Annotated in this window: 52 protein-coding genes and 1 tRNA gene (2 of these 53 running past the window's edge); 26 read left to right on the forward strand and 27 right to left on the reverse strand. The window is 40.7% G+C overall.

What is annotated here, in order from left to right; translation table 11 throughout:
* A protein-coding gene (locus tag DQW11_RS01720) for an MlaE family ABC transporter permease (protein ID WP_113922253.1) crosses the window boundary here: on the reverse strand, window positions 1-58 show its beginning. 722 nt of this gene lie to the left of the window's left edge; only the first 58 of its 780 coding nucleotides appear in the window; the start codon lies at window positions 56-58; its stop codon lies beyond the left edge, outside the window.
* Between the two features lie 380 nt (window positions 59-438).
* On the opposite strand from DQW11_RS01720, the gene DQW11_RS01725 reads away from it, so the two are divergent.
* Complete coding sequence (locus DQW11_RS01725) at window positions 439-1,104, forward strand: ROK family protein (protein WP_113922254.1); 666 nt, start codon at window positions 439-441, stop codon at window positions 1,102-1,104.
* Window positions 1,105-1,179: 75 nt separating this feature from the next.
* On the opposite strand, the gene DQW11_RS01730 is transcribed toward DQW11_RS01725, so the two are convergent.
* Window positions 1,180-3,279 (reverse strand): site-specific recombinase, encoded by a 2,100-nt coding sequence (locus DQW11_RS01730; protein WP_113922255.1) that lies wholly within the window; start codon window positions 3,277-3,279, stop codon window positions 1,180-1,182.
* Between the two features lie 148 nt (window positions 3,280-3,427).
* Window positions 3,428-4,384 (reverse strand): sugar phosphate isomerase/epimerase family protein, encoded by a 957-nt coding sequence (locus DQW11_RS01735; RefSeq protein ID WP_113922256.1) that lies wholly within the window; start codon window positions 4,382-4,384, stop codon window positions 3,428-3,430.
* Window positions 4,385-4,579: 195 nt separating this feature from the next.
* On the opposite strand from DQW11_RS01735, the gene DQW11_RS01740 reads away from it, so the two are divergent.
* From DQW11_RS01740 to DQW11_RS01755, 4 genes are all read left to right on the forward strand, one after another.
* Window positions 4,580-5,446 carry an alpha/beta hydrolase gene (locus DQW11_RS01740; protein ID WP_113922257.1) on the forward strand — a complete coding sequence of 289 codons (867 nt, stop codon included), beginning with the start codon at window positions 4,580-4,582 and terminating at the stop codon, window positions 5,444-5,446.
* A 213-nt stretch (window positions 5,447-5,659) separates the two neighbouring features.
* On the forward strand, window positions 5,660-5,851 hold the full coding sequence (locus DQW11_RS01745) for a hypothetical protein (protein ID WP_113922258.1): 192 nt from the start codon (window positions 5,660-5,662) through the stop codon (window positions 5,849-5,851).
* A 174-nt stretch (window positions 5,852-6,025) separates the two neighbouring features.
* Complete coding sequence (locus DQW11_RS01750; RefSeq protein WP_113922259.1) at window positions 6,026-6,478, forward strand: hypothetical protein; 453 nt, start codon at window positions 6,026-6,028, stop codon at window positions 6,476-6,478.
* Window positions 6,479-6,982: 504 nt separating this feature from the next.
* Complete coding sequence (locus tag DQW11_RS01755; RefSeq protein ID WP_113922260.1) at window positions 6,983-16,666, forward strand: T9SS type B sorting domain-containing protein; 9,684 nt, start codon at window positions 6,983-6,985, stop codon at window positions 16,664-16,666.
* 20 nt (window positions 16,667-16,686) lie between these two features.
* Here DQW11_RS01755 and DQW11_RS22165 read toward each other — a convergent pair whose 3' ends face one another.
* Window positions 16,687-16,836, reverse strand: a complete 150-nt coding sequence (locus DQW11_RS22165; protein WP_157965998.1) for a hypothetical protein — start codon at window positions 16,834-16,836, stop codon at window positions 16,687-16,689.
* A gap of 319 nt (window positions 16,837-17,155) precedes the next feature.
* Between DQW11_RS22165 and DQW11_RS01760 the strand changes: the two genes are divergently transcribed.
* Together DQW11_RS01760 and DQW11_RS01765 are read left to right on the forward strand one after the other, a co-directional pair.
* Complete coding sequence (locus tag DQW11_RS01760) at window positions 17,156-17,356, forward strand: hypothetical protein (RefSeq protein WP_113922261.1); 201 nt, start codon at window positions 17,156-17,158, stop codon at window positions 17,354-17,356.
* Window positions 17,357-17,369: 13 nt separating this feature from the next.
* Window positions 17,370-18,395, forward strand: a complete 1,026-nt coding sequence (locus DQW11_RS01765; protein ID WP_113922262.1) for a PorP/SprF family type IX secretion system membrane protein — start codon at window positions 17,370-17,372, stop codon at window positions 18,393-18,395.
* Window positions 18,396-18,398: 3 nt separating this feature from the next.
* Here DQW11_RS01765 and DQW11_RS01770 read toward each other — a convergent pair whose 3' ends face one another.
* From DQW11_RS01770 to DQW11_RS01785, 4 genes are all read right to left on the reverse strand, one after another.
* Window positions 18,399-19,169, reverse strand: coding sequence for a DUF2490 domain-containing protein (locus DQW11_RS01770; protein WP_113922263.1), 771 nt, complete (start codon window positions 19,167-19,169; stop codon window positions 18,399-18,401).
* A gap of 67 nt (window positions 19,170-19,236) precedes the next feature.
* Window positions 19,237-19,860 carry a bifunctional nicotinamidase/pyrazinamidase gene (pncA, locus tag DQW11_RS01775; RefSeq protein WP_113922264.1) on the reverse strand — a complete coding sequence of 208 codons (624 nt, stop codon included), beginning with the start codon at window positions 19,858-19,860 and terminating at the stop codon, window positions 19,237-19,239.
* A 118-nt stretch (window positions 19,861-19,978) separates the two neighbouring features.
* Window positions 19,979-20,890 carry a ribose-phosphate diphosphokinase gene (locus DQW11_RS01780; protein ID WP_113922265.1) on the reverse strand — a complete coding sequence of 304 codons (912 nt, stop codon included), beginning with the start codon at window positions 20,888-20,890 and terminating at the stop codon, window positions 19,979-19,981.
* Window positions 20,868-22,361, reverse strand: a complete 1,494-nt coding sequence (locus DQW11_RS01785) for a nicotinate phosphoribosyltransferase (RefSeq protein ID WP_113923163.1) — start codon at window positions 22,359-22,361, stop codon at window positions 20,868-20,870. The genes DQW11_RS01780 and DQW11_RS01785 overlap by 23 nt, the downstream gene beginning before the upstream one ends.
* Window positions 22,362-22,530: 169 nt before the next feature.
* Between DQW11_RS01785 and DQW11_RS01790 the strand changes: the two genes are divergently transcribed.
* The 3 genes from DQW11_RS01790 to DQW11_RS01800 all read left to right on the forward strand — a co-directional run bounded on the left by DQW11_RS01790 (window position 22,531) and on the right by DQW11_RS01800 (window position 24,784).
* Complete coding sequence (locus DQW11_RS01790) at window positions 22,531-23,142, forward strand: RNA polymerase sigma factor (protein WP_113922266.1); 612 nt, start codon at window positions 22,531-22,533, stop codon at window positions 23,140-23,142.
* On the forward strand, window positions 23,132-23,914 hold the full coding sequence (locus tag DQW11_RS01795; protein WP_113922267.1) for an anti-sigma factor family protein: 783 nt from the start codon (window positions 23,132-23,134) through the stop codon (window positions 23,912-23,914). Before DQW11_RS01790 ends, DQW11_RS01795 begins: the two co-directional genes overlap by 11 nt.
* Before the next feature lie 75 nt (window positions 23,915-23,989).
* Complete coding sequence (locus DQW11_RS01800; RefSeq protein WP_113922268.1) at window positions 23,990-24,784, forward strand: hypothetical protein; 795 nt, start codon at window positions 23,990-23,992, stop codon at window positions 24,782-24,784.
* A gap of 109 nt (window positions 24,785-24,893) precedes the next feature.
* On the opposite strand, the gene DQW11_RS01805 is transcribed toward DQW11_RS01800, so the two are convergent.
* From DQW11_RS01805 to DQW11_RS01820, 4 genes are all read right to left on the reverse strand, one after another.
* Window positions 24,894-27,686, reverse strand: coding sequence for a CHAT domain-containing protein (locus tag DQW11_RS01805; RefSeq protein WP_198669822.1), 2,793 nt, complete (start codon window positions 27,684-27,686; stop codon window positions 24,894-24,896).
* A 40-nt stretch (window positions 27,687-27,726) separates the two neighbouring features.
* Window positions 27,727-28,605 (reverse strand): hypothetical protein, encoded by an 879-nt coding sequence (locus DQW11_RS01810; RefSeq protein WP_232826649.1) that lies wholly within the window; start codon window positions 28,603-28,605, stop codon window positions 27,727-27,729.
* Between the two features lie 49 nt (window positions 28,606-28,654).
* Window positions 28,655-29,479 carry a DMT family transporter gene (locus DQW11_RS01815; RefSeq protein ID WP_394337131.1) on the reverse strand — a complete coding sequence of 275 codons (825 nt, stop codon included), beginning with the start codon at window positions 29,477-29,479 and terminating at the stop codon, window positions 28,655-28,657.
* Window positions 29,480-29,598: 119 nt separating this feature from the next.
* Entirely contained in the window at window positions 29,599-30,255 is a 657-nt protein-coding gene (locus DQW11_RS01820) for an ABC transporter ATP-binding protein (protein ID WP_113922271.1), read from the reverse strand.
* Window positions 30,256-30,394: 139 nt separating this feature from the next.
* Here DQW11_RS01820 and sucC point away from each other — a divergent pair, with 139 nt between their 5' ends.
* The 3 genes from sucC to DQW11_RS01835 all read left to right on the forward strand — a co-directional run bounded on the left by sucC (window position 30,395) and on the right by DQW11_RS01835 (window position 32,671).
* Window positions 30,395-31,606 (forward strand): ADP-forming succinate--CoA ligase subunit beta, encoded by a 1,212-nt coding sequence (sucC, locus tag DQW11_RS01825; protein ID WP_113922272.1) that lies wholly within the window; start codon window positions 30,395-30,397, stop codon window positions 31,604-31,606.
* A 17-nt stretch (window positions 31,607-31,623) separates the two neighbouring features.
* A tRNA-Arg gene (locus DQW11_RS01830) sits at window positions 31,624-31,697 on the forward strand.
* Between the two features lie 137 nt (window positions 31,698-31,834).
* Complete coding sequence (locus DQW11_RS01835) at window positions 31,835-32,671, forward strand: universal stress protein (protein ID WP_113922273.1); 837 nt, start codon at window positions 31,835-31,837, stop codon at window positions 32,669-32,671.
* Window positions 32,672-32,801: 130 nt separating this feature from the next.
* Here DQW11_RS01835 and DQW11_RS01840 read toward each other — a convergent pair whose 3' ends face one another.
* On the reverse strand, window positions 32,802-33,707 hold the full coding sequence (locus tag DQW11_RS01840) for a DUF3078 domain-containing protein (RefSeq protein WP_113922274.1): 906 nt from the start codon (window positions 33,705-33,707) through the stop codon (window positions 32,802-32,804).
* A gap of 181 nt (window positions 33,708-33,888) precedes the next feature.
* Between DQW11_RS01840 and DQW11_RS01845 the strand changes: the two genes are divergently transcribed.
* From DQW11_RS01845 to DQW11_RS01865, 5 genes are all read left to right on the forward strand, one after another.
* The gene (locus DQW11_RS01845; protein ID WP_113922275.1) at window positions 33,889-34,464 is read left to right on the forward strand and encodes a DUF4136 domain-containing protein; all 576 of its coding nucleotides are present in this window, start codon (window positions 33,889-33,891) and stop codon (window positions 34,462-34,464) included.
* A gap of 3 nt (window positions 34,465-34,467) precedes the next feature.
* Entirely contained in the window at window positions 34,468-34,803 is a 336-nt protein-coding gene (locus DQW11_RS01850) for a DUF962 domain-containing protein (protein WP_113922276.1), read from the forward strand.
* 95 nt (window positions 34,804-34,898) lie between these two features.
* The gene (locus DQW11_RS01855) at window positions 34,899-35,255 is read left to right on the forward strand and encodes a response regulator (RefSeq protein WP_113923165.1); all 357 of its coding nucleotides are present in this window, start codon (window positions 34,899-34,901) and stop codon (window positions 35,253-35,255) included.
* A gap of 85 nt (window positions 35,256-35,340) precedes the next feature.
* Complete coding sequence (locus DQW11_RS01860) at window positions 35,341-35,826, forward strand: hypothetical protein (RefSeq protein WP_113922277.1); 486 nt, start codon at window positions 35,341-35,343, stop codon at window positions 35,824-35,826.
* Between the two features lie 69 nt (window positions 35,827-35,895).
* Entirely contained in the window at window positions 35,896-36,090 is a 195-nt protein-coding gene (locus tag DQW11_RS01865; protein WP_113922278.1) for a hypothetical protein, read from the forward strand.
* Window positions 36,091-36,401: 311 nt separating this feature from the next.
* Here DQW11_RS01865 and DQW11_RS01870 read toward each other — a convergent pair whose 3' ends face one another.
* Window positions 36,402-37,901, reverse strand: coding sequence for a peptide MFS transporter (locus DQW11_RS01870; RefSeq protein WP_113923166.1), 1,500 nt, complete (start codon window positions 37,899-37,901; stop codon window positions 36,402-36,404).
* A 516-nt stretch (window positions 37,902-38,417) separates the two neighbouring features.
* Between DQW11_RS01870 and DQW11_RS01875 the strand changes: the two genes are divergently transcribed.
* A complete protein-coding gene (locus tag DQW11_RS01875; RefSeq protein ID WP_113922279.1) occupies window positions 38,418-38,855 on the forward strand; it encodes a peptidylprolyl isomerase in 438 nt (145 codons plus the stop codon).
* 36 nt (window positions 38,856-38,891) lie between these two features.
* On the opposite strand, the gene DQW11_RS01880 is transcribed toward DQW11_RS01875, so the two are convergent.
* From DQW11_RS01880 to DQW11_RS01895, 4 genes are all read right to left on the reverse strand, one after another.
* Window positions 38,892-40,175 (reverse strand): NupC/NupG family nucleoside CNT transporter, encoded by a 1,284-nt coding sequence (locus tag DQW11_RS01880; RefSeq protein ID WP_113922280.1) that lies wholly within the window; start codon window positions 40,173-40,175, stop codon window positions 38,892-38,894.
* A gap of 117 nt (window positions 40,176-40,292) precedes the next feature.
* Window positions 40,293-40,895, reverse strand: coding sequence for a bifunctional nuclease family protein (locus DQW11_RS01885; protein ID WP_113922281.1), 603 nt, complete (start codon window positions 40,893-40,895; stop codon window positions 40,293-40,295).
* 6 nt (window positions 40,896-40,901) lie between these two features.
* Window positions 40,902-41,870, reverse strand: a complete 969-nt coding sequence (locus tag DQW11_RS01890; protein WP_113922282.1) for an electron transfer flavoprotein subunit alpha/FixB family protein — start codon at window positions 41,868-41,870, stop codon at window positions 40,902-40,904.
* 35 nt (window positions 41,871-41,905) lie between these two features.
* Entirely contained in the window at window positions 41,906-42,643 is a 738-nt protein-coding gene (locus DQW11_RS01895; RefSeq protein ID WP_113922283.1) for an electron transfer flavoprotein subunit beta/FixA family protein, read from the reverse strand.
* A gap of 97 nt (window positions 42,644-42,740) precedes the next feature.
* On the opposite strand from DQW11_RS01895, the gene DQW11_RS01900 reads away from it, so the two are divergent.
* Complete coding sequence (locus DQW11_RS01900; RefSeq protein WP_232826650.1) at window positions 42,741-43,049, forward strand: tetratricopeptide repeat protein; 309 nt, start codon at window positions 42,741-42,743, stop codon at window positions 43,047-43,049.
* Here DQW11_RS01900 and DQW11_RS01905 read toward each other — a convergent pair.
* Entirely contained in the window at window positions 43,043-44,047 is a 1,005-nt protein-coding gene (locus tag DQW11_RS01905) for a quinone oxidoreductase family protein (RefSeq protein WP_113922285.1), read from the reverse strand. The genes DQW11_RS01900 and DQW11_RS01905 overlap by 7 nt on opposite strands.
* Before the next feature lie 62 nt (window positions 44,048-44,109).
* Window positions 44,110-45,699, reverse strand: coding sequence for a replicative DNA helicase (gene dnaB / locus DQW11_RS01910; protein WP_113922286.1), 1,590 nt, complete (start codon window positions 45,697-45,699; stop codon window positions 44,110-44,112).
* Window positions 45,700-45,942: 243 nt separating this feature from the next.
* On the opposite strand from dnaB, the gene DQW11_RS01915 reads away from it, so the two are divergent.
* Window positions 45,943-47,316 carry a UDP-N-acetylmuramate--L-alanine ligase gene (locus DQW11_RS01915; protein WP_113922287.1) on the forward strand — a complete coding sequence of 458 codons (1,374 nt, stop codon included), beginning with the start codon at window positions 45,943-45,945 and terminating at the stop codon, window positions 47,314-47,316.
* Entirely contained in the window at window positions 47,316-48,122 is an 807-nt protein-coding gene (locus DQW11_RS01920; protein WP_113922288.1) for a 3'-5' exonuclease, read from the forward strand. Before DQW11_RS01915 ends, DQW11_RS01920 begins: the two co-directional genes overlap by 1 nt.
* Window positions 48,123-48,218: 96 nt before the next feature.
* Here the strand turns inward: DQW11_RS01920 and DQW11_RS01925 are convergent, their stop codons facing one another.
* Window positions 48,219-49,022: a M48 family metallopeptidase gene (locus tag DQW11_RS01925; protein ID WP_113922289.1), complete on the reverse strand. Its 804-nt coding sequence runs from the start codon at window positions 49,020-49,022 to the stop codon at window positions 48,219-48,221.
* 98 nt (window positions 49,023-49,120) lie between these two features.
* Between DQW11_RS01925 and DQW11_RS01930 the strand changes: the two genes are divergently transcribed.
* Window positions 49,121-49,600, forward strand: coding sequence for a PaaI family thioesterase (locus tag DQW11_RS01930; RefSeq protein WP_113923167.1), 480 nt, complete (start codon window positions 49,121-49,123; stop codon window positions 49,598-49,600).
* Between the two features lie 297 nt (window positions 49,601-49,897).
* On the opposite strand, the gene DQW11_RS01935 is transcribed toward DQW11_RS01930, so the two are convergent.
* Together DQW11_RS01935 and DQW11_RS01940 are read right to left on the reverse strand one after the other, a co-directional pair.
* Window positions 49,898-50,596 carry a hypothetical protein gene (locus DQW11_RS01935; protein ID WP_113922290.1) on the reverse strand — a complete coding sequence of 233 codons (699 nt, stop codon included), beginning with the start codon at window positions 50,594-50,596 and terminating at the stop codon, window positions 49,898-49,900.
* A 103-nt stretch (window positions 50,597-50,699) separates the two neighbouring features.
* The gene (locus tag DQW11_RS01940) at window positions 50,700-51,395 is read right to left on the reverse strand and encodes a DUF6503 family protein (protein WP_113922291.1); all 696 of its coding nucleotides are present in this window, start codon (window positions 51,393-51,395) and stop codon (window positions 50,700-50,702) included.
* A gap of 81 nt (window positions 51,396-51,476) precedes the next feature.
* On the opposite strand from DQW11_RS01940, the gene DQW11_RS01945 reads away from it, so the two are divergent.
* The gene (locus tag DQW11_RS01945) at window positions 51,477-52,355 is read left to right on the forward strand and encodes a glutamate--tRNA ligase family protein (protein WP_113922292.1); all 879 of its coding nucleotides are present in this window, start codon (window positions 51,477-51,479) and stop codon (window positions 52,353-52,355) included.
* A 70-nt stretch (window positions 52,356-52,425) separates the two neighbouring features.
* On the opposite strand, the gene DQW11_RS01950 is transcribed toward DQW11_RS01945, so the two are convergent.
* Window positions 52,426-53,907 carry a S10 family peptidase gene (locus DQW11_RS01950; protein ID WP_113922293.1) on the reverse strand — a complete coding sequence of 494 codons (1,482 nt, stop codon included), beginning with the start codon at window positions 53,905-53,907 and terminating at the stop codon, window positions 52,426-52,428.
* A gap of 163 nt (window positions 53,908-54,070) precedes the next feature.
* Here DQW11_RS01950 and DQW11_RS01955 point away from each other — a divergent pair, with 163 nt between their 5' ends.
* Window positions 54,071-54,811 (forward strand): pseudouridine synthase, encoded by a 741-nt coding sequence (locus tag DQW11_RS01955; protein WP_113922294.1) that lies wholly within the window; start codon window positions 54,071-54,073, stop codon window positions 54,809-54,811.
* A 2-nt stretch (window positions 54,812-54,813) separates the two neighbouring features.
* On the opposite strand, the gene DQW11_RS01960 is transcribed toward DQW11_RS01955, so the two are convergent.
* On the reverse strand, window positions 54,814-55,671 hold the full coding sequence (locus DQW11_RS01960; protein WP_113922295.1) for a bile acid:sodium symporter family protein: 858 nt from the start codon (window positions 55,669-55,671) through the stop codon (window positions 54,814-54,816).
* A 220-nt stretch (window positions 55,672-55,891) separates the two neighbouring features.
* On the opposite strand from DQW11_RS01960, the gene DQW11_RS01965 reads away from it, so the two are divergent.
* Window positions 55,892-56,479: a hypothetical protein gene (locus DQW11_RS01965; RefSeq protein WP_113922296.1), complete on the forward strand. Its 588-nt coding sequence runs from the start codon at window positions 55,892-55,894 to the stop codon at window positions 56,477-56,479.
* Here DQW11_RS01965 and DQW11_RS01970 read toward each other — a convergent pair whose 3' ends face one another.
* Window positions 56,480-57,040: a 1-acyl-sn-glycerol-3-phosphate acyltransferase gene (locus DQW11_RS01970; RefSeq protein ID WP_113922297.1), complete on the reverse strand. Its 561-nt coding sequence runs from the start codon at window positions 57,038-57,040 to the stop codon at window positions 56,480-56,482.
* A protein-coding gene (locus DQW11_RS01975; RefSeq protein ID WP_113922299.1) for a patatin-like phospholipase family protein crosses the window boundary here: on the reverse strand, window positions 57,037-57,671 show its 3' portion. 169 nt of this gene lie beyond the right edge of the window; 635 of the gene's 804 nt are visible here — the last part of the coding sequence; its start codon lies off the right edge, out of view; it ends in the stop codon at window positions 57,037-57,039. Before DQW11_RS01975 ends, DQW11_RS01970 begins: the two co-directional genes overlap by 4 nt.

Consider the following 57,671-nt stretch of genomic DNA (forward strand, 5'->3'; position numbering starts at 1 on the left):
TGTCCCCGATTTCATTTAGAAATTGATTCTTTTCGATATTTGGGAAGTTCAGCTTCATTTTGGATGCCCTTTACCAAAGATGATGATATCCGAACCAAAAATTAGCGCAGATAATCAAATAATTCCATGATGTTTGTCATGTTTATTATTAATAAAAAGGGCGAAAAAGCCGTTGTGCTCCATGACAAAATCCTTCCGATTGCCAGAAAATCCATTACCGTTTAGAAGTATTGCGCAGCTTTTGCAAACATTTTTTGAGTTGAAAGTCTTTGAGACAGGCAGGAGGAGGAAGATTTTTTTCTAATTAAGGTGATCATTTATGCCTCTATTTTAAGGTTTTAGATTCAGACTTGGGTTTTTTCCCAATTCTTAAATTCATTCTTCATTTGAAAGAGCAAGTCTATTTTTTAACTTGCAGACAGTTAAACCCCACAAAATTTGAAAATACTCGTCATCGATATCGGAGGAACAAACGTCAAGGTCAAAGTAAATAACGATCAGGAAAGAAGGAAAATACCTTCGGGAAGCTTGTTGACTCCCGAAAAAATGGTCTCTGAGGTTTTGGAATTTACCAAAGATTGGGAATATGATTTCATCTCCATAGGATTTCCGGGCATCATCAAAAAAGGGGTAATCATGACAGAACCCAAGAATCTGGGCCATGGGTGGTCCGGTTTTGACTTTGAGTCTGCTTTTGGAAAACCCGTCAAAATCATGAACGATGCTTCTATGCAGGCTTTGGGTTCTTATCAGGAAGGTGTCTTGCTTTTTTTAGGATTGGGAACAGGATTGGGAACTGCAATCGTCGTCGATGGCTGTGTCATCCCAATGGAGCTTGCCCACCAACCGTATAAAAAAGGAACTTTTGAAGATTATGTCGGCTTGCGGGGATTGGAAAGAATGGGGCAGATTAAGTGGCAAAACCATGTCAGAAACATTGTTTCAAGGTTTACAGCCGCATTTCTCCCTGACGATGTCGTGATCGGCGGAGGCAATTCCAAAATGTTGACCGACCTGCCTCCACTTTGTAGGTTTGGCAACAACAACCTCGCTTTTCAGGGAGGATTTAGAATGTGGGAATATATACCCGAACATCACGGCTAGGATTGGTTCCCTTCTGAAAATAATGAGCTTTTTTTTGAAGCCATTTGGAGTTTGATTTGATGGAATGAAGGAAAATTATTGTTCCTTATTTTTGACCGGCCTAACTTTTCTTTCCTGAGTTTCGGTGTTGTCCTCATTTTTTGTAGGGTTCAGGGCTTTTACATCCTGGAACAACGGTTTTTCTCCTGAATTTTTTTCATAGATGGGGAGAAAAAAGTGGTGGGGTCTCTTTAAAAACCGGAGAAATAAAATCCCAAAAAGTCTCCTGCTTTGTTTGAAGGTGACTTTTCTTGATTTAATGGCTACAAAAATCGCCAGGGAAAAACTCACCAGAAAGTTCATCAGACCAATGCTGAATATACCTGCAACTGACATCACTATCTGGTGGTTGCTCAACTGACTCCCGACCGATACAAATGCCAATCCGAAATTCCCACAGGCAAAAGTGATATGCTGGATGTCGAGGGGAAGGCCGAGTATTATCCCAATAGTGCCCATGGTACCGAGAAAAATCCCCAAAAAGAAGTTGCCGGCGAGGCTTCCGAGATTATTGTCAATATAATTGCTAAATCCTTCGGTGCGTTTTTGACCAAAAATCCGGATCATACCTTTATGGATTTTGATCCGCTGCGGGATTTTATTGTAAACACTTTTATTGTCATAATAGCCTGAAATCATCCCGGAAAAGAAAAGGAAAACTCCCGCTATACCTGCATGGAATACCGCTAGACTATGCAAAGGATCAAGTTCAGCGATAAGTTTGAAAGCCTTTTCACTTCCGGCGATATGGCCTCCGGAAAAATAATGGTAGCCAAACGCAATCAAAAAAGCCACGGGAAAGGCTATTGTCACATTGCCTACAAATGCTATGAATTGGGACCTGAAAATCTTGACGATCAATTCAGATAAATTTCCAAGGGCAACGGATTTTGGCTTTTCGACTTCGTCTAAAGCAGCTGCAAGTTTGGATGCAGTCATGGCAGGCTGCTTGGTCGCCAAGGTGGAATGGGTCAGATGGATTCCGATAAATCCAAATGAATAATTCATACTATACAGAAAAGCCTCCCCAAAAAGCGGCAGCTTCAGGTAATAAATCAGCACCTTGATTACCGATAGAAAACCGACAATCAGGCCTCCACCCATAGACGAACCCAACATTTTCCACCATTCTTTTGCTGAATTGGCGATATAGTGCTCCCCTGTCTTGCCTGCATGCTCGGTAATCTGAAAGGCAAGAAGGTTGACATTGTCCTTGATGTGTTCACTGAGGCTGTTTTTCCTGTTTACGGCCCTTACCAAAATTTTTAACAAATGAGATTCACCTTGAAAGTATGCCTGGTCTGCGGACTTGGATACAAGTTTCAGCAGGGACTTGAGCCTGTCTATATTTTGGCTGAGTTGTAGGAGTTGATAAGAGAAGTGAAGGTCAGTACCGAATTTCCGCTTGTTTTTTCGGATCAATTGGATGTAATCTTCACATTGGGTCAGCATCACCATAAGGTGCTTGTAATCTGTGTTTTGATCTGTTTTATCAAAGTCAGGATCCGTTTGGTATTGGTCCACATATCCATAGAGGGATTTGTTCTGAACAATAAACGGAGAATCAAAATATTCCAATTCGGGAAGTTTGGAAAGTATTTCGGGCTCGAGTCCCAAGGCTGCTATTCTTTGGGAAAGAACCAAAATGCTGTTGAGTGTCTGCACCACCGCCGGTTCTTCTTGGGATAGATTTTCAATCTCTACCCATCCAAGCAACTCGAAGAGGTCGGCCCAATCTTGATCCGGTATTTCATCGACCCATAGGTAATCCCAATTCTTGTGAAAAACAGCCACAAAAATGGTCATGACATCCCTTTCAGCATAGACTTTTGGGAGAAAAAAAGTATTGACCCGATCAAAAGCCTCAGGAAAAAATCCCCTGTTGGTCAGAATACCCGATTCGGTAAAAATCTGCACACTTTGCTTTTTGTCAAACAAAGCCTTCAGGTAAGCCCTCAAAAGGATAATGACCTCAGGATTTTCTTTGAGCCTGTTTTTAAACTGATTCAGGTTTTCTTTGGCCTGCGCCGGGTTGTTTTTTGGGGGACGAATCTGAGCAACGATCTCCAAAAGCAAATCAGGTGATTGATCCTGATAACGGCTCTGTATTTTGTCTAGAATATCCGAAAAGTACATTTGGAGAAGTTGATAAAGTGAATGATTCCTATCATAAACCCATTATCTAATTAACCGTTCCATTTGAAGGGATTAAAAAATGTTCCAAATTTCTTCTTGGGGTCTCTTTTTTTATTTGGATAGGTAGTTTTTTATTTTTTTTGCTTCCCTAATAACCAACCGTAGCCAAAGCTTTCTTTATGGCTTCCATGTTTAATTTCAAAGCGACCTCATTTTCCATGTCATTCAATTCCTGGTTAAACGGCTCCGTCCTGACCGGACCTTCATAGCCAATATCGATGATTCCCTGCAAAAAATCCTTGGTATTGATTACCCCTGTGGCCATCGGAAGTTCTCTTTTTCCATCCAATTGGGTTTCCCTGGTAAAACCCAATCGGGCATCGTTCAGGTCGACGACTACAACATCTTCGGGTTTTAGTGTCCTTAAATCTTCTAAAGTATCATTCGCGCAGTACCAATGAAAGGTATCCAAAACAAATCCCACATTGCTTTCCCCTATTTCTCCTATCAATTCCTTCCCCTCTTTCATGCTGCCGATAAAGGGATAGCGGTTTTGGGTCATCATCGTCCGCATACCCAAATATTCAAGTCCAAAACGGATTCCATGGTCTTTCATTACTTTGGCACATTCTCCCAATCGGTAAGCATGTTGCTTCATGTTTTCATTGTAAGTCAATTCATTGTGGGAAGAAATGATCCACGTGTTGATGCGTGTGGCACCTTGCCTTTCCATTGTCTGACAAAATTTTCTCAAACCTTTGAAATCCTCGTTGAACTTTGATTTGTCGCGGCGAAATTCCACAGGAACATTTGCGGAATCATAACCGATTCCATTTTCCTTCATTTTGGCAAGGATCTCATTGAGCTGCCCATCGGAATATTTATCCATCACTTCCTGCGTAAAAGGGCTAATAGCCTCATACTTATATTGGATGGCATAATCTAAGGTCTGTGCATAGTTGGCTTTGACTCCGATAATCCCAGGGTTTAATGCAATCTTGAATTTTCTAGCAGTCTCTTGCCGTGCCCATAACGAGGAGAAAGGTGAGCTTACAAGGGCTGCGGAAGCCAAGGCGGTGGAAAACATGAATTCTTTTCTTTGCATGACCTGATTTTTTTTTGAAACAAGATAAGCGATTTGGTGAAAGTTCGAAAGCAGAAAATGACCACAGGTTTCCTTCTGTTGCCGAAAACCTTGTAAGCCCTTGTGGCAAAAATATATTTTGGTAGTTTAACTGTCCATTGACCTTGGCTTCATTGAAAGTCATTGAATTTTACCAAAAAATAATCCCAAAAACCCATGAGCAGATATATTCTCCTTTGCCTGAATTTATTGTTTATCAGCCTTACTTCTTTTGCCCAAGAAAGCAAAGTTTTCGATGAACTGACCCTGACAAGTAAAATCTTAAATATGGAAAGGAAGTATGCCGTGTACCTCCCGCCAGGGTATGAAACTTCCCAACGCTCCTACCCTGTGCTCTATTTACTACATGGTGGCGGAGATGATCAGACAGGATGGGTACAGTTTGGGGAAGTCCAGCATATCGCAGACAAAGCCATTCAAGAAGGGAAAGCGACAGCCATGATCATTGTCATGCCGGATGCCAATACAGGGAAAAGAGGCTATTTCAATGATGTGAACAATGAATGGAGGTATGAAGATTTCTTTTTTGAGGAATTGATGCCTGCGGTGGAAAAGAAATACCGGATCAAGGCTGAAAAAAGATTCAGGGCCATTGCGGGACTTTCCATGGGAGGCGGAGGCACGTTTTTTTATGCCATGCACCGGCCGGAACTCTTCTCCTCTGCCTGTCCACTGAGTGCTTCTCTTAGAAATGCCACCTTTGAAGAATTCAAACAGGGCTTGCAGACCAACAAAGTCGAGGTGAAAAATGAATCTACCCTCCAACCTTACTATGACAGGCACAATGCGTTGCAGCAGATTGCTCTCAATGATATCGAAAAGATGAAATCCGTCAAATGGTTTTTTGATTGCGGTGATGATGATTTCTTGTTTGAAGGAAACAGCCTTGTCCACATTGCGATGAAAAAGAAGGAAATTCCCCACGAGTTCCGCATCAGAGACGGAGGCCATACCTGGACCTATTGGAGAACTTCTCTTCCTGAGGTATTGGGTTTTGTATCCGATACTTTTCATCAGAAGTGATTTAGAAGGATGAGGGATAAAGGATGAAGGAAGATGAAAAGAAATAAGAAGAATGATTTATGATTTAATTGGAAAACCGTAGGTCTAGCAAAAATGTACGGGATAGTGTTCAATTTCAATACAAGGTAATTGATAAAAACTGCATAGGGCGACAGAAAGGAGCATTTTCCTGATTGGTACAGGTATTGCAGGATTTAATAAAACTCGAGTTATATGGTAAGCTTCCTGCTTTGGTGCATTTTATTTATCCTTTGTTGGCCTATTGCCATTATCGCGTTGATTCTCTACCCTTTGGTATGGTTGCTGTTATTGCCCTTTAGGTTATTGGGATTTACCATAGACCTTTCCTTCAACCTGATCAGGAACCTTTTTATGCTTCCATTTACTTTAGCGGGAAGAAAATAAAGAGTCCAAAATATTGTATTTGAGACTTTTCTCCATGGTTATTAGGATGAAATACTTTAGAAAAGCAGGATTGGGTCGAAGAAAATGCCTTCAATCTTGAAGGAATCAAGAAAAAAAGATTCTTAAGGAGGTCTAAATTCCATTTTCTCCCTTTTTTCATTTTACTTTGTACCCATGAATTCTACGACCAAAAGTGCATTATTGGCCAAAGCCCAAGAAATGCTGAGAGATCAGATTAAAGACATCCAACGTCAACTCACCGAATTGCAGGAATCTTCCGAAGTGGAGGAGAAAAGCTCCGCCGGTGACAAATTTGAAACCCATCAGGAAATGTTGCATCAGACCAGGGATATATTAGAGAAAAGACTCTCCTCTTCCAGGGTGATGTTGGCCCAACTGAATGCCGTGCCCGTCAAAGAATTGCAAAAAGTAGATGAAGGTGCTTTGATTCAAGTTGCGATGGGAAATATTTGGGTTTCGATCCCAATGGGAAAAGTGGTTTTGGATGGTGTCGATTACCAGTTGGTTTCACGGGATTCACCTTTGATTACTGCCTTATGGGATTTGAAAAAAGGTCAAAGTGCAGACTTCAGGGGAAAGCAGATTGAGGTAAAGGATTTGGTATAAAATCCCGATTACATATTTTCAACAACAAAACACAAAGTGTATACCGCCGTTCGGGAATCTGAACGGCGTTTTTATTTTCTTTTTTTTCTTTTTTTTCAATGAATTTTTATTTTTTAATTCTTTAGTGATATTAGTGTCTAAGCTTTGTTTTTTAACCTAAAATTGGTCAGAATAATCAATTTCGGAACCCAAACGTCGATTCTATTTTTTATTGTCATTTCTTTGTTTTTATAATAATATTCTATTTATTACTCTGAATCACCCGATTTAAAGTATTTCTTTTATGTATATATAAAATACATAGAATTTTATATCAAAAAACGAAATACGTTTTCTAAGAGTCATTCTTCAAAAACCAGTGAACCAAATTCACTAGTTTCATGGGCGAATGGTAAAAAAGTACTCATCCGAGACACTTTGAAATCCAAAATTGGGACAGATTGATTGAAAAATTAAACAAATGCCCTAGTTCTCAATGGAAGATCATTTTAAAGTTGAACGCATATGAGAAAACTTTACTCGATATCATATTTGTGGTTTGTGTTTTTTCTGGCAGTACTCTTTCAGATCAATGAAAGTACCGCAGCACCGATCATCAAAGACGTCTTTGTATTTTCAGAATGTGAGAAGAAAGCAGAAATCCGGGTCAGAAACGGCGTAGCGCCTTATACATATGTTTGGAGTTATGGAGGAGAGGTTATCCAAACAAATGCGGGACTCAGCGAAAGCCAATTCAGTACAATCACCCAGGCGAAGGCAGGAGATTATACACTATTTGTCACAGACAATGCCGGCAACACCTACACAGAGGTGATCAACTTTAAGGGAAGCACAAATTTTATACTCAATATATTATATGAGGAAAACCAGGCCTGCCAAGGGGAAAGTTTTGGTAGGGTCTATGGTACGATCCAAAATGGTATCCCTCCTTTTACCATTAACTTTTTTGACGAATCCAATACCCTTGTAAGAACCAATGTCATCAGTGGTAGAAATTTGGATCTGAGCGGCATTCCGGCAGGTAAATATTTGGTAGAGGTCATCGATGCCACAGGCTGTAAGGAATTGACCGAAATCGAAATTGAAGAAATTGATCCACTTGTATTGACACCTGGTGCCGGGGTGGGAACTTTTCCTGAGACCTGCGTGGACAATGGAGGGATTACTTTTGATGCTTCGGGATTTGTTGGAACTGTTCAATTTAGAATCAGAAGGTCAAACGGCACTTACGTTACCGGTTGGCTTCCTGCACCAGGTGGACAGATCAGGTATAACCAATTACCCGAAGGAGACTATGTATTGGAAATCATCGACCAATATAGGTTGGCAAGTTGTCCTGAAGAGTTGGTATTCAATATTGGAAATCAAACACTTTTGGAAGCCATTCCTTCGGCTGAAGGCGTTACTTGTTTTGGTGGGACAGACGGAACCATCAAAATAGACGTCAACCGACTTTTTATGGGATTCGCATTTCCACCTGCCAATGTGGTTGTTGAAATCAGAAGACCAAATGGAACAGTAGCGGTCACCGGTCAAAATATCGCAATAGGTGCAACATCGGGGACAAGGACATTCACTGGTTTTGGGTCAGGTGTTCATACCATTACCATAAAACACGGAGGTGTCAATTATCCTGAGTGTACCCTTGATTATACTGTCAATGTACCTGCCCCACCAAGTGCTTTGACTGCCTCGATCTCCTCAACGACATTGACCTGCTTTGGACAAAACAACGGCACTGCTACAGTCAACAGATCCGGAGGATGGGGAAGTTATAAATTTTTGTGGAGTGGCGGACAAACCACCAGGACAGTTACCGGCCTTGCCCCAGGAACATATACAGTTCGGGTTTCGGACAAAGAAGGGTGTTTTGTCGATCTTAGTGTAACCATCACCGGTCCACCTGCACCTGTAACAGGCCAGATTGAACTGTTAAACGGACTGGCCTGCGCAGGCGCCAACAATGGATCTGCCCGCGTCTTCAATATGGTTGGCGGTTGGGGAGGCTTCACTTATTTGTGGAGCAACGGAGAAACTACTGCTACGGCTTTTAATCTTCCTGCAGGTTCGAATACTGTAAGAGTAAGGGATTCCAAAGGTTGTGAAGTAGTATATAGTGTCGTGGTTCCGGTACCGGCGGCCCCTGTGGTGACCTACACCCCTGTCAATCCAATTTGTTTTGGAGGAAATGACGGGAGCATCCGCGTTCAGATTGCAGATACCGTGACTCCCTTTACAGTTACTGCCAATGGAGAAACCAAAAGCGGCAATGATGTAACTTTCAATAATCTTCCTGCAGGGCAATATGAAGTGGTCGTTTCTTATGGTCTTAATTGCAAAATCACAGAATTTGTTGATGTAGTCAATCCTCCTGGGATTACCATCAACGAAAACAATCTGGTGATCAAACATTTACTGTGTGCCGGAGATGGCAACGGATCCATTACCGGCCTGACCACAAGCGGTGGGACAGGCACTCTGACTTATCAATGGCAAAAGGCAGTATTGGGAACATTTGTTGACATTCCAGGTCAGACATCCCTTAACCTGATCAACCTTACTGGTGGTATCTATAAGTTAATTGTAACTGACCAAAATGGTTGTATTGTTTCTAAAGAATACACCGTGAATGAACCGCTTCCACTTCAGGTAAGTCCTCCGGTAGTGGTGGATGTGGCTTGTTTTGGGGAGTTGTCCGGAACAGTAAGCTTTACGATTTCAGGCGGCACGGCACCTTATTCTTATTCACTCAATGGCGGGGCCTTTGCTACCACATCGGTGGGGGCTGTGACCATCGGAGGATTAGGAGCTTCAACCAATAATTTTGTGGCGATCAGAGATGCCAATGGCTGTGTGGTTCCAAACCTCAATTTCGATGTTACCTCTCTTCCTCAAATCACCATCAGCAATGTTGTCATTACTCCTGAAGTCTGCTTTGGACAAAATAACGGAAGCATTTCCATTGACATAGCCGGTGGCACCGGAAATCTAGGTGTGAACTGGTTTGTTGCAGGCAATTTTTCTACCATCATCTCGACTTCCCAAAACCTCACCAATGTCGCTCCCGGACAATACACAGTCAAGGTATTTGACCTAGGCAACAATGCTTGTTTTGTACAACAAACTTTCACCATCCCTCCTACCCCTGAATTGGAACTTAACTTGGATGGGGTTTTGAACATTTTGTGTTTCGGTGAAAGTACAGGCGGAATAAATATCACAGCCACAGGTGGAACGGGAGCATATACTTATGCCTGGACCGGTCCATCGGGATATACTGCAACTACTCAGGACATCAGTTCCATCCCGGCAGGCCTTTATAATGTGACCGTCACTGATGCCAACGGCTGTTTCAAAGAATTGAAGGATATCTTGGTCAATCAGCCTCCGAGTGGTATTGTCATCAACCTGCTCAATGTGGTAGAACCAAAATGTCATGATTCCACTGACGGAAGAATTGAAATCCAGATTGGGGGCGGCAATCCTGCTTATACGATTGTTTGGCAAAAAGAAACTTCTCCGGGATTATTCACCCCTATCGCAGGCACTTCCCAGACATTAGCCAATATCGGTGAAGGTACTTACAAAGTCATTGTCACAGATGCCAATTCCTGTTCAAGAGAATTGGAAGTGGATGTCAATGCTCCAGACCCATTGGTGGTTTCTCTGGTGAGCAAAGATGAAGTTTCTTGTTTTGGAAGAAATGACGGCAGGATTACCATCAATGTCACCGGTGGCACGGGGGTTTATTTCTTTGCCTGGGACCATGGATTTATCAACCAAAATCCAAATAACCTTTCAGCAGGATTTTATTCAGTAACTGTCCGTGATGCAAACGGCTGTGAGGTGAGACTTGAAAATATTGAAATCACCCAACCGGCTCCTTTGGAGATCAACCTTGTCAATTTGAGTGCCCCATCCTGTGCATATAATGACGCTTCGATTGAGGTGGCTTTTGTAGGCTGGATTCCAGGATTGAGCTATAGCAGGTGGATTGAACTGAATACCAATACACAAATTGCTGAAAACACTACCACGGTTTCCGGTTTGACTCCGGGTTTCTACAGGGTTGAATATAGCTTGGGCGGTGCTTGTATGGTTTCCCAAACTTACAGTGTCCCTGGTCCAAAAAATCCGCTTCAGCTCTTTACCAATCCACAGGACGCTAGCTGTCCTGGAGAATCCGGTATTCTATTCTTGTCTGCATTTGGAGGTGTTCCTTCATATACTTATTCCATTTTCTACGGAGGTACATGGCAGGTTATCACCAATGCCATTTTATCCGGTCTTCCTATTGGCACTTACGATGTCAAGGTGACAGATGCGGCAGGTTGTGAAGTAACCTCAACCATCACCATCGATGAACCTAATCCGCCTGTATTTGATGCAGAAGTTGAAAAAGATGTGACTTGCTTTGGTGGAAATGATGGCGTTATCAGATTTGCAGTATCAGGAAATACCACAGGTATCACTGTTCAGTGGTATAGAAGAAACCTGATCGGGGGGAAAATCCCTATTACAGAGGCGAGTTTGGGATCATTGATTGAAGGTACCTACTTCATGGAAATCACCTATGCAGGTGGTTGTATGATTGAGTCTCCTGATTATGTCATTACCCAACCTGATGAAATCCTAGTCACCGAAACGATAGTCCAACCTGTATGTTATGGTGAATTCGGTTCCTTCAGTATCACCTTTACAGGGGGTTCTCCAGGAAAGAACCTGACTCTTACCTCCCTCAACGGCTATTCAAAAACATTTAGCAATGAGGATGAAGGCACCTTTGACTTTGAAAACCTACCTGCCGGTGATTACACTTGGACCATTGATGATTCAGGCTGTCCTGACAATGTGGGTACATTTACCATTATTGCTCCTGTAAAACCTGATTTTACGATAAATTCCCAAGATGTTTCCTGCTTTGGAATCAATGACGGAATCATAGAATTATTGAGCCCCGTCGTCCAAGGGGGAAGAACATTTACAGTCTTCATCAATGGCGTCAGTCAGGGCGTTCAGACTTCATTCTTTGGACTTGCTCCGGGAAATTATCTGATCAAAATTGTCGATAACCTTGGTTGTGAATCTGATCCTGAGTTGGTAGTCATAACGCAGCCGGCAAGACCATTGGAAATCATCAATTTGGTAAAAACAGATGCCAACTGTTTTGGATCATCTACAGGGATTGTTTCTTTTGAAATCACCGGTGGTCGCCCTCTATATACCGCTACTCTTACCCCTGTGGCAGGACCTGTTCTCACGCTGAGCAGCCTTTCTGAAAACACTGTTAACTCATTCCCTGGCCTTGCAGCAGGAAACTATACCCTCGAGGTTTTTGACAACAATAATGTTTGTCAGGTAAGCACTTTATTGACCATTTCCCAGCCAGGAACATTTACGGTCAGCTCAACTTCAGGAACTATTCTTTGTCAAGGAGGCACCACCTTTATTGAATTGACTTCGGTGGGAGGCCTTGAACCATACACCTATGTATGGGAAAAATTCAATACAGGGACCAGCATATGGGAAACATTGCCTGCTACAACCAAAAGACTCAGCAATGCGACAGCCGGGCAATACAGGTACTCTGTACAGGAGGCAAATGGTTGTGCTGTGGTTTCAAACACAGTGATCATTGCTGATGGAAGTGCGGTAACCTTGACTTATGTGGCGGCTGATATATTGTGTTATGGACAATCCGCCTTGGTCACCCTTCAGGCTGCCTCCGGAGCATCTACCAATTTCACCTATTTCGTCAATGGAAGCCAGATTTTTGGAAATACTTTCATGGCCAGAGCCGGCAACTATTTAGTATATGCTGTAGACAATGTCAAAGGATGTATTTCTGCTGATGTCAATATCAACATGGTGGAGCCTTCCGCTCCCCTTAGCATCTTAGATTACACGTCGACCAACTTGAGCTGCTTTGAATCAGGTGATGGAAGCATTTCGCTCTCCCTGACCGGAGGAACTGCCCCTTACACGATTACATTCCAAGGAGTAGATTATCTGGCTAATGAAAACCAGGTTGTGGTATTCAATAATTTGGACGCTTTGGTGGCATATACCTTTACTGCTGTGGATGCCAACGGTTGTACTGTAACGATACCTCCTAGAACACTTACCCAACCGCTTTCCTTGCAGGCAGCAGCCACCTATACAGATATTCTTTGCTTTGGTGGAACTTCTGAAATCAGTCTTCAGATTACAGGGGGCACCAAACCTTACGCTATATCCTGGACTTACTCCGTTGACAATACCGCTTTCGCTCCGATTCCGGGTTCAAATAACCTCACTACCCTTACAGGTTTGGTGGCAGGGTATTATACCTATACCGTGTCGGATGGGGGCTGCGCCGATGTGGTGGAAACCGTTCAGATCCGTGAACCATCCAAAGTCGTCCTTGATGCAGTTACCACTGATGTTTCCTGCTTTGGAGGCAGTGATGGCACGGTCGTTTTCACCCCAACAGGCGGTGCATTTTCTACCTACAGGATTTTCTTCAATGGATTGGAAATATCCGGAAATACAGTTACCGGCCTAACAGCAGGAATTTACAACGCCTTCACATTGAACGGCACCTGTAAGTCAGATGTCATCCAGGTGGTCATAGGACAACCAGCGCAGCCACTTTCAGTGACTGTAGATTATCTTGATGAGGTACTTTGCTTCGGAGATCTATCTGATATCAACCTGACAATTGCAGGTGGAAACGGCAGCTACCTAGCCTATTTGAATGGGGTTGAGTATACAGTCGATCCAAGCGGAGCCATTGGTTTTACGGATTTGGCGCCCGGTACTTACAATCTCCGCGTAGTTGATATCAAAGGTTGCGAGTGGATAAGAACTGTAACCATCCTTGATACTACTCCTATTGAGATTATCCAAGATGAAATTATCGATGTTAGCTGCTTTGGCTCTTCAGATGGGGAAATCAAAGTTTCCATAACAGGAGGAACGGGAAGCTATACTTACAGGTGGTTGAACTCCTCCAATTTGGTCGTAGGCACTAACCAGGACCTTTCCGGTGTGCCAGCAGGGGTTTATACTTTGGAGGTTTTGGACGAAAACAGTTGTGTAGCCACCAGGGATTTTGTAATTGCAGATACCACTCCGGTTGATTTCAATTCTACATCAACCAATATCACTTGTTTTGGATCACAAAACGGTTCAATTTCCGTGGTGGGTTCAGGTGGAAAACCCGGTTACACCTTGGTTATGAACGGCATCCAATATCCGGGACTTACAGCAAACGGATTAAGGCCGGGAGTCTACAACGTCTCCGTCATGGATGCGAATGGTTGTGTATCCCCTGTGAAGCAAATCACCATCACCGAACCAACACCTATTGCCTTAACTGTCAATAAAGCCAATGTCACCTGCTTCAACCAAAACAACGGGACTGCGACAGCGATATTTTCAGGAGGCACTGCGCCATACACAGTCAGGTGGTCAGACGGAAATACACAAGCTGTGAGGACTGCACTCGCTCCGGGCAACTATGAAGTGGTAATCACAGATGCCAATGGTTGTATTGCCAGAAGCAATGTGGTCATTACACAGCCATCTCCCATATTGGCCATAGAAACCATCAATCCTGTCAGCTGTTTTGGCGGCAGTGATGGCAGCATTTCCCTGGCAATCACCGGAGGAAACGGAGGTTTCACCGTCACTTGGAGAAACAAAGTAACAGGAGCAACTGTCGGAACAGGAAACGTGGTCAATAATCTACCGATCGGCGTTTATGTGGCGACTATCCTTGATCCTTTGAACTGTGTCATCACCAGAGAATATGCGATCACCCAACCTGCCGAGCCATTGGCTGTTTCCCCTATCCTATCCAACGTAAGATGTGCAGGGGAAAACAATGGCAGCATTGATCTGATTGTTACCGGCGGTACTGCACCTTATACCTTCAGTTGGTCTTCCGGCGAAACGACCCGGGCAATCAATGGCAAATCAGGAGGATCATATACTGTCAATGTCCGAGACAGCAAAGGATGTATAGTCAGTCAAACCTTCGACATATTGGAACCACTTCCGATAGCCGTTTCCTTGGACTCCAAGCAGGATGTATCCTGTAAGTTTGGAAACGACGGAAGGATCAAGATCAATATTACAGGTGGAACCGGTGCCTACAACATCCAATGGAGTAATGGCATGACCGGAACTGACCTCACAGGATTGCGCGCCGGAATTTACACTGTCTTTATCATTGATGCCAGTGCATGTTTGGTCAGCGCTACCTATACCATCACGGAACCTTCGGCAGAATTGGCCTTATCAGCATCAAGTTCTACAGAACTCTGCAAATTTGACCAGCTCATCGAATTGAACCTGACCGTCACGGGGGGAACAGCGCCTTATACTTATGCCTGGTCAAACGGTGCAAAAACCCAAAATCTAATTGGCATTACACCTGGAAACTATTCTGTGGTAGTGACCGATGCCAAGGGATGTACCGTGACCGAGGATTTCAGGGTACCTCCTCCTTCCTTGCCAATGGACCTCCAACTCGATGGAAAATTTGCAGTGTGTACCAGTGGCGAAAGAGGGGAAATTGTATCAACTGTGACAGGAGGACAAGCACCTTACAGTTATCTGTGGTCAAACGGAGCTACTTCTTCGACTATCACTGATTTGCTTCCCGGAACTTATACATTGATCGTCACCGATGCCAAAGGTTGTTCAGTTTCTCAAACTACTGAAATTGCCAGACCATTGAACCTCAGGATCAGCCTCCTGAAAATTAAAGCTGTTTCATGCTTCCGCGGTATGGATGGTCTCATTGAAATAGGAATTACCGGAGGAAAGGCTCCTTACAAAGTCACCTGGAGCAATGGACTCGAAGGACAATTGGCCGCTACCAATCTGGCTGCAGGCACTTACAATGTGACAGTAGAGGATTCACTTGGTTGTATCGTTACCGGCACCTATAATATCCGCGAGCCTGAATTGCTTTTCTTCAGGGAAACCGTAGAGGACAGCAAATGCGCCGGAAGTAACAATGGTTCTATTACACTCAATGTCATCGGTGGGGCTGCTCCTTATACCTACAAATGGTCTCATGGAGCCAACAGCAGGATAGTAAGAAATCTCGCCCCAGATACCTATGAGGTTCTGATCACGGATAGAAACGGATGTACCACAGGAGGAGTATTTGTAGTATCCGAACCAGATCCTATCGTGATAGAGAGCACCTATTCTGAAATGCTTGATTGCCATGGTGATGAAAATGGCTTTATAGATTTGGAAATTGTCGGAGGTATACAGCCATACAGGATCAAATGGGCAGACACCCCAATTGAAACCCTCAACAGAAAAGACCTTCCTGCAGGGACCTATACGGTCAGTGTAACCGATGACAACGGATGTATCACGACCAAAACTTTTGAAATCAAACAACCTGACCCTCTCGAGGTAAGACTTTTCACCAGGTTTGATGTCAATTGCGAGACAAGGGAATTGACAGGAGTGGCTTGGGTGGTCATCAAAGGCGGTACTCCTGATTACCGAATTGAGTGGAACACCGGTTCTGCAAATGTGGAAGAAACCAACTTCTATGAAGATGGTGAAATCACCGCGATCGTCACAGACAGAAATGGCTGTTTGGTGGAAGTTTCCAAAGAAGTGACCATGCCTATCGCATTTACAGATGCGGCATTCACTTACACGGTCATTTCTATCGGCATGCAAGGGGAAATTTTGGTCAACGAACCTGTACAATTCAATGATGCTACTCTCGGACAGGTAATCGCCTGGGAGTGGGATTTTGGAGATGGAACCAAGAGTAATGAACAAAACCCACTTCATACCTATACCAAAACAGGTAAGTACACCATTTCTTTGAAAACCTTCGACGAATTGGGTTGCGTGTCTGATACCAAGATGGAAATTGAAGTATTCGGCTCCTACAGGATTTTGGTACCCAATGCCTTCACCCCTAACGGTGATGGACTCAATGACACCTTTATCCCGAAAATGAGAGGAATAGAAGATTTTGAATTCCACATCTTCAACAAGTGGGGCGAGTTGGTTTACTCAGCCTTCAGCAAAGAAGATGCAGGATGGGACGGTACCCTCAATGGCACAATGAGTCCAAACGGCAACTATGTCTACAAGATCATATTCAAGGCTGTCGATGGTGAAAAAGGCAGTCAAACGGGAGTATTTACCCTAGTGCTATAATTGGGATATTTAACCATGATTTATACCGCCGTCCGGCTTTTGGGACGGCGGTTTTGTTTCCAATGAATACCCGCTTTTAACCAATAAATTGATCTATTTTTTGGATTCCAAATTTGAGTTTCCCAAGGTTGAATTTCAACTTTGATTTGGACAGAATAATCATTTTTCATTCCCAAAAATCGATTTTTATTTTTATTGTCTTTTCTTGGATTTTCTTATATTATTCTGTTTATTACTGTAAATCACCCGATTTAAAGTATTTCCTTTATGTATATATAAAATACATAGAATTTTATATCAAAAAACGAAATACCTTTTTTATGACTTATTCTGCAAAAACCAGCGATTAAAATCCGCAGGTCTATTGACACTTAAGTCAAAAAAGTACTCCTATGAGTCACTTTGAAAAAACCAAATTGGGTGAGATTGATAAAAATTAATTGAAACGCTCAATTCCCAAAATGGAGATGAATTCAAAGTAGGTCTTATATGGTAAATCTTGACTCTGTTACATTTTCATGGATTGTGTTTTTTCAGACCGCTTTGGTTCGGATCAACGGAAGGCTTGCCCAATCATCAGGGATGTCAAGGTTTTTTCTGAATGCTACAAAAATCAATCAGACGGAAGATTTCGCCCCTATCTGTTGTAAAGAATTTAACCCAAAAGTAACCCCGGAATTTCTAAAATGAGGTACTGAACAAGATGAAAAAGATATTTTACATAATCATGATCCTTTTCCTGACTTTTGAAGCCAGTGCTCAAGATGTGCAGTTTTCGCAGTTTTATGCCGCACCCCTATTCCTGAATCCTGCGTTTACGGGAGCATCGGAACTGACGCGTGTAGGCGCCAATTACAGGAATCAATGGCCCGGACTCGACCATTCCTTTAACTCCTATTCCGCCTATATCGACCATTACATGTTTGATATCAACAGTGGGATTGGATTGATTTTCAATGGAAACAGAGAGAGCATGGCTCAATTGAGCACCAATGAAATCGGTCTGACCTATTCCTACCGCTTACAATTGGGTTTTGAATCGTTCTTGAGATTTGGTGGTCAGGCGAGTTATATTTCTCGGGATGCTTATTTTGGTGATTTGGTGTTCGGTTCTCAATTGGATATCAACAGGGGTATTGTGGATGATTTTAGTGGAGAGCTTTTTTCAGACGACTACAGGCATCAATTTGTGGATTTCAACTTTGGGATGCTTTTCAATACCGAAACCGTTTGGGTAGGTATATCAGGACATCACCTAACCCAACCCAATACTTCATTTCTAGATGGAAATGTAAGCAAATTGCCCATGAAGTTGTCTGCACATGGCGGATTGAAGATCGATTTGGGTGAAGGGTTTATCAATAATTATTTCAGTAATTCACGACAGGAGCGTTCCGCTTTTCTGGCTTTCAATTACAAGCATCAGGATCCATTCAACCAATTGGATGTGGGTGCCCAATTTTTTATACAGCCATTGGTGGTTGGGGTTTGGTACCGCGGATTTCCTGTCAAATACTCCCTGCCAAATAATGAAGCTTTTATCGCTCTCATTGGGATGACTTTGGAAAGCGGATTGGACATCGGTTACAGTTTTGATTTTACCACTTCAAAACTTGCCCTAAGCAGCTCTGGAGGCGCACACGAAATTTCCATCAGATATTCCTTCCTCTACGGCGATCCTAATCAGCGAAACAGAAGAAGTACCATCATTCCTTGCTTTAGGTTCTAAGAATCAAAAGTTGAAAAATGAATTTATGATAAGCCCTTGGTTATTTTGAAAGTAATTTTTCCCGTTGACCAGCCTTCCAAACTGTAGAATCTGATTAAAATAGCCACCTTCAATTCTTACAGAACCTGAAAACCGGTATCCGGCTAGGATTCCTAACCGGTTTTGGTCAAAAATATTTTGATTTACATTTTTTCCAAAACCAATAAAAACTTCATCATAAACAGCCAAATAAGGCTCTTTATCCTCAAGAGTAGGTCCTTTCAAAGGCAAGTCGGCCCGGAACATGTAACGGATCCTGTTTAGAAATACAGACTCATCCGCTTTTGTGGCATTGGGGTCGAGGCTCCTTCCAACCCATCTCTGTTCGAGCATAAATCTGTGCGAAAGGAGTACTTTTCCTATTGGATTATTGATCAATGCCATTTGATATAACCTGTGTTCGGGAAATCTGATTCCATTTCCGGCAAGAGGCTGATCTCCATAATTAAATGTGTCGATAAAAGCGTATCCTACCCTGAATGTCACCTGTGGATGGATTTTGTAATTTACCCCTACCCTGTATAAGTTTTGTTGAGGATTTGTAATCCAATCCACTCTCCGCCATTGGAATTCTCCATGAAGGCTCCATTTATCATCTATTTTATAATTGCCGAAAAAGGCATACCAACCGATGCTGTTATATTCTGTTTCCCTGTTATTTTGACTAAAACCATTACCCAAAACCAAGAAAAAAACCAAAAGGGTAAGTGAAAGCAATTTTATACTCTGTGTCATAATTGAATTTTTGTTTTCAGTAAAATGCAAAATTATATTAGGCTAGGACGAGCCAATGTACCTTTGGTCACGAGAAATAAAGAATCTCATCTGCCAGAACAACTTTTGCACCCGAGGCTGACATCTCCTTGATTGCCTTGAGGTCATCATTTTCTTGGATGTTTACTGCACGGGTTGCATCAGCTATTAGGGTTGTTTTAAACCCTTCCGAAATCGCATCCAAAACCGTGAACTTCACACAATAGTCTGTTGCCAAACCACAGACGAAAACCTCCTCTATCCCATTTTCTTTCAAAAACGAGCTCAGTCCGGTATCTCCCATTCTGTTGTTATCAAAAAAACCACTGTAAGAATCGACTTTTGGATTTGTCCCTTTTTTGAAAACAGCTTTCCATTTTTCTGTCTTGAGATCGGGATGGAATTCTGCCCCTGTGGTTTCCTGAACACAATGCATAGGCCACAAAATCTGTTGGACACCATTCAGGTCAATAAATTCTCCAATATTTTTATTTGAATGATTGGCAGCAAAACTACCATGGTCTGCAGGGTGCCAATCTTGCGTAGCGACGATAAAATCAAACTTTTGCTGAAGTTCGTTGATAATCGGTACGACCTGATCACCTTCCTTCACTGCCAAAGCTCCACCGGGAATAAAATCATTTTGAACGTCTACGATGATAAGTGCTTTCATTTGATTGTGGTTTTTGGTGGTTGGTTAATTGGTTATTGGGTTGATGGTTATTTGGTTAATGGTTATTGATTAAAAGGGCGTAAGTAGAAAGAGTGCAAGGCCGATAGGAAATTGAGTGTTAAATCAATTGCTCAATAATCAAAGGTGCAATGGATTTGATTTGTAAAAAGTCAGATTGGTTTGCGAAACTGTTCGGATGGGAATTGGTAGAAACGACTTTTTCGATCACCCCAGATTCCTGAATTTTTTTCAAAGCATCATTGGAAAATAATCCATGAGTAGTAATGGTAAATATCTTCTTTGCGCCCGCTGACTTATATGCTTTGGCAGCATTGATAAGGGAACCGCCGGTCCTGACCATGTCATCGTAGATTACCACATCTCTGCCTTCAACATCTGCCGAGATACTTGTCACTTCAGTTTTATCGCCGGAGATCCTTCTTTTGAAAACAAAAGCAGCATTGACACCCATTTCATTGGCCAAAGATTCCACCCATTTTGCCCTGCCCGCATCGGTGCAGGCCATCACAAATCCATCTTCAGCCAATTCCAATGCAGCCTTGATGATGATGGGTTTGCAGTAAACATGGTTGATCAAAGCCTGCCCTTCAAAATAATGCGGAATCCCTTCAGAGTGCAGGTCAAAGAAAACAAAATGATTTCCAAGACTTGTCCTCGGCAAAGAAGAAAACATCACTGCTCGGGATTTGGCAGTGACTACCTCCCCTATTTTTACGGCCCTTTCCATGGTGCTGTATCCAAAATAGGGGAAAAACAACTGGATGGACCTAGCTCCATATTTGATCAGGGCATAGGCCAAATCGTAAATTTCAAGTGTATCCGAATCAGAAATCGTACCGCCGATCAGGACAACATCCCTGCCATTGACCGGGGTCATGATGCGCTGGTAGCGCTCCCCATCAGGAAACAACTTGACGTCAATGATTCCTCTTTCATAATCTCCAAGCTGCAAGACTTCTTCCTGAAGGTATTTGTAATCCGGTATGCTAAATATTATTTTCTTCTCCATCGTAATTTTTCATTTTGAATACCAGGTCGTTTCGAAGCTTGTAAAGGCTGTCTTCCAATCCGACGGGATAAATGTGTGGATTGACCAGACGCTTTAAGGCTTTGTCAAACTGGGCAAGGTTACGGGATGCCTTTTCCTTGATCTTGTGAATATCAGGCATAGTGTAGACTTTTTTTCCCATTTCAAAAATCGGTTTGAGCAAAACCTGTTGGTCAAGTCCTTTCGCTTTGATTTTTTTTCTTTTGGTAGGATCAATCGGGTCAATGATAACAAACTCTTCTTCTCCCAAATCTTTGGATGCCAGATAAATCATATCCGCCACGGCTTTTCCGTTTTTGCTGAATCGCACAACATTATGGTTGCCGGGGATATTGATTTTGATGGATTGTTGGGAAACTTTCACTTTTGGCTCCCAAATCCCCTCTTGGGTCTTGATGGCTGACAATTTATAGACTGCTCCAAGTGCAGGCTGGTCAAAGGCAGTTACCAGTTTGGTTCCCACTCCCCAGATATCGATGGAAGCTTCCTGGATTTTTAGAGAAGTAATGATATGCTCGTCCAGGTCATTCGAGGCTACTACCTTTGCGTCGGGAAAACCTGCCTCATCCATCATCTCGCGGGCTATATTGCTGTAGTAAGCCAAATCACCTGAATCAATCCGGACACCTATCCACTCTTTTCCTTTTTCCTTTAATATTTTACCGACTTCGATCGCATTTCTGATCCCGCTAATGGTATCATAGGTATCAACCAAAAACACACATTTGTCCGGAAAAGCGTCTGCATAAGCTTTAAATGCTTCCAATTCAGAATCAAAAGACATGATCCAACTGTGGGCGTGTGTCCCTGAAACAGGGATTCCGAATAACTTACCTGCCAAAACGTTACTGGTCGAAGCACATCCACCGATGTAGGATGCCCTGCTTGCCGCCAATGCACCGTCAATTCCCTGCGCCCTTCTTAATCCAAACTCCATGACAGGATCACCTTGGGCAGCAAAAGAAATCCTTGCGGCTTTGGTAGCTATCAAGGTTTGAAAATTGATGATATTTAAAAGCGGTGTTTCCAATAATTGACACTGAATCAACGGTCCCGTGACCTTGACCATCGGAATATGAGGAAAAACAACCGTTCCTTCCTCTACTGCCTCAATGCTACATTTGAATTCCATCTGCTTCAGATAGGATATGAAGGCAGGCTCAAAAGTTAAGGAACCATCGCTGTTTTTCATCTCGGACAGAAAAGTCAGGTCTTCTTCATCAAAATGGAAATTGCGGCAAAAGTCTATAACATATTCCAAACCAGCTGCAAGGGTAAAACCGCTTTGGAAAGGATGCTTTCGGAAGAAAAGATTGAAAACAGCCTCCTGTTCGGCCTTTCCTGACTTCCAATACCCGTATGCCATCGTCAATTGATAAAAATCGGTCAGCAGTGCCAATGACCCTTGGTATAAATCCTTTGTGATTTTCATGCTAAAAATTTCTTTGGGAAAAACAGATTTATTTTCTTTCAATTTGCAATATAATGACTTGATAAAAACAGCAACACAATAAATGGTTTCAGTTCAGAATTCTTTTTGAAATTGGGAGCAAATAAAGGTTACAATTCACAATACGGCTACGACAAACAGGTATAAGGGAATGAAAAAAAACGAGAAATATTCTGACCAGGAATTGATCAGTGCCATCGTAAAAAGGGAAAATGTAAACCAAGCCATCAGGTTTATGTATGACGGTTATTACAGATATCTCGAAAACTATGTCCTGCAAAACAGCGGGAGCACAGACGATGCTGCAGACATGATTCAGGAAACATTCTTGGTCTTTATTAAAGTGGTGGAGGAAAATAAATACAGACAGGAATCAGGTGTCAAGTCCTTCCTTTATTCTATTGTTAAAAATCTATGGATCACCGAACTAAGAAAAAGGAAAAGCATGGGTATCAGAAATGAAATGTTTGAAAATGCCAAGGAATCGGTGACTCCAGATATCAGCCACAGTCTGGTGAAGCACGAGAGCCATAAATTGATCATGGAACTGTTTCAATCCCTAGGACAAAAATGCAAGAATATCCTCCTCCTGTTTTATTATGAAAATTTGCCCATGAAGGAAATAATGGAAAAGGAAGATTTTTCAAGCGAACAGGTCCTAAGAAACAAAAAACATAAATGCCTCAAAAGTCTGATTGAAAAAATCCAGTCTGACGAAAAAACATATTCCACAATTAAAAACGCACTTCAATATGCTGGATGATAAATACATTGCTCTATTGGACGATTATCTTGATGGTAATCTTAGTCAGGAAGAAGCCGATAAGGTACTTGAAGAGGTAGATTCCAATCCTGAACTCAAAGAATTGCTCGGTATTCTTGCTTTGACAAGAGACAGCATCAGAATGTCAGGCCACAGGGAATCCATCAAGGAAATACAACGGGAGTTTGAAAGAGAGCAATCAAATCAGCAATCCGCTGCCAAAGTCGTCAAATTCAGACCCCTTGGATGGTGGATGGGAATTGCAGCCACTTTGACATTACTTTTGGTGGCGGGTAATTATTGGGTCCAAAATCTCCCCGACAATCTTTATCAGGAGAAATACCTGGCTTATGAAATCCCAACGATGCGTTCGGCAGGCCAAGCTGAAGAGAAACTGGAGGATGATTTCAAAAACAAAAATTGGGATTCAGTTAGCAAGTCAGTAAGTCTTGGGGACCAAAACAGGAAAAACCTATTTCTTGCGGGAGTCTCCTATTTTGAATTGGAGGATTATTCCAATGCGCAAAAATACCTGAGCAAAATAATAGACATCAATGGTTCAGAAACAGAAAAATTGTTTGAAGACGAAACAGACTACTACCTTTTCCTAAGTTATCTAAGGTCTGAAAAGTACCAAGACGCCAAATTGCTCATGAAAAAGATCAGCGCTGACCCAAACCATACTTACCACGATTCATTTGACTTCGGAGACCGGATCAAACTCAGTGCTATGGGTGTTTTCAAACCAAAATCAGAAACTTCAAAAAAATAAAAAAAAAAAATTGTTGGATGGTTACATTTTTCAAAGCGGCTTCGACCAATAAATGAAACTAAAAAACATTCAACTATGAGAACTTTCAAAAATTATTTAGCATCCCTAGCATTGTTAACTGCAATTTTGTTTTCTTCCTGCAATCCTGAAGAAGAAGTCCCCGGAATCGGAGAAGGAAAAATGGGAATCGCGTTTGTATTGAAGACCAACCAACTCACTGCAGAAAACGCAAGAACCATAAATAGCAACTTGAGTATCGAAAGTGGTTTTATCCAAATCAAAGAATTGGAACTTGAACTTGAAGGAAAAGGGAACGGTACGGAAGATGAGGATGACAGTAACGACGATAGCGACGATGACAATGATGGAGATGACAATGATGGAGATGACAGCAATGAAATTGAAATCAAATTCAGAGACATCCAAAAAATCACTTTCGACGCCTTGGACAAATCAACGGATTTTTTCATCAACATTCCTGAAGGAGAATACAAAGAAATCGAGTTGGAAATGGACCTGATTGATTATAAAAATGAGCCAAGCATTTATTTTGAAGGAAAAATCAATGCTGCAGACGGCACTTCCAAACCATTCAAATTTGAGTTTTTTGGAGATGACATTGATTTCAAAGTTGAAATCGAAGCTGAGGATGACGACAATTACTTCTTGGTGGACAGGATCAACAATCCGCTCGCTCTTTTTGAAATCAATGCGCTTAACTGGTTCAAGAACGTATCCGATTCTGAATTGGAAGAGGCAGTATCAACAGACGGAGTGGTTGTCATTTCCAAAAACAGCAATAAATCACTTTATGAAAAAGTGAGAAATAATATTAAAGCTTCTTCCGAAATAGAAGTTGATTTAGACTGAAGTAAACGTTAATTTAATTTTAGGCCCTGGTAAACTCCAAAAACCACCATCGATGATGGTGGTTTTTGTTTTGAAAGAAAGCAAAACTGTCTCCTGCCTTGCTCATTTTTCACTTGGAAACATCTTTGACAGCAAACCTGCTTTTGAAAAATAAAAATCCAAAACCCAACAAAATCAAGGCGAAAATCCAAAGATATACAGGCAGGTAATCAAAATATGTCGTTGCAGGTACCGAACCCACCAAAACCAAATGTGCCCAAAAAACAGGGTGGTGAAACTGTGCCATTTTTTGATCATTCAAAAGATCAAGTTTGGCATTTCTTAAAGCCTCACCAAAGGTTAGTCCTTCCTCTACATGTGCATAAAACCTTGAAGTGATATAAGCAGTAGCCTTGTCCTCGGCTTTCCATAAAGTTGAAATGATATTTGGGCATCCTGCAAATGAGAAAGCCCGTGAAATTCCCAAAATCCCTTCACTTTTGCTTAAACTTCCGAAGTTGGTCTCGCAGGCACTCAAAAATATCAAGGAAGACTCTGCCATATCAAGGTTGTAGATTTCATGGGTGAAAAGCCTGCTTTCCATATCGCCCGGATAAAATACAATGAAAGCCTGATTTGGGTCCTCAGGATCGGGAAGTGCATGAGTTGAAAGTTGGATGATATCTGCCTCAGATACCGAATTCAAAAACTCCTGTTTGGTCGCCTCTTCTCTGACAAAACTTTCCCCCAATAGTGAATTGATTTCTTCCCTTGAATAGGGAAGCCGGGGAAGATTGATGTTTTCGTCTTTCCAAACATTGTTATAAAATGGCGCGAATCCTGCTTTCAAATAATCTCCGAAGCTTTGATATTCAAATGATTCCAGAAGTTTGACGGAATATTGGTATGAAATGGCATGGTCTGCAATCAAAAATTCTGAAGCTGATTTTTCGAATGAGTCCAATGGCAAGTCCACCAAAATCCCGTGAGGGATTACCATCAGGTGATCATATTGTTCCATTTTTTCGGCTATTGGACCCAATATCATTTGATACAACTTATATCCCGCACCGCCGCTGACATACTTCTCCCCTGCCGAATAGCCGATGATTCCTTTTTGATATTCTTGGACTAGAGAAGCGAGTTGTGACTTGTCAGCTATTTCAGTCATTTTAATTTCATTTTGGTCCATTGTAAAAAGCAAGAACCTGTCGTCCAATTCGAAAAAAGAAAGCAAAAGTGTGTTTTTATCCAAAACAGATTCTTGGATATGTTTCAGGTCAATGGATTGGTTGATGGACTTCTGCGACAGATATTCAGGGAAATCATTGAATTCATTGTGCAATCTTGATAATTCCAACCGCCTGTCGGTGAGTTGGGATTGGAGCAATTTCAATTCGTTTTGACGGTTTTCCACAAGGATACTTTGCTGTATTTTGGAGATGGAAAATTGCAAATCCCTTTCTTTTTGTAGAAGCGCTGCGGGAATTCCGGAAATTTTCTTCAGTTTATTTTCTCTCATCCCCATATTTAGACTGGTCGATTTGCTGCTTTCCACCCAAGATAAAGCTTGGGTAAGCAATGACAGTTTATCATGCGAATCCGAATGGGTAATGAGAGTTTCTACCGCATCTTGATAGGCATCCAACACAAAATCACCCAAAAATATACGTGCTTCATCGTTGTCATAAAAGCTTCCGATATGTGCTGCAATGTCAAATGCAGTTTGATAGGTCGCTATCCCTGCCTGCCAATGGGCGTTGTTTTTCCCACTATCATATAATTTTATAAAACTTTCAGCTTTCCCTACAAGGCTTTCGACAAGAGAAAAAGTGGCAAATCCAACACTGTAATCCACCGGGTTTTTGAAAATGTCTTCCTCCGCAAAAAACCCATCAGTCTGGATAATGGATTGATGGTAATAGTTTGCAGCATTTTGGAAATCATTTTGCTCGAAGGCGATTTTCCCTAAAATCTGATAGGTTTTGCCCAGTTTAAAATCAGTTATTTTTGGATCGGGACTCTCTGTTTCCTCCAAAAATTTTGTCAATCCTGATTTGGCTTTGTCCAATAAACCTTGTGACAAATAAATTTCAGCCAATTGATTCTGGTAAGAATGGCTGTTTACAAATTCCGGCAAACCGATTTTTTGAAGGTAAAAAAGTGAAGAATCAGGCATTGCCTTTTTGAGGTAAACTTTGGCTAACTGAGAATATACCTCGTTCTCGTTGATTCCAAAATCCTGTAATTGACTGTATATGTGTAGCGCACTGTCCGTTTTGCCAAGCTGGTAAAGTGAAGTCCCGATATTGTTCAAAAAACTAAACAAAGCATATTTGTAATAAGGCTCAAGTTCTTGATAGGCTCCGTCCGGAATAATCAGATTTTTTGATTTGGTAAAGTAGTTGATGGATTGGCTATAATTACCTGATTCAAAATAGATTACACCCAATGAATTGAATAATCTTGAAGCTTCTTCTTTGGAATTTTTTAGTGAAATAAGCTTTTCAGCTTCTTCCAGAAAATAGATGCTGCTGTCCGCTTTGCCCAACAAATAATAAGTTTCCCCGATAAAAAGATTTGAGCCAAAAAACAATGAATCAGGGATTTTTGCCTCGTTTTGAAACTCAAGTCCACTTCGATAATAGGACACCGCGTCATTTAAATTCCCTTTGATCAAAGATAGGCTTCCGAGTTTTTCATAGGAATCTACCAAGATCTTGGTATCGATATTTTCTGCGTCATCAGCCGACACAATTTCTGAAAAAAGGAAAATCGAAAGGCTATCGGTGAGGTCTGTAGGTTCTGCTGACAGAAAAAATGTCAAGGCATCCCGATATTTTCCTTCAATATCAGGTTGCTCCTTTGCTTTGGGATTTTGAAACAGGAATATTAAGACTAGGAGGAACCACCTTGTATGCACAGAGCAAAGGTTTAAAATAATTTGGGTAATAATACCCAAATTATTCTAACCTGGCAACAATCAAAAGATAGGGAGGTCTTGGTTTTGCTTTGGGGTTTTCGGCATTTACCCTTGCATTCGTAAATCCCATGTTATTTCCCCCTCCTAGCAAATCTTCATTTTTTTGGTCGATTTCGTCCAAAAGGCTCTGCGGAACATCTGCTAAAGTAGCAAAATAAAAGATTTTCAAATCTATGGCATTCAGGGCTCCCAATGTTTGATCCTGTAACCTGTAATAGAGCTTAGCTTCCAATTCGGATCCACTGACAGGATCTGATCCAAAAGCCCCGTTTTCCACAGTTTTTTGAAGGTCAATGATTCCGGTTGAATTATTGACCTCAATCCCTAAAAGGGAAATATCTTCATCGTCAGGACCTAATTCACCAAACTTACACACGCTGTTATCATCCGAACCGTCGTCATCATCGTCATCATCGTCATCGTCCGGGCAGGGGCTGATTGCATCCCGTTTTGCATTGAAAATAGGTGCGGCCAAAAAATCATTTTGGTCAAGAATGTATACCTTATCCAAGTAATTGATACCCCCGATGGTCAATTCAAAAGTACAAGAAACCTCCGAACCGGTCGGCGTAAATGAAATCCTGTATTTCAAGCCAGTTTCACTTTTATTGATGTCGATTTCACCCGAAGTCTCATTGATTACCAATCCTTCCGGAACGACGGAAAAAGTGCCGTTCAGCGTTTTTACAGGTTTGATTTTATTCTCCAAACTCTCATTGATATAAAAAATAGTATCACTGTAAGTGAAGGTGGAGCAATCAAAAGGTGGTAAATCACCATCACCGGGAACCAATAAAGTTTCGCAGGCCACTGAGGCCAATGAAATAACCACTATCAAGATTCTAAGCATTCTTGCCATGAAACAGGTTTTTTTGTTTGTCGAAACGGAATGCAATAATGTAACCATTTTATTTAAAAATGTTCATTGCCACACCAATCAGAACCAAAACCATACCGAAAAATACCATAAGGCTATAAGTTTCACCAAAAATCAGAAACCCAAAACTCAAGGCATAAATAATTCCAATATAACTGAGGCTAGCGACTTTGGAGAGGTTGGCATTTTGATAAGCCAAAGTCATGAAATATTGGGCAAACTGAGTCAATAAACCAACCGCCAACAAAATCCCCCAATCCCATCCGACGGGTACTATCCATACAAAGTAGCTAATCAAAGCAGCTATCGGTATGGTAATGAAAGGAAAATAAAACATGATGACCAAGGGATGTTCTGAGTTTTTGATTTTCCTGATGATGTTATAGGCAATTCCCATTGCCAAGGCCGAAATCAAACCAATCGCCATATCCAAAAAAGTGATTCTCGGATCAAATCCCTGGATAATCAGCACCCCTGCAAAAGATAGCCCAAAATACAAAAACTGCCTGGCCCGGACTTTTTCCTTTACAATAAATATCCCCAAAATCGTGGTAAATATCGGTGCCAGATAATTGATCGTGACGGCACTGGCTAAGGGGATACTTTGAAGTGTATAAAAAAACGTCATCAAACCGATAGAACCTGCGATTCCTCTGAGTATCAAGAGTTTTTTGTTATTGCCAAAAACCGGTACTGACTCTCTCTTGAGAAGGATGTAAGTTAAAATCAGGCTAAAAACGGAGCGGAACAGGATGATTTCTATGGCAGGAATATGTGGAATCAGTTTCACAGAAACATTCATCAGGGAAAAAAGAAACCCTGCCAATAACATATGCTGAACACTTTTTTTATTCAAGGAAATTTGGCTTTTTCAAATCTAATGGAATATAAAAAGCCAAAACTGATTGGCCCGAATTAATTTGATTATCCGCTGGTTTTGGGGCAAAAATTCAAACTTAAACAAAAAAATTGCGGTTATTGGCCAATTATCTTGCCGTCCTGCATCACCAATGTCCTATCAGCCATCTGGGCGAGCTCTTGGTTGTGCGTGACGATGACAAAAGACTTCCCAAATTCTTTTCTCAATTCAAAAAACAAATTGTGTAGGGCTTGGGCACTTTTTGAATCGAGGTTTCCGCTTGGTTCATCTGCAAAAATTATTTTTGGGTCATTGACCAAAGCCCTTGCAACAGCCACCCTTTGTTGTTCCCCCCCGGAAAGCTCAGAAGGCTTATGCCCTAGCCTGCTGCTAATACCCAATCTCTCAGCCAATTGTCCTGCTCTTTTTCGAAGGTCACTCATTGGCCGGTTGGCTATCAATCCGGGAATCATGATGTTTTCTTCAGCCGTAAACTCAGGGAGCAGATTGTGGAACTGGAATATAAATCCGATTTCCTTATTTCTGAATTCAGCCAGCTTGTCCCCTTTCAGACCGGTTATCAAGGTATTGCCGATATGAACTTCACCTTTGTCAGCCTGATCCAAAGTGCCCAAAATATGCAGCAAAGTACTTTTACCGGCACCTGAAGAACCCACGATGGATACCACCTCACCGGGATTAATTTTTACATCCACCCCTTTGAGTACATGTAAGTCCCCATAATTTTTGTGGATCCCATTAGCAACTAACATATATTGTGTTTTTAGTCAACAAATATAAAAATTACAGATTCCTATCTGACCATTGAAGGGATTTATTTACCAAAAGACCGGATGTTAATTTGATAAATAAACATGTAGCGCTTAACTTCGGGCAAAAATTTTCATAAGGATGAACATACACGAATATCAAGCTAAAGAACTTTTGAAAAGCTATGGCGTCAGGATTCAGGAAGGGATAGTCGCAGACAGCCCCGAAGGAGCATTGGAAGCTGCCAAAAAGCTGAATGCTGCAACCGGAACTTCCTGGTATGTAATCAAAGCCCAAATCCATGCAGGTGGAAGAGGAAAAGGATTGGTAAATGAAACCGGTTCGAGAGGAGTTGTTTTGGCCAAAAGCCTTGAAGATGTTCCGGTAAAAGCTGCAGGAATACTTGGGGGGACTCTGGTCACTATCCAAACAGGTGCCGAAGGAAAAAAAGTAAATAAAGTGTTGGTAGCGGAGGATGTTTACTATCCCGGAGCTTCTGAACCTAAAGAATATTATTTGTCGATTTTGTTGGATAGAGGCCGCGGAAGCAACGTCATCATGGCCTCTACCGAAGGTGGAATGGACATAGAAGAAGTAGCAGAAAAGCATCCCGAAAAGATTATTAAAGAATGGATTGATCCAAAAGTCGGGTTACAAGCCTTTCAGGCAAGAAAAGTGGCATTCAAATTAGGTCTTGAAGGCAATGCTTTTAAAGAAATGGTGAAGTTTATCACTTCTCTTTACAATGCATATATAGGATCTGATGCCGCTCAATTTGAAATCAACCCTGTATTAAAAACATCAGATGATAAAATTTTGGCTGTTGATGCAAAAGTAGGTTTAGATGACAATGCGTTATACAGACAAAAGGCTCTTGCCGATTTGAGAGATATTGCCGAGGAAGATCCTTTGGAAGTGGAAGCAGGCAAATCAGGTCTTAATTATGTTAAGTTGGATGGAAATGTGGGCTGCATGGTCAATGGTGCCGGTCTAGCCATGGCTACCATGGACATGATCAAACTTTCAGGCGGTGAACCCGCCAATTTCCTTGATGTGGGAGGAGGAGCAAATGCAGTCACCGTAGAAGCCGGATTTAGGATTATCCTTCAGGATCCAAATGTGAAAGCCATCCTTATCAACGTGTTTGGAGGAATTGTAAGGTGTGACAGGATAGCTAACGGAGTTGTGGAAGCCTACAAAACTATAGGAAACATTCCCGTACCCATCATAGTAAGGCTACAGGGTACCAATGCAGAAGAAGGTGCAAGAATAATTGACGAATCAGGATTGAAAGTAGCTTCAGCCATCACGCTAAAAGATGCTGCTGAAAAAGTTAAAGCGGCAATTTCTTAATAATTGTTGCGAATAAAGCGTGCGTAGTTCAATTGGATAGAATATCGGATTTCGGCTCCGAGGGTTGAGGGTTCGAATCCTTCCGCGCGCACAAAGCCCCAAGTTTCACTTGGGGCTTTTGTTTTTCTTGCTGATTTTTATCATTTAACTCACTGATATTGAATAGTATATTTTTGTTTTTGCTTGGCTATTTTTAGGATAAATCAGAAAAATTAAACCCTAAATGCCATGAAAAAGATACTTGTGCCCACTGATTTTTCAGAATGCGCTCAAAATGCTGAAAAATACGCATTCTTCTTAGCCCAAAAAATAGATGCTGAGCTGGTTTTCCTACATGTCATCAATACCCCTGTGGATTGGTCCAAATTATCCAAAGAGCAGGAAGATCTTTTTCCTGATTCCAAGGAAGCCATCGCACATTCGAAAAAAAGGCTGAATGAGTTAGTAAAACATGCAGAATCCAATAAAATCAAATCAAGAAAGGTCCTCATTTTCAACAATACCAATGAAAAAATCCATCGGTTTGTAGAGGATGAGCAAATTGACTTGGTGGTGATGGGGTCACATGGTGTATATGGATTCAAAGATTATATCCTTGGAACCAATACCTATAGCATGATGAGAAATTCAAAAGTACCTGTCATAGTGGTGAAAAAACTTCCGGAAAAACTTAAGCTCGAAAAATTGGTAATTGCCACCAACTTTAAAGCGGAAACAGGAATCACATTCAGGATGGTAGAAAATCTAATGGAAATCCTACAGGTAAAACTCATTGTGTTGTATGTAAACACTCCCACCTATTTTCTTGAAACCAATGACATCATGAGCATAGGCAAAACTTTTCTCGATGAATTTGCAAGTTATGAGCATGAAATCCACATAATCGATTCCTTTAGAGAAGAACGCGGAATAGTTCAGTTTGCGGAAAAAACCAATTCGGATGGAATTGCAGTAATCACCCATGGAAAATCCGATCTTCAACAATACTTTTCTCCAAGTGTGTCTGAAAATCTCGTCGGCCTCACGGAAAAACCAATTATCAGTATAAAAGCCGCTAAAAAGTAAAAAAGCAGGAGAATTTCTCCTGCCCTTTTTATGAAAACTAAACCAACTATTATTTAACTACCACAATTGAAACAAAAATAATACATAAATGTAAAAATCAAAATTTTTTAAAGAAAAGGTCAGCAAAAACCTACTTTTTATTACTGACTTTGTATAAAATACCCAATGCAAGGGCCTGACTAAACTGAATTCCTTCCACCATATCAATATCATACACATTGATACTCGTAAATGTCACATCCACATACCTTGTGATTTTGGCTATCAGCGTAAAATCCAATCTGTGGTCAATAGTCCTGAATTCCAATGTTTGCAAATTGGCAAATATCTGGTAACGGGAATTCAATGTCAGGTTATCATTGAATTTTTTGTTGTATGTCATAAATACCTGAAAAGCCAGCCATTCTGTCCTTAATTTTTGTCCAGCAGGTACACCGTAATTATCGGGCACTGTATTGATTAGATCCAGGTCTGTTACGAAAGTAAATCTTGGTGAAAATGGAGCCAATCTCAAGGCAAAATCCTTATTGGGCTTGTATTCAAAACCAAATCCTGTAGTCAAAAAAGCCGGCGCGAAAAATCTTGAAATCAAAACCGGATCATCTGCTGAATAATCAAAACCGTCTGTGAATTGGGTGATAAAGTTTAAGGAAGTAAAATAGCCCCATTTCTGATTGATCTTGTATCCCACTTTTGAATCAAAAAATATCCTATCATTGGATTTTCTAAGGCCTAAATCGTCATTTTTTACAATCCCATAAATAAGCTCCACCTGATTGTCCCAGCTCAACCGATCTTTTGCATAATTGGCTTTTCCGCTGAAAATCGATCCCAAAGCAAATGAGTTGACACCTCCGGCCTTCCAGTTTCCTGAAAATGAGGCTTGATTTAAATTAAAACCAATACTCAACTCAGAATTCCAATATGTGGTGTCTTTTAATGCATTTGCCGTAGTGTCTGCAACTGTATCGGCTTCCTGAGAAAACCCAAAATGTCCAAAAATGAACATCAAACAAATCGTAAATATTTTCTTCATAATTATTGATTTAAGTAAAACAAAAGCAAATTAAATCATAAAATAAATAAGATTATGGATATAACTATTTGGATTTTAACCGATTTTGAATTTTTTTTTTAAAAATTAATCACCTCCATTAATCCTTTTTTGAAATATTGGAGTTAAATAAAGTCTGACGATCAACCCGCGTTGCAAAACCATGATAATTGAATTTAGAAATACCAAAATATCATTCCTTATTCTCATTATTTTTACTTCGTGTAGCTCAATTGAGATTTTTAAGGAAAAAACAGAGTTTGCTCCCTACAAAGAATATAAAAGCTTTGTGATCACCAATAAAGAGATAGGACACAGGGGTTTTAATGATGCTTATTTAGACGCAGTTGTTTCAGAACAGCTGCAATACCTTCTTGAGGAGCAAGGTCTCAAATATGAAAGAGATTCCCCGGATCTGGTTATCAGATATACTTCAAATGAAGACATGAGACAAAAGGAAGTGTATAACAACAGGTATCCCATGTGGGGAGGAAGGGTTTGGGATCCTTGGATGTACGATCCAAGATTCTTAAACCAACAAAACATGGTATCAACCAAGAATTATCAGCTGATGCAAATTATGGTCGACTTTATTGACCCCAATAAGGATAAGATACTAATGCAGCTTACCGCAGTTTCGGAAGTATCAGGTACAAAGGACAAAAAGAAGAAAGCCATAAAGTCAATAGAAAAAATTACCCAGACCTATAATAGCCATATCCATTCTACAAATAAATAATTTATGAAAAACCCAGAAAAACCATTCGCCACTCTGAAGGAATTTTATCCATACTATCTTTCTGAGCACCAAAACCCAATTAGCCGGATCTTACATTTTACCGGTACAGCTTTGTTGTTCTTTATCCTTGGAGCAGCTATTTATAGTTCCAATTTTTACATGTTGTTTGCCATTCCTGTAGTCGGATATGGATTTGCATGGGTTGGGCATTTTTTCTTTGAAAAGAATAAGCCGGCTACTTTCAAACATCCTTTTTACAGTCTTGCCTCAGATTTTATCCTGTTTTTTGATCTTGCTACCGGAAAAGAGCGGTTTCAGCCGACAAAAAAGCAAAAATAAAGTTGATAATTTATTTATGAACTGTTGCAAATCCAAAGTTATACTGTAATTTTGTATTGTATATATTGTATTTCAAAATCAATATTTTGTATTATATGGTAAAAATAGTTCTAATCGACGATGATCCAATCAGCACATTTGTAACTGAAAAGTTGATCAGCAAAAATATAAAGGTCCCTCACAAGATTTTTAAATTCCAAAGTGCTACCAAAGCGCTTCAAGATATCTATCAAATTGACCCCAATTACCTGTTTTTGGACCTGAATATGCCAGAAATGACAGGTTGGGATTTCTTGGAAGAATTCAGGCCAAAAGAAATCAGTCCTGAGATATATATTTTGAGTAGTTCTGTGGATGAAAGGGATATTGTAAAAGCCACCAATTATGCTGTTGTCAAGAAATATTTGTCTAAGCCTTTGGTAAAAAAATATATCAAGAATATTTTTAGTTAATAATATTCCGTTTTTTTTATTTTTTTTTCCCTGATTCAAACCAGGAAGGTTTTTTATTGTTTACTTTTTATAAAAGTTACCTTCTATGTCAAATAATTGCGTTGAATTGATTGATGCAGTCAGAAAGACCATCATCAAATTAAAAAAAGGTGCTCCATACCAGTGGGGCCATATGGGTGCATGCAATTGTGGTAATCTGGCCCAAGAACTTATCCATCTTTCCAAAGAGGAAATTCACAGGCATGCTATGGAAAAATCAGGGGATTGGAATGACCAATTGATTGATTATTGTCCTGATAGCGGATATCCGATGGATTTGATGATCAGCAAAATGCTTGAAAAAGGCCTCAAAATAAATGATCTCAGGCATCTCGAAAAATTGTCTGATCCGGAAATTCTCAGAAAAATCCCGTCGCACAAAAGTAACAAGTTGGAAAAAAATAACTTGCAGGATGTGATTCTATATTTTGAAACATGGTTGGAAATGCTAGAAAATCAGTGGATTGAGGCAAGCATCAATTCAGATGATATTAAGTTGCAAAAAAATAACCTTGACAAGGTATTTGCTTAAATATTTATTTTGATTTAATTAGCGCCCATCAATCCATTTGATATTTAAACAATTAACCTTATTCATACTATGGACGATTTTGAAGACGATTTTGAAGAAATCGAAGATTTCGATGATGACGATGAGTTTGCCGAAGAATTTAAAGACGAGGTCTATGATCTTGATGAAGACAGCGAGCTCCTTGATGAGGATTTCGACGATTTGGAAGACGATGATTTCGATGAAGATGATTTCGATGAAGACTTTGACGATGAAATTGATTAATTAGGAAAAAAGCAGGAAGATTATTTAAACTTCCTGCTTTTTTTATTTCAAATTTTGTCCAAAATCCAATCTATGTTATCTTTCGAATAAATTGCCATAAAGTAATCAAATCTATATATGCTATTCCAAATATTCAGTTCCCCTATTGCCTCAGGTGCACAATTATTTCTATTGATTGTTTGTATCCTAATCGGACTTGGCGCAGGTCTTTCTTTCATTGATTTTAGAAGTACAAAAGCACCGAAAGAAGTTAAAAGGAAATAAAAAAAAGGTCAATTGACCTTTTTTTTATTTCTCCCCTTATTCTTTTTTTAATGGACATTTCCCATCAATTTTTTAATCGGCCTGCTTATCAGCAGTAACAATAATCCTGCTCCCAAAGCCGTAAATACAATGATCATATACTGTCCGGGCATCTGAGCAAGTGCTTCTTCGGTACCCCCACTCGCCTCACCGGCAATCAATCCTGCGAATAGATTCCCCAGCGATACGGAAAGAAACCAAATTCCCATCATTTGCCCTCCATATTTGGCAGGAGCCAATTTTGTCACTAAACTTAAACCAACGGGGCTCAAGCTCAACTCTCCAAAAGTGTGAAGCAAATAAGTAAAAATCAACCATGTCGGTGCTGCGAGGTTTCCTGAAGCGGCGATTTTAGCTGCAAAATACATCACCAAAAAACCCATTCCCAGAAGTAGCAAACCCATAGCAAATTTCAAAGGTGAACTTGGCTCTAGATTTCTTCTTCCCAACCACACCCAAAGTGCTCCAAAAAATGGTGCGAAAATTATGATAAACATGGAGTTGACAGACTGAAAATAGCCTGAAGGTATTTCCCAACCCAGAAAATTTCTGTTGGTAAAACGTTCCGCAAACAAATTCAACGTCGATCCTGCCTGCTCAAATCCCGACCAAAACAAGGCTGAAAATAAAAAGAGGATCGCGATAACCCCCACTTTATTCCTGTCTTCCTGACTCAACCCTCCAAATAATATAACATACCCAAGGTACACAAAAGCCACTACGGCAATAATTGTCCCTGAAGCACCCGCCAACGCCAAAACATTGATAGGAATAAAACCCATAAACAGAAGTGCCAAAACAAACAAAACAACAGAACCGATTCCAAATAGGATCTTGATTAATTTTTTTCTTTCCAAGGCATCCTTTTCGGTCAAGACCACAATTTCATCACCGTACCCTATCAAGTTGGAACTTGTCAATTTATATTGAATCAAACCAAAAACCATCCCCAATCCAGCCAAACCAAATCCCAAATGCCAATCATAGGTTGCTAGTGTACTGCAAGCTATCGGGGCAATGAAGGCTCCAAGATTGATCCCCATATAAAAGATCGAAAAACCTGCATCTCTCTTCGAGCTACCTGATGGATACAGCTGCCCCACAATAGAACTGATATTTGGCTTCAAAAGCCCCGTTCCCATAACGATCAAAATCAATCCCATATAGAATGAATTTGTATCCATTAGAGAAAGGGATTCCTTCACAAAACCTTCCTCCCCCATCAGATTGAATAATCCGGGCAAAGCCATGGTAAAATGGCCCAAAGCGATAATTATCCCTCCGTACCAAACAGATTTCTTTAATCCGAACAGCCTATCTGCAAACCATCCCCCAGGAAGGGCAAGCAAATACACCCCCATGGTGTAGAGTCCATATATTGCCCCAGAAGTTTTATCATCAAAACCCAAACCGCCATCTACGATAGCAGTCGTCATGAAAAGAATTAAAAGGGCCCTCATGCCATAAAAACTGAACCGTTCCCACATCTCTGTGAAGAACAAAGTCATTAAACCTTTTGGATGGCCAAATATGGTTGGGCCAGGATATAAATCCACCGGACTTGAACCCGGATTTTTCTCAAATTTATTTTCCAATATTTCTGATTTTTAAAGGGTGATATAAGATGTTTACATTACAATGATAAAAGAATTTACCAAATTGTACTATTCCTGATTGAAAACCAAATTTAGAATTTTCCCAAAAGATGTCCTGAAAATCCATTCTTCTAAAACTTATTCTTTCCTAAGTTCCTTTTCTTATTTTGAATTGAAATAAATATTGACGTAATCGATTGTTTTCTCAAAAAATGAAGGTTTTTATTATTCTGTCTTTCATTTTATTTTTATATTTGATAAGAAAAAAATGATTCTCAACTTTATTTGAGATGTCAAAAGCCGTTTTAGTCAATTGATATCATTCAGAAAATAAACCCAACCCAAGGGAGTGCTCAGCACTCCTTTTTTATTTTTCGAAAATTGAAATTTCACCAAATATTATTTGCTACTTTTGACAAAATGTAATTTATGAAAAAAGCAGAAATACTTACCGAAAAAGGCCTGATGAAGGTGGAGTTTTTTGACCAAGATGCTCCAAAAGCTGTCGACAACTTTATCTCTCTGTCTAAGAAAGGATTCTACGATGGTTTGACCTTCCATAGGGTAATTCCAAATTTCGTGATTCAGGGTGGTTGTCCAAAAGGAAACGGAACAGGCGGACCTGGGTACAAAATAGATTGTGAATTGGATGGTGGAAATCAATACCATGACCGGGGAGTTTTGTCAATGGCACATGCAGGAAAAAATACAGGTGGATCGCAGTTTTTTATCTGTCACAGCAGGGACAATACCGCGCATCTTGACAGAAAACATACCTGCTTTGGAAAAGTGGTGGAAGGACTCGAAGTCATTGATTTAATCCGCGCGGGGGACAAAATCGAAAAAATCACTATAATTGAAGATTAATACTTTGGGCCTGAAAAATTTCAGGCCCCTCATTTTTTAAAATAATGCACCGGCAATGGTTGCTGTCATCAGACATGCCAAAGTTGCAGCCATCAAAGCCTTCATACCAAGTTTTGAGATATTTCCTTGTTGGTTGGGAGCTATACTTCCAATTCCTCCCACCTGAATGGCAATTGAACTGAAGTTCGAAAAACCACAAAGCGCATAGGTCGCAATGACGATTGATTTTGAGGAAAGTGTTCCAGCATTTTTCATGTCGGCCAGACTCAAGTAAGCTACGAATTCATTGATAACCGTCTTTTGGCCTAGCAAAGAACCTACTTGCAAGGTTTGGCTCCATTCAATTCCAATGATCCAAGCAAAAACCCTGAAAATCTGACCAAGTATATACTCCAGTGAAAATCCTGAGAATTGGCCATTGGTCGAAGAGACAATGACTTCATTTAATCCTGTATAATTCCCTATCAAACCTGAAAGGATATAATTCAACGCAGCTATCACAGCAATAAAAGCCAAGAGCATCCCTCCCACATTCAGCGCAAGTTTCAACCCTTCTGAAGCCCCGATAGACATGGCATCAATAAGATTGACTCCCATACTCTCCTGATTGACTTCCAACTTGCTATTGATTGCGTCTCTGTCTGTTTCGGGAATCATGATTTTGGACATTACTATTGCTGCGGGTGCATTCATAATACTGGCTCCAAGCAGATAGGCGGCAAATCGTGTCTGCTCTGCAGGATCGTCACCTCCCAAGAAGGCCACATATCCCGCCAATACTCCACCGGCAATTGTAGCCATCCCCCCTGTCATCAAGCACATCAATTCTGATTTTGACATGGTGGGTATAAATGGTCTCACCAAGAGAGGTGCCTCTGTTTGCCCAAGGAATATATTTCCTGCAGCTGAAAGACTTTCCGGACCTGAGAGCCTCATGGTTCTTGCCATTACCCATGCAATACCAAAAACAACTTTTTGTAAAATACCCAGATAATATAGGCCAGCAGAAACTGTAGAAAAGAAGATAATCGTAGGCAAAACCTGAAAGGCAAAAATGAATCCAAAAGTGTTGGTTGCTAAATCTCCAAAAATGAAGGTCGCCCCGTCCGCAGAAAAACTCAAAAACTTTACAAAAGCCCTACTGATCAACGCGAATAATTGAGCCACGGCTTCAACTTTTGTAATCAAGAATCCAAACAAAGCCTGAAGAGCAACTCCTATCCCGACAAGTCTCCAGTCTACATTTTTTTTGTTACTTGAAAAAATAAAGGCTACAGCAAGCAAAACCAATATTCCAATCAAACCTCTAAAATAATCCATGTAATAATTTAGATTAAATGTTTTCTATCAAATTTATTTTTTCGGGTTAAAAAATTGACAAAATAGAAACCCAAATTTTCCTAAAAAAGTAAGCCTGGCGTTTACCAGGCTTACAAATCAGTTTCTCCTGTTTATTTCATCTCTGATTCTGGCAGCTTTTTCATAATCTTCATTATTAATCGCTTTATCCAGCATTTGATTGAGTTTATCAAGGCTAAAATCTTTTAAAGAATCTGTACTCCTCGGAGCTGGAGTAGCTGCTTTTCCGGATTTTACCTGCTTTTGGGAATCTTTCTTTTCATCTTCCTCATTGAATTCTATGGCTGCTTCAGACATGACTTTCGAAACGCAAAAAATTGGGGCATCAAACCTAACGGCAATGGCTATGGCATCAGAAGGCCTTGCATCGATTTCAACAGTTTTAGAAACGCTTTTACACACAATCTTTGCATAAAATACGCCTTCCCTCATATCTGAAATCAATATTTGATCGATTGAGAAATTGAAGTTAGAAGAAAATGACTTGAACAGATCATGGGTCATAGGTCTGTTTGGGATGATTTTCTCAATTTCAATAGCTATGGCCTGAGCCTCAAACATTCCAATAACTATAGGTAGCCTCCTACTCCCTCCGACTTCACCCATTACCAAGGTAAAGGATCCTGACTGGGAATGATTGGAGGACAATCCTAAAATTTCAAGTTCAATAGTCTGATCCACAGGTATTTATTTTTGGGCTTTGACAGCTTCGGTTAGTTTTGGAAGAATTTCAAATGCATCTCCGACAATGCCATAATCTGCAGCTTTGAAGAATGGAGCTTCAGGATCTTTATTGATAACGACGATGCATTTTGATGAATTCACCCCCGCAAGATGTTGAATAGCACCCGAAATTCCAACAGCAATATATAAAGTTGGGGCAACTTTTACTCCGGTCTGACCCACATGCTCGTGGTGTGGCCTCCATCCTATGTCAGATACAGGCTTAGAGCAACCCGTAGCAGCACCGAGTTCCTTGGCCAGGTTTTCTATCAATCCCCAATTTTCAGGTCCTTTCATTCCTCTTCCTCCTGAAACAACAATATCGGCCTCAGGAAGTAATATTTCACCTGTTGCCTTGTCTGTAGCGGTAATACTTGTTGCAAAATTTTCAGCCGAAATGTCAAGGTTAACTTCTTCTACTGTTGCCAATGGACCATCGGTTTTCAGGTCAACCGCATTTTTCTTTACTGCAAGGATTTTGTGGTCTGTATTTACTTTGGATATAGCAAATGCTTTTCCGGTATAAATGCTTCTTTTCACTTTGTACCCTGAAGATGTATCAGGAAGCTCTACCACATTTGAAACCAAGCCTGCCCCCAATTTGATTGCAAGCCTTGAAGCAACTGCATCACCCAAGGAGGATTTTGCCAAAACCAAAGTGGTGGCATTTATTTTTTTATAAACTTGGGCAACAGCCTCGGCATGGGCTTGGATGATACCGTCGTTTAACTTTGAGTCAATAACATGGATTACCTTAGAGGCACCTGCCGTCCCTGCTTTTGCCAATTCCTCTGTGGAAATTAAACCCAATGCTACTGCTATCACATCTCCCGAAGAAAGTTTATCTGACAATGCACGGGCATAAGAAACAGCTTCTAAACTTGTTTTTTTGACGGAACCTTCCGCATGTTCTATATATACTAAAACTGACATATCAATTTGTTTTTCAATTATTTAACAATTATTAATTAAAGTACTTTGGCTTCGTTTTTAAGCAACCTTACCAATTCTCCGACATTGTCTTTGTCGACTAATTTCACAGTACCTTTTGCAGGAGGCAGAATAAAAGAAGTGACGTCTGTAACCACCGCATCTGCAGTTGGCTCGACAACCACAAGGGGTTTTGTTCTTGCTGACATAATCCCTCTCATGTTTGGGATTTTCCATTCTGCAATCGGCTCTTGACAACCGGCTACCAACGGAAGCTTGGCGTCCACATATTCCTTACCCCCTTCAATTTCTCTTGCCATTTTCACTTTGTCACCTTCAATCTCCAACTTCATCACCGGAGAAATGGAAGGCATTCCTAGCAATTCTCCTACCATCCCATGTACCATTCCTCCATTGAAATCAATAGATTCCCTGCCCATTAAAATCAGATCATAACCATTTTGTTTGGCAATTGCTGCAATCTGTTTTGCAACAAAAAAAGAATCCTTTGGAAATGAATTCACCCTGATCGCATCGTCCGCTCCGATGGCCAAAGCTTTTCTTAAAGTGGGTTCGGTCTCAGCTTCCCCAACATTCAATACTGTCAGACTTGCTCCCAATTGTTCTTTAATCTCTACCGCCCTTGCCAAAGCATAATCATCATAAGGACCAATAATATACTGAACACCGTTTTTATCAAACTTGGTGTTGTTTTCGGTAAATTGAATTTTGGATGTCGTATCCGGTACGTGGGTAATACAAACAAGAATTTTCATTTATAAATATTTAGGTTATTTATTTTTAAATTGCGTGAATTTAGTAATTAGGCTATAATATAAAAAAGAATTCATGACCAAAGTGTCCCGTATAGAAATGTTAAAATCATTTGTTGAGGTGGAACCCGAAAATCCCTTCAACTTCTATGCCCTTGCTTTGGAGTTTATTGAATTTGATCAAGATTCTGCGTCTTTTCTTTTCAAAAAACTTTTGGAAGAATTCCCGGATTACCTCCCCACCTATTTCCATGCAGCAGCTTTTTTTACTGATCTTGGAGAACTCGAATTTTCTAAAAAAATATACGAAAAGGGAATTCAATTGTCAGAATCACAGAAAGATGAAAAAGCCTTGAAAGAGTTGAAAAATAGTTTTCAGAATTTTTTATTTGAAAATGATCTTTACTGAGAAATCCTGATTACAATTTTCCCCATCTGCTTACCTTCCTTCATCCTGTCGAAGGCTTTTTCAGTATCATCAAGGGTAAAAAACTGATCGATCACAGGAGATATTTTATTTTCGCTGACAAAATTCAGCATGTTTCCAAAATCCTCGTCGGTACCCATTGTACTGCCGATCAATTTGATCTGATTCCAAAATATTCTTCTACTTTCAAACCCCGTGGCATTTCCCCGTGTAGCTCCATAAAAAACAATCCTGCCCCCGGGTTTTGTCGCCTTGATAAGGTTATTCAACGTATCGCCCATGGCGCTGTCCAAAATCAAATCAAAGCCACCTGTTTCTGAAACGGCCTTTTCAGCCCAGTTTTCTTCTCTGTAATCGAATCCTCCAGAGCACCCCAATGCCAATGCTTTTTGGATTTTTTCTTCACTGCTACTGCTTACATACACCTTTGCACCTAGACTTAATGCAAACTGCACCCCAAATTGGGCTACACCGCCTCCAAAACCCGTAACCAAGATGATATCAGTTTTTTGAAGTCCACCCTGACGAAACAATGCCCTATAAGCAGTGACTCCCCCCAAAGGTAACGCTGCGGCCTCATCCCAATTCAAATGATCGGGTTTAGGATGGATTCTATCTGATTTAACCTGAACATATTCCGCCAAAGTCCCATGCTCAGGCATGCCCATGATTTTGAGATTTTTTGACTGGACGTTTGCATTTTCGCCCCAATCTGAAGCCGGATTAATGATCACTTCCTTTCCCAACCAAGCAGCGTCAACTTCATTGCCCACTTCTACCACAATTCCCGCAGCATCTGAACCCAAGACAATACCATCCTGTAAATTGGCATATTTGCCTTGACGGCACCACTCATCCCGATGGTTGAGTGCGGCAGATTTGACCTGTATTTTGACCTCATCTGAAGCCATTGCAGGTAATATAATATCGGCTGACGCTATCCCTTCGGGGAGTGTTCTATTGAGAATTATGGCTTTCAAAGATCGATGGTTTAAGGAATTTTTATTTGAAAATGAAAAAAATCCAAGATCAATTCCACTATTTAAAATGGTGCCGGTTTACCACTTCCCAAACCGCCAGGAAAAGTATCATCCAGGTCACCGCCATTGGCTTTACTTGAAAGCCGGATCGTGTTGCCTGATTCAAAAGCCTGTCCAGAAGAACCGCTAGGGAACTTGTGGCCATAGAGAGGATCTTGGGATTTGTATGGAATGTTCATTTCGAGATCTGTAAACTTGGTGTATTTTCCGATAAATCTAAGCTTCACAGTATCCAAAGAACCATTCCTATGCTTGGCAATGATTACTTCTCCGACACCGGCTGTTGAATTCCCATCTTCATCCTCGGTGATGCCATAATATTCTGGTCTGTATAAAAACATTACCATATCCGCATCTTGCTCGATCGCTCCCGATTCCCTCAAATCCGATAGCTGTGGCCGCTTGTCCCCTCCTCTGGTTTCTACTGCTCTGGACAACTGCGACAAAGCTATCACAGGCACACTCAGTTCTTTGGCTATTTTCTTCAATGCCCGAGAAATACTGGCTATCTCCTGTTCCCTGTTTCCTCCTTGACCACCATTTTTGTTATCGCCCGACATCAATTGAAGATAATCTACTACTATCAACTGGATATCGTGCTGGGCCTTTAGTTTCCTACATTTTGCCCTGAGTTCCAAAATGGAAAGTGCGGGTGTATCATCTACAAAAAGAGGTGCTTTGGAAAGCCTTCCTGTTTTATGTACCAGTTGCTCCCATTCGTATTCCGCAAGATTCCCTTTCTTTATTTTTTCTGAATCAAGTTCAGCTTCTGCTGAAATCAGACGGTTGACCAATTGTATCGATGACATTTCCAAAGAGAAAATCGCCACAGGCCGGTTATGGTCTACTGCTGCATTTCTCAACACAGAAAGAACAAAGGCGGTTTTACCCATCGCAGGCCTGGCTGCTATGATCACCAAATCTGATTTTTGCCATCCTGAAGTTACCCTATCCAAAGCAGTAAATCCACTTGGAACCCCTGTCAAACCATCTTTTTGGCCCTTTTTAGATTCCAGTTCCATGATAGCTTCCTTCAGGATCGACCGCATATCCGCATAATTTTTTCTGATATTTTTTTCAGAAATCTGAAAAAGTGACTGTTCCATTTTATCCAACAACTCAAAAACATCCGTTGTATCTTCGAATGCTTCCCTTTGGACCTCAGAGGCGATGCTGATGATATCCCTTTTCATGGATTGCTCGGTCACAATCCTCGCATGGTATTCAATATTGGCAGCTGAGGATACCCTTGAAGTAAGTTCGGTAATGAAAAATGCCCCGCCTGCCAATTCCAATTGGCCTTTTTTTCTAAGCTGGTTGGTGACCGTAAGCAGGTCAATAGGTTGGCTATCCGAAAAAAGATCGAGGATGGCAGAAAAAATAACTTTATGCGATTCTTTGTAGAAACTTTCGGGCTTCAATATATCCACCACAGCCGTCAAAGCATCCTTTTCTAGCATCAATGCACCCAAAACAGCCTCCTCAAGATCTGTTGCCTGAGGCGGTAACTTTCCCATTCCTGTGGTAAGTCCCAACTCCGGTTTTCTTCTGTTTGTGATCCTGTCTTTTCCTGTAGGTTTATTGTCTGCCATAACAACAAAAGTAAATGCTTTGCCTTTATCTTTTTGAACAATTTATACACTTGTTATCAACACATTTTATAACGCGTACATAATCAATTTATTAGCTGACTGATGCTTGTTTATTGGTAAATTATTTTTTCCAAGGCCCTGATTCTGATTAAAAAAAACACCGCTTTCAATCTTAAAAATTAATCCTGTTTCTGCCCATTCAAAATGACATGATTTGTTACTTTTGGAACTTGCAGAAAATCTATGTCAAAGAAATATCATTTTATAGCTATAGGGGGTGCAGTCATGCACAATTTGGCACTTTCGATGGTTGCCAAAGGATATGAGGTCTCAGGGTCGGATGATGAAATCTATGAACCATCAAGGACCAGATTGGAAAAAGCTGGGATCTTACCAAAAGAAAAAGGGTGGTTTGTTGACAAAATCACAGGTGACCTAGATGGAATTATCTTGGGCATGCATGCCCGGATTGACAATCCTGAGCTTCAAAAAGCCAAAGAATTGAATATTCCGATATTTTCTTTTCCAGAATTTATATTCGAGCAAAGTAAGGATAAAAAAAGAGTGGTCATCTCGGGAAGTCATGGCAAGACAACCATTACCTCAATGATCCTGCATGTCCTTCAATACCATGGATGGGATTTCGATTACCTTGTAGGAGCCCAGATTGAGGGTTTTGACCTGATGGTCAAACTATCGGATGCGCCAATTATCATCATCGAGGGAGATGAATACCTGACTTCGCCATTGGACAGAAGGCCCAAGTTTTTTCATTACCACCATGACATTCTGCTCATGAGCGGCATTGCTTGGGACCATTTTAATGTTTTTCCGACTTTCGAAAATTACAAAGAACAATTTGAGATTTTGGCCAATATGACTCCAATCGGAGGCACTTTTATCTACTGCCAAGAAGATGATCATGTCAATGCTTTGGGCATCAAATGTGATCCTGCTAAGATCAACTTGATTCCTTACAAGGCACACCCTTATAAGATCCGAGAAGGAAAGACTTTGCTTGTAACTGAAGGGAATGAAGTGGAAATAAACATTTTTGGTGAGCACAACCTCCAAAACCTACAAGGCGCACTTCATATATGTGAATCTCTTGGTCTTACAAAACAACAGTTTTATGAAGCCATTCCTGAATTCAAAGGAGCGGCAAAAAGACAGGAAATTTTGGCAAAATCAGAAACGGCAATTCTTTTTAGGGATTTTGCCCACGCCCCGTCCAAATTGAAAGCTACGGTAAATGCAGTCAAAAAACAGTTTCCTGAGAGAAAGCTGATAGCGGTCCAGGAACTTCATACCTATAGTTCTTTGAATAAGGAGTTTGTGGACAATTATGCCCACACCTTTGACTTGGCGGACATTGCGGTTATTTATTTAAACCCAAAAGCAGTATCTTTGAAGAAGCTTGAATTGATGGATGAAGAAAGACTCCAACACGCTTTCAAGAGAAAAGACCTCATTCTTTTCACGGAAATCGAAAAGCTCAAAAATTTTCTTGAATCACAAGAATACTTATCCACCAATCTTTTATTGATGAGTTCGGGCAATTATGATGACATGGACTTATCTAATCTCAAATCAAAAATAAATCAAATCCAATCCTAATGAATCTTAATCTAAAAACACCAATTGCATTTTTTGACCTTGAGTCCACAGGCATCAATATTTCAACCGATAGGATTGTTGAGATCTCCATCCTGAAGGTCCATCCTAACGGCCGTCAGGAAACCAAAACTTCACTGATCAATCCTACTATCCCAATACCTGCAGAAAGTTCAGCCATCCACGGCATTTTTGATAAAGATGTAAAGGACTCCCCCACCTTCAAGTCTCTTTCCAGAGAGTTGCACCAGTTTCTCGAAGGGGCAGATTTGGCGGGCTTCAATGTACTCAAGTTTGACATTCCTTTATTGGTAGAAGAATTCCTTAGATCCGGGATTGATTTTGACATTGAAAAAAGAAATATCCTTGATTCTCAGAAGATTTTCCACATGATGGAAAAGAGAAATCTTTCTGCAGCCTATAAGTTTTATTGCGGCAAAACCCTTGAAAATGCCCACAGTGCAGAAGCTGACACTATTGCTTCTTACGAAGTTTTCAAAGCCCAAATGGAAAAATATGACGGTGACGAGGCTGAAGATTTGCAAGGCAACAAATTGGGGGTCTTCCAAAACGACATGAAAAAAATCCATAACCTGCTCAATGAAAAAATGGTTGACCTTGCAGGCAGGTTTATTTTCAATGAAAACGGAGAGGAATGTTTCAATTTTGGCAAGCACAAAGGAAAAACCATTGAAAATGTCCTCAAAGAAGAACCTTCTTACTATGATTGGATGATGAAAGGAGATTTTCCATTGGACACAAAAAGGAAATTTACCCAAGTTAAATTGAGAAGTTTCAATCAGAGATAATACTTGTTGATTGGTTAATTGGTTAATTGCCAAAGAAATAAAAAATGCAGCCTGAAATTCATCAGGCTGCATTTCTTGTTTTAAACAAAAGACTAATTACTTTTTGCTTTTTTCATAATACTCCAAAGCAACCGGCATCTGTTTATTCAGCTCATCGATTCTTCTTTTTGGTCCTGGGTGGGTGGAAAGAAACTCGGGAGGCGCTTCTCCTGAACCTGCCTTTTCCATTCTTTGCCAAAATGCCGGAGCTACTCTAGGGTCATATCCTGCCAAAGCCATAAAATTCAATCCCAATTGATCTGCTTCCAATTCATGTTTTCTACTGAAGGACAGCATTCCCAATTCTCCACCGACACCAAAGGCCTGGAGCATGATGTTTTGGGTTAATGTGGGATTTTGTCCCATCGCAGCCTGTGCTGTCCCGAGAAGTCCGTTCATCAACATCCCGTTTGACATCCTTTCCCTTCCATGGCTGGCGATAGCATGTGCCACTTCATGACCCATGACCACGGCGATCCCTGCTTCATCCTGACAAACCGGGATTATTCCTGTGTAAAAGGCCACTTTTCCTCCCGGCATACACCAGGCATTTACAATTGCCTCCTGTAAAAGGTTAAATTCCCATTGAAATCCCTGAAGTTCTTTTTCAAAACCATTGGCCTTCATATATGTTTCTACCGCAGAAGCGATACGCTTCCCTACTTTAACTACCATTTGGCCATCTGCAGTATTGGTGATTACCTTTCCTTCTTTGAGGACCTTTTCGTATTCTACAAAAGCCAAAGGCAGCAATTCAGCATTGTCAACCAATGAAAGTTGGTTCCTTCCACTCATAGGAACCTGCGCACAGGAATAAACAAATATCCCCAGTGCAATGAAAAACATTATTTTCTTAAACATACATTCTGGTTTTAATGCGAAATTGCCCAAAAAAGATGCCACATCAAAAACGGGATCTCAGTTTTTTACTTAATTTGAACCAAATTAATTCAAGAAAGATGACACCTGAAGCAAAAAAACATATCAGCAGGATGAGCAATCCTTTTATTTTTTGGTGGGCAATGTTGTTCAAATTACCCTCAGCAGTCTTTTGGAGATTAAAAATCAAGGATTTGTCTTTGGAAAAATGTGTGGTAACCATCCCTTATTTTTGGCGAAGCCAAAACCCATTTAAGTCTATTTATTTTGCTGCAATGGCCGGTGCAGCAGAATTGAGTACCGGAGCACTCTGCCAGGTAGGTATGGCAGGCAAAGGGAGCTTCAGTATGCTAGTCGTGGATTTCAGGGCGGAATACCACAAAAAAGCAAACCAAAAAATAACATTTGTCTGCAACCAGGGACAAGAACTGGAGAAAACGGTGGATGAATTGAAACCGGGAGAAAGCAATACAATAACCATGGTATCGACAGGAACCAATCCAGATGGAGAAATGGTTGCCAGATTTTTTGTCACTTGGTCTATTAAAAGAAAATCATAAAAAATACTTTGTCCGAACATAAAGAGATTCAATGTTTTTAAGTGCATATAAAAGCAACTGATTTTTTACTTTTATGGTATATGTAGGAAATAAATTGCCTATCGATTCAACTTTACAAACAAGTCCTGGTTCAGGGAAAACGGTTACCTCTCTTAAGCTTAAATTCATGATTGGTTTTCAGGAATCCAGGCACCAATTGTAAAGTCGGTTTATTGGCAAATAATTAAAATACAATGATTATCTAATTGCTAGTTTAAGTTCAGAAAGACCGCATCCTTAGGGAGCGGTTTTTTTTTATTAATCCTCTTTCCGTTTATATCCTGACCTGCTATCCAAAAAGTCAATCAGTAATTTTTCCACTCTTTCCCATTCCATTCCTACAAATTGATGGTCGATATTTTGAAGGTTAAACTCAATGATCAATCCATCAAGATCTTCATCCGTGAGGTTATATTCGTATTTCAAAGCAGCCATCACCGAATCAGACTGTATCAGTCTCAGATAATCCTCCTGGCTTGCCAAAAATGCCAGTTTGCGGGCATATTGCCTTTTTTGTCTTTCACTTTTCATAAAATAAGAAATCGGGCCATCCAAAGTCAGTCCGGGCTGAAGTGACGGATTATTGGCCAATCCGGTATAAATTTTTCCCGGGCCGGCCGGTCCATCCGTCAGCCCCCTCATCGTAGATTGGTTACCTACCTTAAACGGGATGATAAATTTCTCACCATACAAATCAAATCTTGGTAGTGTCCTGGCATCTAGATAAATGTCGGTCAGGATGTGTTTTTCTCTTCCAGCAATCAGGATTTTGGGGATGTAATAACTTTTTGAAATCAGGATGGAGTCACCTTCCGTCGCTCTGACCCTAAAATATCCCCTTTCATTGGTAAGGCTGCTGTCCTTGTTTTGAAGGTTAATGACCCATACTTTATCCAAAAAACCTTTGTCCAACCCATCAAGCACATTCCCAGTAAGAACCTGGGATAAAGCTTTCATCTGGGCTAGGGCAAAGAAAATAAAGAGAGCGAGCAAGTATTTTTTCACAGTTCGAATTTACCTCCGACCCATGAGTTTGAAAAATTCCAATGGTTAAAAAATATTAATCCTGCGTTTTTCTTAAGGGTTCTTCGGTTTTTAAAAGAAAATCCGTTCCTAAAAACTCATCGTTTTCTGTCCTGTACCAGGATCGTTCTGCAGGAATTTTCATTTCCCCCACGATGACTTCCTCTTTGAGATAGATGATTTCCCCTATCTTTTTTTCTTCGTCTTTATAAAACATATATGCCAATAGCGCATAAGTTTCCGGATGAAGGTAAAAATACCATATGTCCTTTTCGTAGGGTACACGGACTACAAAAGCTTCTATCCCTTTCAAATCTTCCACTTTATATTCTCTGTCGATCTCAGTTCCTTTGTCTTTCAACTTCATCGGCAATCCCCAAAGGTATCCATAATAATTTCGGAGCATCATGGCCCTTTCGCAGTCTTTACCTCCCTTTTCCGAGCCAATGCAATTCTCACCATCTACCTCATAAACAAGGTTTTCACCGCTATTGATATACTTAAAATAATTGCCCGGAAGGTCTATCTGAACAGTATATTGCCTGGACGGTTTGCCGGGTCGGGAATCTGCAAAATAAAAAACCCTGTTCAATTCTTGCCATTGCCCTTTTGGATCATGGTATTCGATGGATTTTTGAATTAACTTACTTCCTGTTAGTTTTGAGTCACATGATCCAAAACAAAAAACGAGGATAAATACCACGGATAAAGAGGGGTGATGGAAGTTCTTCATTTTCAAAAATAGGCTGTCAGGAAAATCCCAAACTAGTTACAAAAAAGATTTCAAAATACCTTATTCAATCAAAACCAACCTATGTCTGAATTCAAATTGACAAGATTTGCTCCCACGCCAAGTGGCTTTCTCCATATCGGAAATATCTATTCATTTATCATTACCCATCATTTAGCTAAAAAAAATGGGGCGAAGGTTTTGCTGAGAATTGATGACCTTGACCGTGAAAGGTATAAGCCAAGGTTTGTTCAGGATATTTTTGATTCACTTGATTTTTTGGAAATCCCATACGACCAAGGCCCGAGAGATCTGGCGGATTTTGAACAGAACCACGCCCAAATCCACCGCCTGCCTTTGTACAGCAAAGCTCTTGAGGAATTGAGGAATAAAAAAGTACTTTTTGCCTGTGACTGCAGCCGCAAGAAAATCGAAAAAATGAACCCAAAGGGATATTATACAGGGTTTTGCTTGAGAAGAAATCTTCCTTTTGATCAGGCTGAGATCACCTGGAGAATCAAAGCCAAAATGCACATCGATGTCCCATTCAAAGAGCTTAACTTTGGAATCGTAAATGGAAAACTTCCGGGTATCCTGACGGATTTTGTGGTAAGAAAGAAAGATGCCATGCCTTCTTACCAATTGACTTCTCTCGTCGATGACATCCATTTTGGAGTAAACCTCATCGTCCGGGGCAAGGATCTGTGGGGTTCCACGATTGCACAGGTATTTCTGTCCAAATTTCTGCCCGAAAACACTTTCGCACAGAATACTTTTCACCATCATCCACTCCTTCATGGTCCAAACAACCAAAAGCTTTCAAAATCTTCAGATGTGACTTCCATTCAATTGCTTAGAAAAACAGGCAAGAAAAAAGAAGAAATTTACGGGATGATTGCTGAAGCAATCGGGCTGGAACAAAGACCAAAAAACCTGGAGGAGTTTGGTGGTTTGATAAAGTGATTTTCAAATTAAATTGTAAAAAAAATAAGCCATTTCGGTTGAAATGGCTTATTTTATCTTTTAGCAGTAATCAATACTTCGCCGGTACTCCTTTTCCAGGCAATGACTTTTGGATAAACTGCCGGATGTCTTCATTAGAAGTCGCAAGGTCTTCCGCTCTCAGGTACATCATGTGTCCACTTCTGTATCCTTTGAAGATCAGTCTTTCCTGCATTTTTCCTGCAGGATCCATTTGCCACATATTGTATTTGGCATTGAAATAATCCGTACCGCCGTCATAATATCCAGATTGGGTCATGACATGCAAATAGGGATTTTGCAACATCGCCTGCGCCAATTGGTTTCCGGTATTTTCATTGCTTCTGTCCCAAGGATGAACCGGTCCGAATAGATTGTAAGTCAGGTCTGTGTTGTATTTCAATACATTCTTTGCGAAATAGTTCATTGCCGGTGAAAATGCATGGTTCCAGGCAGTAAGCGCAGGATCATAGTCAAATCTCTCTCCGGCATCTGTTTGATCTATACCTCTGTACCGGCTGTCCAATCTGCCCACGGTCAATCCCTTGTCTCTCAGTAATTCTTTCCAAAAATAGCTCGTAGGTACAGCCAAGGCATGTTGAAGAATCACCTGCTCGCTTAATCCTGAATAGTAGGCCATTTTCTTGGCTACTTCTGCCCTCACTGCAGGATCTAATGAACCTCCTTTTGAAATCGCAGGAATCACCACATCCAAGGTGTATTTTTCAACTTCTGCCAAGATACTGTCCAAATCCCTGCTTTGAAGATCAGCAGGAAGCGCTTTGTGATACCAAGCCGTTGCGGCAAAGTAAGGGAGGTAGTTTGCTTTGGCCACAGGACCACTCCTATCCAATCCCATGGGAGTCGGAGAAACCAAAACAACCCCATTGAAATACATCCAATGCGCATTCTGCAATTCATGCACCAATCCTGCTACCCGGGTAGTTCCATAACTTTCACCGATCAGGTATTTTGGTGATTGCCATCTGTTTTGTCTTGTTACAAATGTTTTGACCCAATCCGCAAGGTATTTGATGTCTGAATTGATTCCGAAGAAGGTGGAACGGGGAACTTCCTTGTCCAAAATTCTCGAATAACCGGTATTTACCGGATCGATATATACAATATCCGCTACATCGAGGATTGAATGTGGGTTTTGGGTGACGCCATACGGCTGAAGCGGATAGCCTTCATCATCAATATTCAATTTGTAAGGCCCTGTATAGGCAAGGTGCATCCAAAGTGATCCTGAACCAGGACCTCCGTTGAAAGAAAAAACCAGGGGGCGGGTTGCTTTGTCCGTGATATCAGTTCTTTCATAATAGGTATAAAAAAGAGTGGCAATTGGCTTGCCATCCTCATTCCATACAGGCATCGTACCTGCGGTAGTTTTGTAAGGAACGCGCTTTCCTTTGATAGTCACTTCACCATTGGTGACCGAGGAAGATTCGACTTTTATTTCTCTGTTTTCCTGCGCAAATACCCAAGAAAAGGTAATTAGCACGAGCGCTGCTGTGAGTAAATGTTTTTTCATGATGGTTTTAGGCTATAATCTTCACCAATATAAGCGAAATCAAAAAACCTTCCTTGGTATTTATATCAAGGGATTTTTGGACAGGATAAGTGGGAATGACAGGGAAAGAAAAGTTTGGGGAAAATTTTGAATCCTTTACCTTCGAAGGCAAATACCATAACAAATGGAAAATCTAAAATTGGAAATCTTATATCAAGATGAATTTTTTGTAGCTGTCAACAAACCTGCGGGGATGTTGGTACATCGTACCAATATTGCTTTTGAAGAAAATGTATTGATTGCAGAAAGACTACTACGAGAACAGATCGGTCAAAAGGTTTATCCGCTTCACAGAATTGACCGGCCTACTTCAGGAGTTTTGGTATTTGGATTGTCTTCAGAATCTGCTTCACTTGTCCAGCCACTGTTTCCTACTGAGGATGTAAAGAAATTTTATCTGACAGTAGTCAGGGGATATATGACTGAAAATCATGGAATTATTGAACATCCTTTGAAGAAAAAGCTTATTGGTGATTTGCAGGAAGCCAAAACAGAATATTGGACCCTTTCACAAAACGAAATTCCCCTTGCTTCCACTTCTAGATATCCTACAAGCCGTTATTCACTCCTGAAGGTTTATCCCCATACCGGCCGAATGCATCAGATCAGGAGGCATTTGGCTCATGACAGGCACTATGTAATCGGAGATAGCACACACGGAGACAACAGGCAAAACCATTTTTTCAGGGATACTTTTGGAATGGAAAACCTTCTCCTCCATGCCTGGCAGTTTGAATTTGTCCATCCAATGACAAAAGAAACGATTAAGCTAGAGGCTGATTTGCCGGACTATTTCACTGACATCTGTGAGAAATTGGGGCTTGCAGTTCCACCAAATGAAAATAATTCCAAATCCTCCTTTTGACTTTACGCTGGTTTTCTATTGGTGAGGATAATTATTACTGCTGCAGTCATAAACATGATCAAACTGTAAATGGCTATAGGAATGGTCATTTCAGAATTTTTGAGCAAAGTTGCTGCTATCATGATTCCCAAGGTCCCATTTTGAATACCTGATTCGATGGCGATGGTAATGGCTTGTCTTTTGGACAAAAGAAAAACCCTGGCCAAAAAGAACCCGACTGTCAAGGTCAATAAGTTGAGCATCAAAGTAATTGGCCCAGACTGAATAAAAAAATCTACCAGATTCTCCCTTTCCTTCAATATGGCCGCAATCAGGATTAGTGCAAAGAAAACTGCTGAGGCAATGCGCACAGGTCTGTCAGCTTTTTGGGAAAGTTTGGGAAATTTTTTATGGAGAATCATTCCTATAGAAACCGGCACTACTGTGACGCCGGCGATCTGTATGATGGTCTCCATTACCGGTAAAGTGATGCTTCCCTCCTCCCCAAAATGGGAAATCGCAAAATTGACAATGAGCGGTATGCTTATTATCGTAACCATTGAACTCACAGCTGTCAGGCTGATGGAAAGCGCTGTATCGCCTTTGGAAAGATGGGTAATCAAATTAGAGGTGGCACCGCCGGGGCATGCTGCCAAAATCATCACACCTACAGCCATGGCACCTGTCAGCCCAAAAAGCTGAATCAGCGCATAACCAAAAATGGGTAATAGTATCAGTTGGTTTGTAAGCCCCAAAATCATGGCTTTTGGGTAAACAAAGATGTTTTTAAAATCTTTTAAAGTCAGGGATAATCCCATCCCAAGCATGATAAAGGCCAAAGCCAAAGGTAAAAATACGGCGGTGATGACACTGTCTTGCATGATGATTTTGGGTTAAAGGTGAAGGCTTGGGATTTTTGTAAAAAATATAGGGATTTAAAATGAATTTGGGGAATCGCAATGCAAAAAATCCCATTTCTAAGGGTTTTTCCGTTGGAATAGACTTTGGATAATTTTCAAATAAAACAAAAAATCAAAATTATTCTCTTTCAAAACATTAGGATTCAAAGTTCGTTCCTAATTTTGGAAACCATAATTCCTCATGAAAAGAATATCCCTTCTCATACCCATTTTTGCTCTTTTTATCAGCTGCAAGGAGGATGATGGCTTGCCCGGTAATACCCAACTTTTAAAGAATACTGATCTTGCTTCTCCTGACGGATCGGTTTCTCCTTGGATGCCGGTAACGGAACCTGGATTTACACTTGGAACAAGTACTGAAATTTTCAGGTCTGCAAACAAGTCTCTTTTTTTAGAAAACAGCGACAGCCTTAATACAAACTCCGCTACCTGGAGACAAACCTACAACGGCCCAATGCCCAAAAAGGGAAGAAAATTGGTTTTAAGGGCATTTTTAAAAGGTGAAGATATTGCCTTGAAAGGGCCTGAAAGCAATGTATTCATTTCTATCAGGGCATTTCCTGTGGAAGACAGTAATGGAAGTACCTTTGGCAGGTATGTGACCACACTGAATCAAATAGGCGTTTCCGGAACTTTTGATTGGACAGAACTCAGGCTTACACTTCCAAGTACTCCTGAAGAGGTTGATAATATTGTGGTATACCTTTCGATGGGGTCAAGGACCACAGGAAAAATATATTTTGATGACATTACCCTGACAGTAGAATAACTACTGGATTCCCTTTTCAGGGTATTTTGGGGTCACAGTTCTTCCAAATTCCTTCATTTCTTCAATTTGTTCATCCATATTCCCATTTGGATAAATTATCGGACCGATCCCGGCTACTTTCTTCTTGTAATCGAGATAACCAATCACAATCGGAACATCGGCCCCCAATGCAATGTGGTAAAAACCTGATTTCCACTTTGGTGCATAGCTTCTTGTTCCTTCGGGAGTGACCATGATTACGAGTTCTCCAGACTCTTTGAGCATCGTGGTCATCGCCTCGGTGTAGGTCTGTTTTCTTCCTCCCGGAACCCGCTTCCTATCGATGGCAATTCCTCCCAAGGCTTTGATCAACCAACCCAAAGGTCCGACCATTACCTCTTTTTTGATGGTAAATTTCACGGGAATATCCATGAGAAAAAAGGCGGCACGGGCGTACAACAGATCCCAGTTACTGGTATGTGGTATTGCTATCAACACAGCCTTTTTCAGGTCTTTAGGCCAACCGATATTCAGTTTCCAGCCACTTATCCAAAAAACTATTCTTGACAAAAACTTCATCATGCTTTTACAGATTTTTTCTTTTTCTGACTCAGTTCCAAAATACCTTCATTTTCAGCAATAAATTCAATGGCTGTTTGGTAACCTGCATCGAAGATATCTTTTGCTTTTTTTATTTCAAAGACTCCGTATCGGGCTAATCCTGGGGGTTCAATAAAATAATCGCATTTGCTTCTCCGGCTATATACATTGTAATTCATGGACATAATGACTGATCTTTCGATGAGACCTTTGATATTCTTGATATTGTGCTCTACCTGTAGACAGTTGCAATTGACCCCGATAATCGCATCACAAATACCGTCCAATGGCTCGACAGGAAGGTTATTCAAAACACCCCCATCCACAAAATGGTTTTTGCCAATTTCAATGGGATCAAACATCCCGGGAATGCAGGAAGATGCCATCAGCGGTTTGATAAGTTGTCCTTCGGAAAAATATACAACCCGTGCCCTTTTTATATCTGTCGCTGCCACTGTAAGAGGTATTTTCAGCTTTGCAAAATCATTGTCAGGAAGGTATTTGAGATACAATTCTTCCACAGAATCCATTTTCAAAATCCCTGTCCAGCTGATCGCAGGTCTAAGAAATTTGAAATAATTTGTTTTGACAATGATTTCAAAAATCTCATCTG

Origin of the sequence: Cognataquiflexum aquatile (genome assembly GCF_003316845.1) — a bacterium.
Lineage (GTDB): Bacteria > Bacteroidota > Bacteroidia > Cytophagales > Cyclobacteriaceae > Cognataquiflexum > Cognataquiflexum aquatile.

Bases quoted from the DNA above. Each gene is read 5' to 3' on its own strand.
- DQW11_RS22165 (WP_157965998.1), bottom strand. From the start codon at position 16,836: ATGAAAAATGATTATTCTGTCCAAATCAAAGTTGAAATTCAACCTTGG.
- DQW11_RS01945 (WP_113922292.1), top strand. From the start codon at position 51,477: ATGTCTGAATTCAAATTGACAAGATTTGCTCCCACGCCAAGTGGCTTT.
- DQW11_RS01845 (WP_113922275.1), top strand. From the start codon at position 33,889: ATGATAATTGAATTTAGAAATACCAAAATATCATTCCTTATTCTCATT.
- DQW11_RS01735 (WP_113922256.1), bottom strand. From the start codon at position 4,384: ATGCAAAGAAAAGAATTCATGTTTTCCACCGCCTTGGCTTCCGCAGCC.
- DQW11_RS01890 (WP_113922282.1), bottom strand. From the start codon at position 41,870: ATGTCAGTTTTAGTATATATAGAACATGCGGAAGGTTCCGTCAAAAAA.
- DQW11_RS01795 (WP_113922267.1), top strand. From the start codon at position 23,132: ATGCTGGATGATAAATACATTGCTCTATTGGACGATTATCTTGATGGT.
- DQW11_RS01960 (WP_113922295.1), bottom strand. From the start codon at position 55,671: ATGCAAGACAGTGTCATCACCGCCGTATTTTTACCTTTGGCTTTGGCC.
- DQW11_RS01870 (WP_113923166.1), bottom strand. From the start codon at position 37,901: ATGACTTTGTTCTTCACAGAGATGTGGGAACGGTTCAGTTTTTATGGC.
- DQW11_RS01925 (WP_113922289.1), bottom strand. From the start codon at position 49,022: ATGTTTAAGAAAATAATGTTTTTCATTGCACTGGGGATATTTGTTTAT.
- DQW11_RS01790 (WP_113922266.1), top strand. From the start codon at position 22,531: ATGAAAAAAAACGAGAAATATTCTGACCAGGAATTGATCAGTGCCATC.
- DQW11_RS01785 (WP_113923163.1), bottom strand. From the start codon at position 22,361: ATGAAAATCACAAAGGATTTATACCAAGGGTCATTGGCACTGCTGACC.
- DQW11_RS01780 (WP_113922265.1), bottom strand. From the start codon at position 20,890: ATGGAGAAGAAAATAATATTTAGCATACCGGATTACAAATACCTTCAG.
- sucC (WP_113922272.1), top strand. From the start codon at position 30,395: ATGAACATACACGAATATCAAGCTAAAGAACTTTTGAAAAGCTATGGC.
- DQW11_RS01840 (WP_113922274.1), bottom strand. From the start codon at position 33,707: ATGAAGAAAATATTTACGATTTGTTTGATGTTCATTTTTGGACATTTT.
- DQW11_RS01940 (WP_113922291.1), bottom strand. From the start codon at position 51,395: ATGAAGAACTTCCATCACCCCTCTTTATCCGTGGTATTTATCCTCGTT.
- DQW11_RS01850 (WP_113922276.1), top strand. From the start codon at position 34,468: ATGAAAAACCCAGAAAAACCATTCGCCACTCTGAAGGAATTTTATCCA.
- DQW11_RS01880 (WP_113922280.1), bottom strand. From the start codon at position 40,175: ATGGATTATTTTAGAGGTTTGATTGGAATATTGGTTTTGCTTGCTGTA.
- DQW11_RS01750 (WP_113922259.1), top strand. From the start codon at position 6,026: ATGAATTCTACGACCAAAAGTGCATTATTGGCCAAAGCCCAAGAAATG.
- dnaB (WP_113922286.1), bottom strand. From the start codon at position 45,699: ATGGCAGACAATAAACCTACAGGAAAAGACAGGATCACAAACAGAAGA.
- DQW11_RS01810 (WP_232826649.1), bottom strand. From the start codon at position 28,605: ATGGCAAGAATGCTTAGAATCTTGATAGTGGTTATTTCATTGGCCTCA.
- DQW11_RS01770 (WP_113922263.1), bottom strand. From the start codon at position 19,169: ATGACACAGAGTATAAAATTGCTTTCACTTACCCTTTTGGTTTTTTTC.
- DQW11_RS01760 (WP_113922261.1), top strand. From the start codon at position 17,156: ATGGTAAATCTTGACTCTGTTACATTTTCATGGATTGTGTTTTTTCAG.
- DQW11_RS01755 (WP_113922260.1), top strand. From the start codon at position 6,983: ATGAGAAAACTTTACTCGATATCATATTTGTGGTTTGTGTTTTTTCTG.
- DQW11_RS01855 (WP_113923165.1), top strand. From the start codon at position 34,899: ATGGTAAAAATAGTTCTAATCGACGATGATCCAATCAGCACATTTGTA.
- DQW11_RS01765 (WP_113922262.1), top strand. From the start codon at position 17,370: ATGAAAAAGATATTTTACATAATCATGATCCTTTTCCTGACTTTTGAA.
- DQW11_RS01865 (WP_113922278.1), top strand. From the start codon at position 35,896: ATGGACGATTTTGAAGACGATTTTGAAGAAATCGAAGATTTCGATGAT.
- DQW11_RS01970 (WP_113922297.1), bottom strand. From the start codon at position 57,040: ATGATGAAGTTTTTGTCAAGAATAGTTTTTTGGATAAGTGGCTGGAAA.
- DQW11_RS01745 (WP_113922258.1), top strand. From the start codon at position 5,660: ATGGTAAGCTTCCTGCTTTGGTGCATTTTATTTATCCTTTGTTGGCCT.
- DQW11_RS01955 (WP_113922294.1), top strand. From the start codon at position 54,071: ATGGAAAATCTAAAATTGGAAATCTTATATCAAGATGAATTTTTTGTA.
- DQW11_RS01915 (WP_113922287.1), top strand. From the start codon at position 45,943: ATGTCAAAGAAATATCATTTTATAGCTATAGGGGGTGCAGTCATGCAC.
- DQW11_RS01730 (WP_113922255.1), bottom strand. From the start codon at position 3,279: ATGTACTTTTCGGATATTCTAGACAAAATACAGAGCCGTTATCAGGAT.
- DQW11_RS01895 (WP_113922283.1), bottom strand. From the start codon at position 42,643: ATGAAAATTCTTGTTTGTATTACCCACGTACCGGATACGACATCCAAA.
- DQW11_RS01950 (WP_113922293.1), bottom strand. From the start codon at position 53,907: ATGAAAAAACATTTACTCACAGCAGCGCTCGTGCTAATTACCTTTTCT.
- DQW11_RS01920 (WP_113922288.1), top strand. From the start codon at position 47,316: ATGAATCTTAATCTAAAAACACCAATTGCATTTTTTGACCTTGAGTCC.
- DQW11_RS01835 (WP_113922273.1), top strand. From the start codon at position 31,835: ATGAAAAAGATACTTGTGCCCACTGATTTTTCAGAATGCGCTCAAAAT.
- pncA (WP_113922264.1), bottom strand. From the start codon at position 19,860: ATGAAAGCACTTATCATCGTAGACGTTCAAAATGATTTTATTCCCGGT.
- DQW11_RS01965 (WP_113922296.1), top strand. From the start codon at position 55,892: ATGAAAAGAATATCCCTTCTCATACCCATTTTTGCTCTTTTTATCAGC.
- DQW11_RS01900 (WP_232826650.1), top strand. From the start codon at position 42,741: ATGTTAAAATCATTTGTTGAGGTGGAACCCGAAAATCCCTTCAACTTC.
- DQW11_RS01800 (WP_113922268.1), top strand. From the start codon at position 23,990: ATGAGAACTTTCAAAAATTATTTAGCATCCCTAGCATTGTTAACTGCA.
- DQW11_RS01820 (WP_113922271.1), bottom strand. From the start codon at position 30,255: ATGTTAGTTGCTAATGGGATCCACAAAAATTATGGGGACTTACATGTA.
- DQW11_RS01875 (WP_113922279.1), top strand. From the start codon at position 38,418: ATGAAAAAAGCAGAAATACTTACCGAAAAAGGCCTGATGAAGGTGGAG.
- DQW11_RS01860 (WP_113922277.1), top strand. From the start codon at position 35,341: ATGTCAAATAATTGCGTTGAATTGATTGATGCAGTCAGAAAGACCATC.
- DQW11_RS01935 (WP_113922290.1), bottom strand. From the start codon at position 50,596: ATGAAAGCTTTATCCCAGGTTCTTACTGGGAATGTGCTTGATGGGTTG.
- DQW11_RS01740 (WP_113922257.1), top strand. From the start codon at position 4,580: ATGAGCAGATATATTCTCCTTTGCCTGAATTTATTGTTTATCAGCCTT.
- DQW11_RS01930 (WP_113923167.1), top strand. From the start codon at position 49,121: ATGACACCTGAAGCAAAAAAACATATCAGCAGGATGAGCAATCCTTTT.